The 57,671-nt window shown below is 59.0% G+C and carries 40 protein-coding genes and 2 riboswitches (1 of these 42 running past the window's edge); of the genes, 22 read left to right on the forward strand and 18 right to left on the reverse strand.

Annotation, left to right across the window (positions count from 1 at the left end; translation table 11 throughout):
* Positions 1-2,146 precede the first annotated feature (2,146 nt).
* Positions 2,147-2,350, forward strand: a complete 204-nt coding sequence (locus H3U90_RS06790) for a hypothetical protein (RefSeq protein ID WP_198177645.1) — start codon at positions 2,147-2,149, stop codon at positions 2,348-2,350.
* Positions 2,351-3,460: 1,110 nt separating this feature from the next.
* On the opposite strand, the gene H3U90_RS06795 is transcribed toward H3U90_RS06790, so the two are convergent.
* On the reverse strand, positions 3,461-4,435 hold the full coding sequence (locus H3U90_RS06795; protein ID WP_198177646.1) for a helix-turn-helix domain-containing protein: 975 nt from the start codon (positions 4,433-4,435) through the stop codon (positions 3,461-3,463).
* A gap of 176 nt (positions 4,436-4,611) precedes the next feature.
* On the opposite strand from H3U90_RS06795, the gene H3U90_RS06800 reads away from it, so the two are divergent.
* The 6 genes from H3U90_RS06800 (at position 4,612) to H3U90_RS06825 (ending at position 12,502) form a co-directional block, all read left to right on the forward strand.
* Positions 4,612-6,630 carry an ABC transporter ATP-binding protein gene (locus tag H3U90_RS06800; protein ID WP_198177647.1) on the forward strand — a complete coding sequence of 673 codons (2,019 nt, stop codon included), beginning with the start codon at positions 4,612-4,614 and terminating at the stop codon, positions 6,628-6,630.
* Entirely contained in the window at positions 6,631-8,388 is a 1,758-nt protein-coding gene (locus H3U90_RS06805; RefSeq protein ID WP_198177648.1) for an ABC transporter ATP-binding protein, read from the forward strand. It abuts the gene before it with no gap.
* Between the two features lie 319 nt (positions 8,389-8,707).
* Complete coding sequence (locus H3U90_RS06810; RefSeq protein WP_110425392.1) at positions 8,708-9,250, forward strand: hypothetical protein; 543 nt, start codon at positions 8,708-8,710, stop codon at positions 9,248-9,250.
* A complete protein-coding gene (locus H3U90_RS06815; RefSeq protein WP_198177649.1) occupies positions 9,247-10,470 on the forward strand; it encodes an ABC transporter permease in 1,224 nt (407 codons plus the stop codon). The genes H3U90_RS06810 and H3U90_RS06815 overlap by 4 nt, the downstream gene beginning before the upstream one ends.
* A complete protein-coding gene (locus tag H3U90_RS06820; RefSeq protein ID WP_198177650.1) occupies positions 10,425-11,135 on the forward strand; it encodes an ABC transporter ATP-binding protein in 711 nt (236 codons plus the stop codon). The genes H3U90_RS06815 and H3U90_RS06820 overlap by 46 nt, the downstream gene beginning before the upstream one ends.
* 599 nt (positions 11,136-11,734) lie before the next feature.
* Entirely contained in the window at positions 11,735-12,502 is a 768-nt protein-coding gene (locus H3U90_RS06825; protein WP_198177651.1) for a TIGR00730 family Rossman fold protein, read from the forward strand.
* A gap of 18 nt (positions 12,503-12,520) precedes the next feature.
* Here the strand turns inward: H3U90_RS06825 and H3U90_RS06830 are convergent, their stop codons facing one another.
* From H3U90_RS06830 to H3U90_RS06840, 3 genes are all read right to left on the reverse strand, one after another.
* Positions 12,521-13,198, reverse strand: coding sequence for an O-methyltransferase (locus H3U90_RS06830; RefSeq protein ID WP_198177652.1), 678 nt, complete (start codon positions 13,196-13,198; stop codon positions 12,521-12,523).
* Between the two features lie 75 nt (positions 13,199-13,273).
* The gene (locus tag H3U90_RS08495) at positions 13,274-14,542 is read right to left on the reverse strand and encodes a succinate dehydrogenase/fumarate reductase iron-sulfur subunit (protein WP_415873746.1); all 1,269 of its coding nucleotides are present in this window, start codon (positions 14,540-14,542) and stop codon (positions 13,274-13,276) included.
* A gap of 12 nt (positions 14,543-14,554) precedes the next feature.
* On the reverse strand, positions 14,555-16,456 hold the full coding sequence (locus H3U90_RS06840; protein ID WP_198177654.1) for an FAD-dependent oxidoreductase: 1,902 nt from the start codon (positions 16,454-16,456) through the stop codon (positions 14,555-14,557).
* 78 nt (positions 16,457-16,534) lie between these two features.
* Here H3U90_RS06840 and H3U90_RS06845 point away from each other — a divergent pair, with 78 nt between their 5' ends.
* Positions 16,535-16,879 (forward strand): MGMT family protein, encoded by a 345-nt coding sequence (locus H3U90_RS06845; protein WP_082067705.1) that lies wholly within the window; start codon positions 16,535-16,537, stop codon positions 16,877-16,879.
* Here H3U90_RS06845 and H3U90_RS06850 read toward each other — a convergent pair.
* From H3U90_RS06850 to H3U90_RS06865, 4 genes are all read right to left on the reverse strand, one after another.
* The gene (locus tag H3U90_RS06850) at positions 16,795-18,408 is read right to left on the reverse strand and encodes a DNA-processing protein DprA (protein WP_198177655.1); all 1,614 of its coding nucleotides are present in this window, start codon (positions 18,406-18,408) and stop codon (positions 16,795-16,797) included. The genes H3U90_RS06845 and H3U90_RS06850 overlap by 85 nt on opposite strands.
* Before the next feature lie 49 nt (positions 18,409-18,457).
* Positions 18,458-20,044 (reverse strand): YifB family Mg chelatase-like AAA ATPase, encoded by a 1,587-nt coding sequence (locus H3U90_RS06855; protein WP_198177656.1) that lies wholly within the window; start codon positions 20,042-20,044, stop codon positions 18,458-18,460.
* Positions 20,044-20,772, reverse strand: coding sequence for a YraN family protein (locus H3U90_RS06860; protein WP_332460600.1), 729 nt, complete (start codon positions 20,770-20,772; stop codon positions 20,044-20,046). Before H3U90_RS06860 ends, H3U90_RS06855 begins: the two co-directional genes overlap by 1 nt.
* Before the next feature lie 525 nt (positions 20,773-21,297).
* Entirely contained in the window at positions 21,298-22,194 is an 897-nt protein-coding gene (locus H3U90_RS06865; RefSeq protein ID WP_198177657.1) for a pyridoxamine kinase, read from the reverse strand.
* A 266-nt stretch (positions 22,195-22,460) separates the two neighbouring features.
* Here H3U90_RS06865 and H3U90_RS06870 point away from each other — a divergent pair, with 266 nt between their 5' ends.
* The 5 genes from H3U90_RS06870 to H3U90_RS06890 all read left to right on the forward strand — a co-directional run bounded on the left by H3U90_RS06870 (position 22,461) and on the right by H3U90_RS06890 (position 31,541).
* Positions 22,461-23,780, forward strand: a complete 1,320-nt coding sequence (locus tag H3U90_RS06870; RefSeq protein WP_198177854.1) for an O-acetylhomoserine aminocarboxypropyltransferase/cysteine synthase family protein — start codon at positions 22,461-22,463, stop codon at positions 23,778-23,780.
* Positions 23,781-23,975: 195 nt separating this feature from the next.
* A complete protein-coding gene (locus H3U90_RS06875; RefSeq protein ID WP_232340680.1) occupies positions 23,976-24,866 on the forward strand; it encodes an ABC transporter ATP-binding protein in 891 nt (296 codons plus the stop codon).
* 11 nt (positions 24,867-24,877) lie between these two features.
* Positions 24,878-27,571: an ABC transporter permease gene (locus tag H3U90_RS06880; RefSeq protein ID WP_198177658.1), complete on the forward strand. Its 2,694-nt coding sequence runs from the start codon at positions 24,878-24,880 to the stop codon at positions 27,569-27,571.
* A gap of 404 nt (positions 27,572-27,975) precedes the next feature.
* Positions 27,976-28,860, forward strand: coding sequence for an ABC transporter ATP-binding protein (locus tag H3U90_RS06885; RefSeq protein ID WP_198177659.1), 885 nt, complete (start codon positions 27,976-27,978; stop codon positions 28,858-28,860).
* 32 nt (positions 28,861-28,892) lie between these two features.
* Positions 28,893-31,541 (forward strand): ABC transporter permease, encoded by a 2,649-nt coding sequence (locus H3U90_RS06890; RefSeq protein WP_198177660.1) that lies wholly within the window; start codon positions 28,893-28,895, stop codon positions 31,539-31,541.
* A gap of 19 nt (positions 31,542-31,560) precedes the next feature.
* On the opposite strand, the gene H3U90_RS06895 is transcribed toward H3U90_RS06890, so the two are convergent.
* The 6 genes from H3U90_RS06895 to H3U90_RS08330 all read right to left on the reverse strand — a co-directional run bounded on the left by H3U90_RS06895 (position 31,561) and on the right by H3U90_RS08330 (position 42,184).
* Positions 31,561-32,250, reverse strand: coding sequence for a response regulator (locus H3U90_RS06895; RefSeq protein ID WP_198177661.1), 690 nt, complete (start codon positions 32,248-32,250; stop codon positions 31,561-31,563).
* Between the two features lie 347 nt (positions 32,251-32,597).
* Complete coding sequence (locus H3U90_RS06900) at positions 32,598-35,333, reverse strand: sensor histidine kinase (protein ID WP_198177662.1); 2,736 nt, start codon at positions 35,331-35,333, stop codon at positions 32,598-32,600.
* Positions 35,334-35,976: 643 nt separating this feature from the next.
* Positions 35,977-36,960, reverse strand: coding sequence for a ribokinase (locus tag H3U90_RS06905; protein ID WP_415873747.1), 984 nt, complete (start codon positions 36,958-36,960; stop codon positions 35,977-35,979).
* A 54-nt stretch (positions 36,961-37,014) separates the two neighbouring features.
* On the reverse strand, positions 37,015-38,052 hold the full coding sequence (locus H3U90_RS06910; protein WP_198177663.1) for a LacI family DNA-binding transcriptional regulator: 1,038 nt from the start codon (positions 38,050-38,052) through the stop codon (positions 37,015-37,017).
* Positions 38,053-38,526: 474 nt separating this feature from the next.
* Positions 38,527-41,796 (reverse strand): RCC1 domain-containing protein, encoded by a 3,270-nt coding sequence (locus tag H3U90_RS06915; protein WP_332460601.1) that lies wholly within the window; start codon positions 41,794-41,796, stop codon positions 38,527-38,529.
* A gap of 238 nt (positions 41,797-42,034) precedes the next feature.
* Positions 42,035-42,184 carry a hypothetical protein gene (locus H3U90_RS08330; RefSeq protein ID WP_198178214.1) on the reverse strand — a complete coding sequence of 50 codons (150 nt, stop codon included), beginning with the start codon at positions 42,182-42,184 and terminating at the stop codon, positions 42,035-42,037.
* Positions 42,185-42,437: 253 nt separating this feature from the next.
* Between H3U90_RS08330 and H3U90_RS06920 the strand changes: the two genes are divergently transcribed.
* From H3U90_RS06920 to H3U90_RS06945, 6 genes are all read left to right on the forward strand, one after another.
* Complete coding sequence (locus H3U90_RS06920; protein ID WP_198177664.1) at positions 42,438-43,817, forward strand: alpha/beta fold hydrolase; 1,380 nt, start codon at positions 42,438-42,440, stop codon at positions 43,815-43,817.
* 10 nt (positions 43,818-43,827) lie between these two features.
* A complete protein-coding gene (proC, locus tag H3U90_RS06925) occupies positions 43,828-44,631 on the forward strand; it encodes a pyrroline-5-carboxylate reductase (protein WP_198177665.1) in 804 nt (267 codons plus the stop codon).
* Positions 44,632-44,673: 42 nt separating this feature from the next.
* On the forward strand, positions 44,674-45,780 hold the full coding sequence (gene ychF, locus H3U90_RS06930; protein WP_029678472.1) for a redox-regulated ATPase YchF: 1,107 nt from the start codon (positions 44,674-44,676) through the stop codon (positions 45,778-45,780).
* A complete protein-coding gene (locus H3U90_RS06935) occupies positions 45,777-46,577 on the forward strand; it encodes an alpha/beta fold hydrolase (RefSeq protein WP_198177666.1) in 801 nt (266 codons plus the stop codon). The genes ychF and H3U90_RS06935 overlap by 4 nt, the downstream gene beginning before the upstream one ends.
* A gap of 54 nt (positions 46,578-46,631) precedes the next feature.
* Positions 46,632-47,447, forward strand: coding sequence for a L,D-transpeptidase (locus H3U90_RS06940; protein WP_198177667.1), 816 nt, complete (start codon positions 46,632-46,634; stop codon positions 47,445-47,447).
* A 106-nt stretch (positions 47,448-47,553) separates the two neighbouring features.
* The gene (locus H3U90_RS06945; protein WP_198177668.1) at positions 47,554-48,561 is read left to right on the forward strand and encodes a bile acid:sodium symporter family protein; all 1,008 of its coding nucleotides are present in this window, start codon (positions 47,554-47,556) and stop codon (positions 48,559-48,561) included.
* 32 nt (positions 48,562-48,593) lie between these two features.
* Here H3U90_RS06945 and H3U90_RS06950 read toward each other — a convergent pair whose 3' ends face one another.
* The 4 genes from H3U90_RS06950 to H3U90_RS06965 form a co-directional block, all read right to left on the reverse strand.
* Positions 48,594-48,974 (reverse strand): fluoride efflux transporter FluC, encoded by a 381-nt coding sequence (locus tag H3U90_RS06950; RefSeq protein WP_198177669.1) that lies wholly within the window; start codon positions 48,972-48,974, stop codon positions 48,594-48,596.
* Complete coding sequence (locus H3U90_RS06955; RefSeq protein WP_198177670.1) at positions 48,971-49,408, reverse strand: FluC/FEX family fluoride channel; 438 nt, start codon at positions 49,406-49,408, stop codon at positions 48,971-48,973. Before H3U90_RS06955 ends, H3U90_RS06950 begins: the two co-directional genes overlap by 4 nt.
* A gap of 89 nt (positions 49,409-49,497) precedes the next feature.
* Positions 49,498-49,570, reverse strand: a riboswitch (Fluoride riboswitch).
* A gap of 47 nt (positions 49,571-49,617) precedes the next feature.
* On the reverse strand, positions 49,618-50,970 hold the full coding sequence (locus tag H3U90_RS06960) for an ABC transporter ATP-binding protein (RefSeq protein WP_101432515.1): 1,353 nt from the start codon (positions 50,968-50,970) through the stop codon (positions 49,618-49,620).
* 20 nt (positions 50,971-50,990) lie between these two features.
* Complete coding sequence (locus H3U90_RS06965; protein WP_198177856.1) at positions 50,991-52,730, reverse strand: ABC transporter permease; 1,740 nt, start codon at positions 52,728-52,730, stop codon at positions 50,991-50,993.
* Between the two features lie 97 nt (positions 52,731-52,827).
* Positions 52,828-52,986: riboswitch (M-box (ykoK) riboswitch) on the reverse strand.
* Positions 52,987-53,119: 133 nt separating this feature from the next.
* Between H3U90_RS06965 and H3U90_RS06970 the strand changes: the two genes are divergently transcribed.
* The 3 genes in view from H3U90_RS06970 to H3U90_RS06980 are tightly spaced (at most 9 nt apart) and all read left to right on the forward strand, a layout consistent with a single transcriptional unit that may run on beyond the window.
* Complete coding sequence (locus H3U90_RS06970) at positions 53,120-53,752, forward strand: NAD(P)H-dependent oxidoreductase (RefSeq protein WP_198177671.1); 633 nt, start codon at positions 53,120-53,122, stop codon at positions 53,750-53,752.
* Positions 53,749-54,912 carry a glycosyltransferase family 4 protein gene (locus H3U90_RS06975; RefSeq protein ID WP_198177672.1) on the forward strand — a complete coding sequence of 388 codons (1,164 nt, stop codon included), beginning with the start codon at positions 53,749-53,751 and terminating at the stop codon, positions 54,910-54,912. The genes H3U90_RS06970 and H3U90_RS06975 overlap by 4 nt, the downstream gene beginning before the upstream one ends.
* Positions 54,913-54,921: 9 nt before the next feature.
* On the forward strand, positions 54,922-57,671 hold the 5' portion of the coding sequence (locus H3U90_RS06980; RefSeq protein WP_198177673.1) for a UPF0182 family membrane protein. Its footprint extends 451 nt past the window's final position; the window shows 2,750 of its 3,201 coding nt (coding positions 1-2,750); it begins with the start codon at positions 54,922-54,924; its stop codon lies off the right edge, out of view.

Raw genomic sequence — 57,671 nt, forward strand, 5'->3', positions numbered from 1 at the left:
AAAATTCCCTAAATTTTAAGGGGGTATTGCACAGTCGCGTTTGGTTGGTTTTCAAAAATTATTTTTTTTTTTTTTTTTTTTTTTTTTGGGGTTTTTTTTGTTTTTTTTAATTTTCCCCCCCCCCCCCCCCCCCCCTGTGGTTTGGGAAGAATAAGGATGTAATTTTGTTGTAAGATAGACTAATCTTTGATGTGAGGGCATCTTCTTCGCGTTGGCTTTGAGGCTACCTTTTATGCCGCAAATGGTACTACTCGAACTTTTTAATATCTACACCAGTAGTTTATATAAGTTAAAAAACAGCTAAATTTATAACTTAGTAAATAATTAAGTCCAAAACTATAGAGGTAGCCGAAGAAACAGCTAAATTAGTGGCTAAACTGAACCTGTAGCTGAATGGGCATTGCAATTGGCGGCCGAAAAGCAAGTAAAAATGATTCGCAAGGCATTTGAGAGGTAACTGTGAAGGCACCTAAGGCACATAAGTATGTGTTTAAGCAGGCAACTCTGCGAGTAACTAGTATAGAGGCCAATCGTGATCTGGTCGAGACCACTTTCTTACATGACCTTCGCAATGAGGTTGATGCGTTCAACTCGTTTCACATAACGTCTGGTGTTCAGTGTGCTGGCTTAGCATATTGTTATATATAGCTATGTGTTGCTTGTGGACAAGTGAGCAGGATCAGATAGTAGTTGAGTTTTTCTGATGAAATTGGTTCTAATATTCTAATCTTAGAAATTGGCATGCTTTCTAGCAGAGGTGCGCGAGCGATGGATAACATTCAAGGTTTCAGCGTAGCGCCGCATCTGCTCATAGGATGAGTTCGCTTAAGGTTGTCCATGAGCCCTAAATCGTTATCTGCCATTTCCGTCCTTGTTCTCATTCGCCGTTTTTAGATTGGTGCAATTTCTTGGCACCTTATTGCTAATTTGATTTTCTTTGCTACTAAAGCACCTTTTCTTACTTGGGTAGCCGATGAGGGCCCGCCGTTAATGGTGATAAGTGTTGCATGGGAGGATTGCCGCGCTCCTGAACCATATATGTCCATTTCTGTGACCACACACAGACCTGATAGAATAGAGAGGTGCCCACAATACGGACTTGTGGCGCAAGTGCTTCCGCAAAGATCACGACCTCTCGGCGCGCAGCAGACATGCTCAGATGCCCTGGTCGACGAAGTTAATGGTTATTCCAGAGAACCTCAGGCTATATGAGATTTTGCCTACAAATTCACAAATTGTTCACCAACTACGATCAATACGAGATTTGGCATACAAGTTAAGCCCAGAAAATATCATAGGATCCGCAATAAGCCATACTTATTTACATGCTGTTGGCTCGGTAATCCAAAACAATTCTTAAAGAATGTTGTTTCGTAAGACGTAACAAAGAAAACCATATCCATAGAAAATGGGGTGTTATCACACTCAGCAAATTGGATGCGTATTTCTTGTTTGTGGCCGCCGCGAACTGCGCTTGCTTGCATTTCGGGAATATCATAACTAATTTAGGGATTCAATGATACAGAGCATTTAAAGACTGGTTTTCATCAGTTGATTACGGTGGTGTATCGAGGGCGTGTAAACCGAGTGTTGCATTACAATGTTCTTTTAGTGAGCTGAAAAATTTGGTCGTCCGCTCCTATGTGCTATTGGATTAAGAATATAATATATTTGGAGCAATTTATACTTGACTATGCAATAGCATAGCTGCATAAAAGATGATGAGTATTCAAAAAATGATTAAATTACTCTAGCTTTCTATCAGATGAGGACTGATTAAGTGTAAATATTGAAATTTCGAATTAGGTATTACAAGCTTTCTGTTTGGGGTTCTCAGAGACATATATAATTCCAATGCTGCATGCAAATATTCATGTTGGATACTCACCAAAATAGACTGCCGCGTCAGTGCTTAAGTAGAAGATCGTTTTAATGAAGAAAATAGGCAAACTCAAATTCCGTAGCAAAAGAATAGGGCTTTAAAAGTATGTCGAGAATGATTTTGACGGGAAGTAATGAGATAGTCAATACTTTACCTGAAAGCCCTTTTGTGAATATATTGTAATTATCATCAATTAATGATAAAAAAAGTTATATATTCCGATGATAATAACTTGTGCTTAATGATAGATAGAAAGAGGTAAAGATGAAAGATAAGTCTAAGAGCTCAGGCGAAGACGGTAATTCATATGACAACGACTGGTCTCGGCAATTGCATGAAGCAAAGACAAATATGGAGGAAATGACCAGGTTAAATTACAAAGTGATTGAATATCTTGAGAAAGAATTGAGCATGCTTAGAAAAGTAAATGATGAATTTGCGAGACTCGGACAAAAACACAAGAGTTAAAAATAATGCACAACACTTTCCTGCCACGAGAATTTCAGTTGAGGTTAGAATAAAGTAACAGAATTAACGCAAAAACTTAATAAAATAGCTTGAAGTTTAATTCCCATCAAGTTATCTGCATAGAAAGTATAAGGACTGTCCACTGCCAAAGATTTGTTAGATATAAAGGCGCCTGATTGACAGTGTGGAGAAGCCCTCACTATGTTTGTGATACGTGTTGAAGTAATTAAAGATGATTGAAATAACACCGTATCTGTCAAATTAGGTTTATAGGTGTAAATGTAAATAATAAACACTTTTCATCAAATAGTGTTTCTCGTTAAATTTTGTATATACCGGCATTCGGAATGATTGGCAAATAGAGTTATTGCTTGCTCGTTGGCTAAAACGCTGCTCGCATTGTTGGAACTGTAACGTTTCTATCGAAATATTCAGCAATGCTATTGCATAGTAATGCTATTACATATATTGATAGTCTAAAATACTCATTTTCATGTGATTGAACGATAGATATATTGAGTTTTAATACGAGTTTTCTATATTGGCCTATGAGGTTTTTGCATAATATATATGTTCAAAAAAACTATAAAGTATAGTAAGAAATTAGGACAAAATCCGCTCTGATTTCCAGTAAGTCACTGTATGTATGAAGACATGTCCTGTTGATGATTCCAGCCAGAGTTAGGTTTTGTGCCTTCCTGTAACGGCAATTTTATGCATTATTGGTCTAAAGTATTTTGGCATGCTTTAAATGTACCTGCCAGAGCTATCTATTTTTAGCTCATATCTCAAGCTAAATATAAATCGCGTTCACTTAATCTATTGATAAGTCAGAGCTGCCGAATCGTTATATTACTCTATCTTCCCTGTGATCTTGTTAATCTTTTTTCACATGGAGATACTAAAGTTATTCAGTCAAGCCTGAGGGACTTTCCTGGTTGACATAAGGAGCCCGCTCCTTCCTGTCATGTCTAATATTAAAGTCGGGAGCTAAGGGGGCCAATTACCTGTATGGGCTCATGTGTCGAAACGTGCAAAGATTATCAGGCCACAGGTTTCGTGAGCATCTGCAAGGCTCTCGATACTGCGGATGTATCGGTTGCAGCGAGCCTAATCGGCGCGGTTACACTGCTCGCGCCAAGTGATTGGAGCGATCCCGGTTTCTTTGGTGAAAGCCGCGCTGAATGAACTGGGACGCACGTATCCGAGCCGCCTGCCAATCCGGGCAATGTCTTCCGTGGTTGACGAGAGAAGGAGGCGGGCCTGGTCCATTCTTTGCTCTCTAATGTACCTGGCCAGACTTGTGCCGGTCTCACGCTTGAATGCCAGGCATAGACGTGTGCGTCCCACATACAGGGATTGGGCTATCCGATCAATGGAGAGGTCGCCGCCCAAGTGGGATCGGATGTGGGCTTTGACCTGCTGGACCAGGTCGCGGTCGTGTGATGATTCGTGGCTCTGTTCAGGGGCAGAGGAAGCCTGGGCCAACATTGCCATGAGGAGGTCGATGTGTGCTTTGATGAGGAACTCCGTCTGGCCCGGCCTTCCGGGGGACAACTTTGACATGGCGGTTAAAGCGGCCAGGGCAATATCGGATGGCCAGGGTTGGCGGAAGGCGTCAAAGAGTCCCTTGACCTGGCCAGGCCATTGGTTTTCCAACTCCATGAAATAGTCGGGCAGGATGCAGATGCTCCGAGTTCGCGAGCGGGAGCCTGCCGGTATGCGGTTGGCGACCGATCCTGCCTGCTGGACCAGGGAGACCATATTGCCCTCCTGCTTTGTACATGGCTGCAACCCATAAGGAGCGGGGTTGGCTGCCGGGCTTTCATCCAGGGTCAGGCAGGCGTAGTCGGTCATGGCGTACTCGCTGAAATCCATCTCGCGCAGGAAGGTGATGTCGTGCCATATGACCAGGCAATGAGGACCTGCCGGATTGGCTTGGAATCTTCCCTGGCAGATATCGCCATCGACCTGCCCTTCCAGTCTTCCCGATCGGTGATGGAGTTCCATGCCGAGTTGCTCCACCTGGGGGCGATACAGGGTCTGTATCTCGCGGGATTCGAAGCGTATCGCGTGGTCTGTCATGGCTCACCTGCTTTCATCCTGCCGGCTTTCACAGCAATCTCGGCGGACTTTCGTTTTCGTTCGCACCTTTTACGGATTCATTCGGCGCTCTGTGACGGTCTTCCGGGCATTGACTTCTCAGATTACGTTCGATGGCAGCGAACGACAAGAGTTTTGAATGAACCTGGAGGAAAGAGATGACCACAGATCAGGCGGATTCGAGAAGCAAACCGGATCCTGCAGAAGGTAAAGCACAGGGCGGGGGAGGTGCGCCTAATCGTGAGAGGTCGCATGGGCGTAGTTCCCTCAGGCGGCTGCTTGATTTCGCCGGCCCTCGTAAGGTGTTCTCCTATCTCGGCTGTGGTCTGTCCGCCCTCTCCACGATTGCTGGCCTTGGACCCTACATCTGCATATGGCTGGCGGTAAAAGACCTCATCGCCGTTGCTCCGGGGTGGTCTCAGGCTACGGAAATCGCCATTTATGGATGGCTGGGATTCGGGTTTGCGGCGGCTTCCGTCGTTCTGTACTGTGCAGGGCTGCTGATGACGCATCTGGCGGCTTTCCGGAGCGCATCCAACATGCGCAAAGCGGCCATAGGCCACCTGCTGAGCCTTCCCTTGGGGTATTTCGACCTCCATGCCTCCGGCGAGCTGCGTCGCACCATTGATGGCTCGGCGGGCGATACCGAGAATCTGCTCGCCCATATCCTCCCCGACGCGGCTGGATCCTTCGCCATGATTCTAGGCATGCCGATACTGATGCTGGTCTTCGACTGGCGTATGGGCCTGGCCTGCCTTTTTCCCATTCTGATAGCCCTGGTCTGTATCCGCGTGATGATGAACGATCAGGGACAGTCCTTTATGACGGAATACCAGGATGCGCTGGTGCGGATGTCGAAGACCGGGACAGAATATGTCCGTGATATTCCGGTCGTCAAGGTCTTCCAACAGACGGTGTACTCCTTCAAGGCGTTCCATGAGGCCATCGAGCATTACAGCCGAATAGCCAGGAACTATGCTATGCAAATCTGCCACCTGCCCCAGACCATTCAGATGACGGCCCTGAACGGGACCGTGATCTTCCTGATTCCTGTGGCCATCCTGCTGGCTTCGGGGCAGAGTGACTTCACCTCTTTTGTGGCCGATTTCGCCTTCTACGCCGTCTTCTCGGGCATGGTCCCCACGGCCATGATCCGTCTGCAGTTCTCCAGTGAGTCCTTCAGCAAGGCCGACGATGCCTTAAACAGAATTACCGGCGTGCTCAGTATTGATCCCCTGACGGTAGCTGACGAACCGGAACGCCCGAAGTCGGCAGATGCTTCCCTGGAACATGCGTCATATACCTATCCAGGTGCTGATCTCCCGGCATTGGATCGGATTGACTTCAAGGTGCCGGAGGGTGGAATGGTCGCTCTGGTCGGTCCCTCGGGAGGCGGCAAATCGACCTGTGCCAGTCTGTTGCCACGTTTTTGGGATGTGGATTCGGGTAGGGTCGCTGTGGGTGGCATTGATGTCAGATCCATCGATCCACATGATCTGATGGGGCAGGTCGCCTTTGTCTTCCAGACCAACAGGCTCTTTTCGACCACCCTGCTGGAGAACGTTCGCGCAGCCAGACCGGACGCCGCTCCTGAGCAGGTTATGGAGGCATTGAGAGCGGCTCAGTGCATGGACATCGTTGACAAGCTTCCCGAGGGGCTGGATACCATGCTCGGCTCAGGTGGAACCTACCTTTCCGGGGGAGAGGTCCAGCGTGTGGCCCTGGCCAGGGCAATCCTCAAGGAGTCTCCCATTGTGGTCCTGGATGAGGCGACTGCTTTTGCCGATCCCGAGAATGAATTCTTGATACAGAAGGCGCTGACCAAATTGACACGCGGCGAAGGGGGCCGACGGCGAACCGTTCTCATGATCGCCCACCGTCTATCGACTGTGGCTCATGTCGATCGAATCCTGGTATTGGACGGGGGCCACCTGGTAGAGCAGGGCACTCATCGCCAGCTTCTTGACGTACAGGGTACCTATGCCCGTATCTGGTCTGATTACGAACGGGCGGTCTCCTGGAAGGTCGACAATTCTTCAAAGGCTGTCGGCAAAGCGGATCAAGACCCAGCAGGCTCCACTGCGGGCGAGGAGCACGCCGCTTCCGGTGCCGGACCGTTAGCTGCGGACTCGTCTACCGGTGATTCCGACATCCAGAGGAAAGGAGGTGAGGCATAAGTGTTCGCCTCATTCAAGAAGAAGTACGCCCTGTCCGACCGAGGCATGAAGATCGTGGTTTTGGGAACGCTGTGGACCACACTGACCAATCTGATCATCATGGCGGGAACAACCTCCCTCCTGCTGGTCATGAACGCTTTTGTTGAGCACCTGACGGCAGGGGCGTCTTTACCGAAGGTCCTGCCCTATCTGGTTGGTCTCCTGGTCTTTGTGCTTATTCTCTTCGGCACCTCCTGGTTTCAGTACAGTTATTCCTACGGTGCGGTCTTCAGCCAGACCGGAACCCAGCGGATCGACCTGGCCGAGAGACTCCGCAAACTGCCGCTCTCATTTTTCGGGCGGCGTGACCTGGCTGATCTGACCGATACAATTCTGGGTGACGTGGCCACCATGGAACATGCCTACGCCCATGCGCTGAGCCAGCTCTATGGCGCAGTCGTTTCATCCGTCCTGATATTCCTGTCGCTTCTGCCCATCAATTGGGCACTTGATCTGGCTGCATTCTGGAGCGTACCGGTGGCTTTCACTATCATCTTTGCCACTCGACGATTCGTTGAAGCTTCGTCACGGCGTACGAGGCAGGCCCAGATTCGGGTCAGTGACGGCATTCAGGAGGCGCTTGACTGCGTTCGGGAGATTCACGCCACCAACCAGGAAGAGAGGTATCTGGAGAGGCTCTCCTCGACCATCGATGACACCGAAGCCACTACGGTCCGAACCGAGATGACCAATGGCCTTATATTGAACTCCGCCATGGTGGTTTTGAGGTTGGGTGTGGCAACGACCTTCCTGGTGGCTGCCGGATTGATCATCCAGGGCAGGATCGACTTCATGGTCATGTTCCTCTTCCTCCTGATGGTCTCACGGATTTACTCGCCCTTTGATCAGGCGCTGATGCTGGTTTCGGAACTCTTCCAATCCCAGGGCTCGGCCCGGCGGATTCGCTCCATCAATGAGGAACCTGTAGCCGAGGGGAGTACGGAATTTCATCCCGATGGGCACGATATCGTCTTCGACCACGTTGCCTTCTCCTATCCCGGCCTTGCTGGTAAGGCGGCAGGTGAGCCGGTTCTTGAAGATGTTGGTTTCACTGCCAAGGAGGGGGAGATTACGGCCCTGGTGGGCCCCTCGGGGTCCGGGAAATCGACCTGCGCTCGATTGGCGGCTCGCTTCTGGGATGCCGCAACAGGTTCCATCACCGTGGGAGGGGTTGATGTGAGCCAAGTGGATCCGGAGGTTCTCCTGCGGGACTATGCCGTGGTCTTCCAGGACGTGATGCTCTTTGACGACACGGTCATGGGCAATATTCGGATGGGGCGGTGCGGTGCCAGTGACGAGGAGGTGTTGGCTGCGGCCAGGGCCGCCAACTGCGACCAGTTTGTATCGCGCCTGCCACAGGGGTACCAGACGATGATTGGTGAAAATGGCTCCAGACTTTCCGGAGGTGAACGGCAGCGAATCTCCATTGCCAGAGCCATTCTCAAGGACGCCCCGATCGTTTTGCTAGACGAGGCCACCGCCTCACTGGATGTGGAGAACGAGACGCAGGTGCAGGAAGCCCTGTCACAACTGCTGGTGGGGAAGACCGTCATGGTCATCGCCCACCGGATGCGCACTGTCGAGCAGGCTGACAAGATTGTGGTTCTGGGCCATGGGCGCGTGGTCGAGCAAGGTTCCCCGCAGGAGCTCATGGCCGCAGATGGTGAATTTGCGCGGATGGTTCGTTTGCAGGCAGAGAGCGCAGACTGGTCCTTGTAGAGAGGGCTTGGACCGACTCTTGGTATCGCCAAACGGCAGAGAAGGGCAGCACTAAATCATAGGCAGTCAGAATATTTCCGAACAAACTGAGGAACGAGTGGCTGAATTCGAGATTTAATTCCAAAATTGATTGTTCCTAAGACTGTTCCGAGTAAGCTTGAACTGTTTGCATTTATATTGCTGACTTTTATCAACGCGTAGTATAAAGTTTTAATTTATAAGTTTTAGTGTAAACTTACATGCTTCACAAGGAGGTGGCTTTACAGAGAGAATTGGATTTGATTGAGCCTCTTCTGCCGCTCGAAACAAGTCATGAAATTTGATCAGTATCATCAAAGGTAAGTATCACTGGATAATCAAGCAGCTCGGACATGTCGAAATTAGCCTGGTGGCGTCTGCGAAAGGTGGCACGGTGAGACGCTTTATGGATAGATCGATACTGAGGCTCAACAATCGCCTGGAGTTGGTCTTTCTGTATTTGGGCTGCTTTCTATTGGCTGGGTTTTTCGTGTATTTGAAACACCAGGCGGATGATTCGGAAGTGTTGATGAGTTACATCAAATTCATGATCGAAAAACGGCGCGCTTTCGTGCTGGGGTTTTCTGCGTTTGTGTTGGTGTTTCTTTATCAATTGGTGACAAAAGCCAGAACTGAGGTCAGATGCCGGGTACTGGTGGGAGATACGTTGAGGCAGATAAAACTCCGGTATCTTGTCGAATGCCTGATATTGCTCGGCATTTCTTTCTTGCTTTCGACTGTGGTCCATCTGCTGTTGGGTTTCGAGATAGTTGATAGCTTCTATGTGCTCTTGGCCCTGGCCGCATACGTACTGTTGAGCGCTGCGTTCTTGGGGGCAAGATGAAGGTTTTCCGCTTCTTTCTGACTCGTGTATTTCTCAGGAAACCAATCTTTGCCATAGGTGCGCTGGTCTTGTTCTTGATGGCCAACTACATGGCATTCCTGACAGCTCATAGTGTTTTGTCCACGCGTGAGGGATACCAGCAAATGGCGCATTTTGACAAGGAGGGAACATTCGTAGCGAACCTGGATCCGAATTCAGATTTTGGTAACAAGGACATCTCAAAAGCATCGATTCAGAAAGTCTACGATCGTCTGGACAGCCGATATCACTACGCGCTCTATACGGACGGAATGATGACCAATCTGGCTAATGGTTGCGGGGTTAAGGTTCCAGTGAGTTATATGAATCAGCGATATAACGACCTGGATGGGTTTCCCATTGCTCAAGGAAGCGGGTTGACGTTTGATTACAGCCTGGTGCGGAACGATGCCATTCCCGTGTTGGTGGGCGAGGGACTGGCCGACGACTATCCGCTTGGCACGCAATTCAAGATGCATGACCCTGCCCTGCTGCGAGAAGTAAGGGTGAAGGTCGTCGGTGTCATCGCCGAGAACTCGGTGCGTTCAAACTTCTACGCGCTTAATTCGAAGAAGTACTATAACTTTTCAGTAGTTGTGCCCGTCACCACGGCTTTCATCAAACAGGCTGATGTCAGTTTTAATATCAACGCGCTCAACGATCTCGTTCTATCTGATACCGATCGTGCGGACGTGTCCGAATTGGGCGATTACATCGACAAGACGATTGGGGTCAAGTTCAACCTTTACAGTTATCAGGACAACATAGACTATTACAACGAATATTTGTTCTCTTCTTTGCGTTTTCTGACCGTGGCTTCCGGTGTACTGCTTATTCTCATCGTTTTGCTGTCTGTCTGGAGTGCACTGATCAGTGTGCGGGTAATGATGCGTGATTTCACGATCAACCTCATGGTGGGGCTGAGCTATGGCAGGCTTCGTCGGCTTTTCTACGCATATTATGCGGGCCTTTCCTTAATTGCATTGCTTGCCGTTTTCGCTATGGCAGCTTATTCGCGGCATAGCTACTGGCGAAAGAAGGATGCATTCTTAATGACCTATGGCTTGTGGGGAATGATCAGGATGGACTGGCTGGCCTTACTTGTCGCGTCGCTGTTCGATTTTCTTCTGGTTGCTATGCTCGCTCAATTGATCACTTGGAGGCTCAGGCGTGTTCCTATCTCATTGGGGGTGCTGCAATAATGGACAAGGTCATCGATCTCAACCTGGATCATAAAACATACAGGAAGGGCTCATCTTCAGTCACTCTTCTTGAACATTTCTCGCTGACAGTCACCGAGGGCGAGAAGGTCGCAATCGTTGGAGAGTCTGGCGTTGGCAAGAGCACATTGCTGAACATCCTCGGTCTGCTCGATACGCGCTATGAAGGCTCTTACAGGCTGCTGGGCAGATCCGCGCGCACGCTTTCCGACCTCGAATCGGCCGCATGGAGGAATGAGAAAATCGGATTCGTCCTGCAGGAATCAGCACTTATCAGCTCCTTGAGCATAGAGGACAACATCAAGCTGCCCCTGCTTTACGCGCGGAAACCGCGCAAGGGGGATTCTCGAAGGTTCAACCAGGTGGTGGACTCTTTAGGTATCGGGTCGATACTGAGCAAAAAACCGCTTGAATGCTCCGGAGGGGAAAAATCAAGAGCAGTCTTCGCACGAGCCGTCATTATGAACCCCGAGGTTGTTCTTGCGGATGAGCCCACTGCCTCACTCGATTCAGAGAACCGGTCGAGGATCATCGCCCTGCTCTTTGCCCTGAACCACGATTCAGGATCCACAATCGTCACCGTTACCCATGATGCCTCACTGGCTGACCAACATGATCGAATCATCAAACTTCAACGAAAGGCCTAGAATATGGGTTTCCGGATTATGGTATTCGAGGCTTTTCTCGGGCTGGTGCTTCTAATTCTGGGAGTCGTTCGGGCAAGAATGACAAGCGCTGGTTTGCGCTGTGCATATTGGGCGTAGCATGCCTGGCATTCGCCGTTTGGCTTGCCATATGAGCACCTGGTGAAACAATAAGACTCACATTTGGCGACCGTACAGATCCTTGTCATAGTAGGCGCATCAGCATTGCCCAATCTGCTTTCGTTCAGGGATGTTGGTCTAGTTTTTGTCCTGTTCTTATTGGGCCTGGTCATGTTCCTTTATTAAGCATGTATAACAGTTGAACTGTCAAAGTGAGTCGTAAGTTATCTATGCCGCCAGCCATAAGACGGTTAGAGGGCCGAACTAGGTTTTTCTCTTAGTTATTTGTCCATGTCTGAGACTGCAACACCATACTCCGTTGATCTGATTCGAGTCGTCCACGCTACACTCATCGCTTGGGGCGATTTCTTCAGATATGAATCTGGCCTTGCCATCAGCCAGGCGGCGGGGGCCGCTATCATGAGAGCCGGAACAGGATCGAGCGGGTCCTTCTGATCGGGGCCCGATGAAGGAATGCGTACATGGCGGATATAGTTGACAATCACAATGACGACGAAGGCCCGGACCTGGGCCGGACCTACCACAGCGGTCCGGTCATCATGCGCGGGCCCATGATTCCCGAGGCGGATGCCAATGCTGGGTTGCTCTCGTCGGGCGGTGACACGGACTGGCTGCATATGGATCCCTGGCGGGTGCTGCGCATCCAGGCCGAGTTCGTCGACGGGTTCGGTGCGCTGGCGGAGCTGGGTCCGGCGGCAGCGATCTTTGGATCAGCCCGGACCGGCAGGGATGATCCCACCTATTCTGCTGCTCGCAAGATGGGCGGCGACTTGGCCAAGGCCGGTATGGCAGTCATCACCGGGGGAGGGCCTGGCATCATGGAGGCGGCCAACAAGGGCGCCGCTGAGGTCGGTGGCAAGTCCGTCGGCCTGGGCATCGAATTGCCCATGGAGCAGGGACTGAACCGCTGGGTGAATCTGGGCATCACCTTCCGCTACTTCTTCGTGCGCAAGATGATGTTCATGAAATACTCCTCGGGCATCATCGTCTGCCCTGGTGGGTTCGGCACCCTGGATGAGATGTTCGAGGTGCTGACCCTGGTCCAAACCCATAAGGCGCCCAGCATGCCCATCGTCCTCTTCGACAGGGCCTACTGGCAGGGGCTCTTCGATTGGATCTCAGACACGGTGAGGCAGCGGGGCATGATCTCTGATCTGGACCCCGATCTGGTCATCCGCACTGATGATCCTGATGAGGCTGTCCAGGCTATCCTGCGTCACCGTGCCTGAAAATTAGGCGAGCGGCAGTCAGCGGGCGCGGGTGGCCATGATCATGCCCGTGCCGATGGGCAGCAGGCAGGATTCCCAGGCATTGTCTTTGCTTATGTCTTCCATGATGGTGCGTAAGGTGGTCGTTTTCTCGGATCTATTGGCCGGGTTGAGCACGCCGCCCTTGTCAGGCTCGTCCAGCAGATCGAAGGCATCGGTAAAGATCAGCTGTCCCCTGTCCTTGAGCAGGCGTGGAGCCTGGTCCATGACCTGTTGGTAGTTTTCCCCATTGCCCGAGACGACGATAAGGTCGTAGTCGCTGGGGTTGAGCCTGGGGAAGTAGGTTCTGGCAGCGGCATTGACCGCCCGCAGCCTCATGCCTGGGTGGGCTTTTTCCATACCAGCGAATATTTTTTTGACCAGAGAGGTGCCTTGGGCTGTGGAGTCAACGGCGGTGAACTGGCCATGGCCGTGTAGGCCCGTCATCAGGCGCAGAGCTTCAACCACGGAGCCGTTGCCGACCAGGATGATGGATGCCGGAGCGTTTCGGCCTGCCAAAAACTGCAGAAAGGCGCCTTGAGACCGGGAACACTGGGCGAATCCGGCCTCCGAAGCCTTGTCTCGCAAGGCCTGCAACTTGTCGGATTCGACGTTCAGAGCGCTTGCCTCGGCGAATTCCCATCCTCTGGCGATGTTGTTGTACGAGGTTTTGTCCATGCTAACCATGGTAACGACCAGAGGGCACAAGCCTGTCGTCAGCTCCTAGTGCCCTGTGTGTGCGCAGGAGTCTGACTACTCCTTGACGGCTTCGACAAGCTTCCACATCTCTTCACCCACGTCGATGCCTCTGGGGCAGGGTCGGGTGCAGGCCCGTATGGACTGGCATGCCTGGATCCCGTCCACCTGGTCAATGGTCTCAAGACGTTCCTGACGATGGCCGTCGCGGGAATCGTTGATGAATCGAGCCGCTGCGATCATGGCCGCCGGACCGGCAAAGGCCTCACCGCCCGCATAAATAGGACAGGCGCCCTGGCAGAGCCCGCAGGCGATACAGGTGCTGAGCAGTTCATACCGGGCCAGCTCTTCCGGCGTTTGCTTGTATTCTGACACTGGTTCTGTGCTGGCTGCTTTCGTCCGGTTCGCTTGGCCGCTATCGGCAGAGGAGTCATCATGGAGCAGATAAGGCTTGAAGCGCCGAATCTGCTCGAACATGGCATTGGTGTCCACTATCAGGTCCCTGAGCGGGGTGAAGCCGGGAAGCGGGCGAATCTCTATTATGAAAGATTCTGCATGACCCGATGTTTCTGGGGGATGTGGGGTGTCTGCTGTAAGGCGTCTAGCTTCTGTAGGGTCTGCAGGCACTGGGGTTCCTGCAAGATCTGTGGCCGTAGAGTCTGAGACCGAATCCGAATGCGGTGTCGGTTGGGGCACGGTCGTTGCTGTGGCCGCCGCACCGGTACGACGGAAAGCTGGAGGCTGTTGGACCTGTGGATTTCCAGCAGCTACACCGGGTGAGGCAAATGCGTTTGGTATGGATTTGGACGCAGACAGGTAGTCGGCGATGGTGGCTGTGCAGAGCAGATCCGGACGGCCGTTGATGAGCACGGCATCCGATCCGCACATGCCATGTCCACAGGAGTACCGGAAGTTCAGTGTCGGATCCACCCTCCGCTTGATCTGCAGAAGGGCATCCAGAACAGTGCACTGTGGAGCAATCCGGATTGTGTACTCCTGCGTCCAACGGCGACCTCGAGCCCGTCGGTTGCCTGTCGTGGCGAAAGGATTGCTTTTGGAGAATGGGTTGGTTCGTGCCGACCGCTCTGATTGAGGTCGTGGGGTAAACCGGGCTATTCTAAAGGTCACTGGACGAGGATCGCGGTCCGGTGAGGAATCCTTGGATCCTTCTGATTCCGTGGACTGTGATGTCACGGTTGCTCCTGTCCTTGTTCGTGAAACGGTCCGATGCCCACTGATATGCGCGAATTCCATCCTAATCCCTGACTGACCTGGGAAGGTGCTGAACAGGTGCCTGACTGAACAGATTGGGCCCAGATTCCCCATAATCAGGGTCCATCAGTAGTTGCGACCCTTGGGAGGCATGTCGACGATATGAACGGGCTGCCAGGAGACGTTTTCCTCGGCATCGATCATGGTGTGAGCCAGGTAGTGTTCGTCATCGCGCTGCGGATAATCACTCCGGTACAGGGCACCGCGGGACTCCCGACGCTGCAGGCTGGCGTTCAGGACGGCCCGGGCCAGGGTCAGCAGGTTGTCCACCTCCATGATGGCGGTCACCTCCTGGTTGAGCACTGCTGTGTCACTGTGCGCATGCAGCTGTCTGGCATCGGCATCCAGTTGATTTAATCCTTGCAAACCCTTTTCAATGCTGCTTTGATCGCATCGGACGGCAACGGCCTCCTCCATCAGCCGTCCCAGTCGACTCATCAGCGCATAAGGGTTGTTCAGGTCGGCATCGACACCGGTGTTGGCTTCTTCGTTTTGGTTGTCGGCCAATGCTGGTTCCGTGGGCTCGGCCTTGCTTGCGCCAGCCAGCAACACGTCCATGAAGGCCTGACGCCTTTGCAGGGCTGGTGCGAGCGGAGACGTGTCGGTCATGTCGTTTGGCTCGTCGGCATTGGACATGGCGGCGGCGATGGTCTGCCCAGTCCGGGTGCCAAAGAGGCAGGCGTCCAGCAGGGAATTGCCGCCCAGCCGGTTGGCCCCGTGAACGCTGACACAGGAGCATTCCCCGGCGGCGAACAGTCCGTTGACGATTCGACGGTGGCCATTCTGCCAGCGGTAGACGCGACCACGATCGGTAATGGGAATGCCTCCCATGGTGTAGTGGGCGGTGGGTTTGACCGGAACCATGTCCACAGAGGGATCCAGATGTGCGTAGCGATGGATGGTCTCGGTGACCTGGGGGAGCAGGGTGGTCATGCGCTGGCTGTCAATGCCGGTCATATCCAGCCAGACGCAATCATGAGGTCCGTCAGGGTCCGATGGATCGGCCACTCCCCGGCCTGCATCAATCTCGGCCATGATGGAACGGCTGACCACATCCCTGGCGGCCAGGTCGCCGTGTCCCGGCGCGTAGTCCTGCATGAAGGCCCGTCCCTGACTGTTCCTGAGCACGCCGCCTTCTGCGCGGGAGGCTTCTGAAAGCAGGATGCCCGTGTGGCCCAGGCCCGTGGGATGGAATTGGATAAACTCCACATCCTCCAGCTGCAGGCCGGCCTGCAGGGCGAGCGCCATGCCATCGCCGGTCAGATCCCAGGAGTTGGAGGTCGTATGGAAGAGGCGGCCGGCCCCGCCCGTGCACAGGACGATATTGTCGGCTTGGATGGCCTGCAGCTTGCCGACGTGAGTGTCCAAAACGATCAGTCCTCGGGCCTGGCCGCCGGATTCCTCATCAGCGGGCGGATCCACGACCAGATCGGTCACATACCATTCCTCGGCGAACTCGACTCCTTGACGCAGGCACTGCTGCCAAAGGGCGTGCAGGATCTGGTGGCCGATACGGTCGGCTGCATAGGCTGCTCTTCGGACTGGATGGCCGCCATAATCGGCGGTATGGCCGCCGAACTTCCGCTGGGCGATGTGCCCGTCTTCGGTTCTTGAGAAGGCCACCCCGTCATGCTCCAGCTCGATGACGATGCCCGGGGCCTGCTCGGCCAGAATCCGCACGGCATCCTGGTCAGCCAGCCAGTCGCTGCCCTTGATGGTGTCGTAGTAGTGCCAATGCCAGTCGTCCTTCTCCTGGTTGCCCAGACTGGCCGCAATGCCGCCCTCTGCTGAGCCGGTGTGGGATCGCAGGGGCTGCAGCTTGGAGACGACCAGGACCTTTGGTGACGAGCTGTTTTCGCTCTGTTTGCCCTCTAAAGCTCTGTAGAGTCCCAGAGCCGTCGACAACCCGGCGGCTCCGGCTCCGACGATGACGGCATCATAGCGGTTTCTGACCTTCTGCGGATTCATACCATTGATACTGTCACGACCTATTGATAGCGGCGGCTCCTCCAGCCCATGTCTGCTTGCGCGGGCAGAATGGGTCTTATGACCGAACTTTCCTTCTCCCAGCAGGTGTATCAGGTCGTCAGGCGGATCCCTCGCGGCAAGGTGGCCACCTACGGTCAGGTCGCCTCTCTGACTGGCCATCCGCGCAACGCCAGGTTCGTGGGTTATGCGCTTCATGACAATCCTGAACCTGGGGTGATTCCCTGTCATCGCGTGGTCTTCCGCGATGGTTCTCTGGCACCTGGATTCGCTTTTGGCGGGCCTGAACGTCAGCGTCAGCTGCTGGAGGATGAAGGCGTTCATTTTGTTCCTCCCCGCAGCGATGAATCGGCTGGTGCGGACGGCTGGGTGGTGGATTTGGATCGCTGTCGCTGGAAGGCTTGATTCTTCTGGTCTTCAGCTGCCACGCATCCATTCTGCAGGCTGATCAGACCACAAATCTCCAGGGAACCCAGCAGCTGCATCAGATGCCTGACTGAGAGCTCATGTCCCTGATTGGCCAGCTCAGCGCGAAGCTGTCCCATCATGGGCGGACCGCCCCAGCGCTGGCAGGTACGGATAGCCGCCAGCACGGTTGCCTCTTCCTTGGTTAAAGGCAAGTCGTCAGTTTTTTCACATTCACAGTCCCTACCTGGATTCGATGGCGGGGTTGGAGGATGCTCTTTGTGCTGAGAGTGGGTCGGAAGCCTACCTCCATTAGTGCCGGATTGTTTGAGTGTGATTGGGAGCGGCTGATTGCCGTGAGTGGTTTGGATCGGATAATCACAGTCAAGCGGCGGTGTGCGCTGCGTGGGTTGTCTACTTGCTTGATGCTCATGATCTTCGGTGGTTTTGGCTGAAACTCCGGCTCCTTGTTGAACAGACTCGTCAGGGTGGATAGGTGCATGGGCGGGATGGCAGATGTCTTGGACGTCGGAGGCCGACAGGAGCAGCTCCGCCTTGCCTTCATGGATAAGCCGGTTGCAGCCGTTGTTTTCCGGCTGGTCGATTCTGCCTGGGGCAGCCAGTACGCGACGGCCCAATTCCACACCCCAATTGGCGGTGTTCAGCGCACCGGATCGGTGACGAGCCTGTGCTACAACGATGTCGGAGGCCAGGGCGGCGATGATCCTGTTGCGCAGAAGGAACCGACGCGCCTCGGGGATGGTGCCAGGCGGCAGCTCGCTGATCAGCGCGCCGCCATCTGCCTCAATGTTCTCGAACAGACGGCTGTTGCGTTTGGGACCCATATGCAACAAGCCTCCGGCAAAAACGGCCACCGTGCGTCCGCCGCCGGCGGCCAGGGCTCCCCAGTGGGCCGCGGCGTCCGTGCCCATGGCTCCGCCGGAGACGACCAGGTGGCCTTGGCCGGCGGCCTGTCTGGCGATCTGATGGGCGATGGACCGTCCATACTCGTCGCAGGCTCTGGACCCGACCACGGCCAGGGGGTGGTCACAGCAGATCAATGTTTTAGGATTGCCTCGTCCCCACAGGCAGAGGGGAGGGGCCCAGTCGGAGCGGCGTGCCAGGTCATCCACCTGGCCTGGCCAGCAGGGGTCATCTGGGGTCATCACCCAGAATTGGCCCCCACCTGTCATCATGGTTCGTACCTGGTCGGTGTCCATGGCCAGCAAGGGCGCCAGGCGTTTTCGCCAGGAATTGCTGATTTTGTGGAACCGGGTGAGGTCCTCAGGGCTCGTTTGCCGTCCCCATCGAACCGCCCCTTTAAGAAAGCGTTCGTCCAGACTGACACGAGCAGCATCATGGGGACTGCCGCTCTCCGACTGATTCGGCGCTCCCAACTCGATCAGATTTCGGCACAGGTCGGCAGCCTGGTCCGAGCCCAGCAGGCAGGCAATCATGAAGGCATCGGGGCCGTCTGCCGCCAGGGTCAGTACAGCTCTGGCAAGCCAGTCGTTTTCAGCCATGGACATCGGTCGCGGTTTACCGGCGGGCATGGTTCTCATCAAAGGTTTGGACATCTCATACGGCCCTTGTCCTGAGAAGGATGCCTGTGGTCACATCATCGGCACCGGGGCTGGTCCGCCCGTCCAGGTCAGCCAGAGTCCATGCCAGGCGCATGGTTCGGTCGGCTCCGCGCAGACTGATACGTTGCTTGTGCAGGGCCTGATCCACGACCGAACGTGCCTTGGCTGATGTGTTCTGGCGCAGCCATTCGCCGCTGATCTGTGCGTTGCAGGTCCAGCCTTCCTTGTGGAAACGCTCTTTCGCCGCCTGGCGGGCGCGGGTTACCCGCTGGCGGATCTTGGCGCTGCGCTGGCGTGGACGGTGGTCGTCGAAATCCGGGTTGGTCACCGGAGGGACTGTGATCTGGATGTCGATGCGGTCCATGATGGGTCCTGACAGCCTGTTCCAGTAGCGGAGGCGTTCGCGGGGCGTGCAGGTGCAGCGCTCGCCGGTGCCGTATCCGTATCCGCAGGGGCAGGGATTGGCGGCCATGACCAGCTGGAAACGAGCAGGGAAGGTGGTGCTGCCCTTGGCGCGGGACAGGAAGATTCGTCCGATTTCCAGGGGCTCGCGCAGGGATTGGATCACCCTTGGAGAGAACTCCGGAGCCTCATCCATGAAGAGGACGCCACGATGGGCACGGGTAATGGCGCCGGGCGTGGCCAGTCCTGCGCCGCCCCCGACCATGGCCGCCATGGAGATCGTATGATGTGGGGCCTCGAAGGGCGGCACATCGGTGATTCCATACTGGCTCAGCGTACCGCACAGGGATCGGACGGAGGCTACCTCCAACTGTTGAACAGCATCCAGAGCGGGCATGATGCTGGGTAGCCGTTCTGCAAGCATGCTCTTGCCGGCTCCCGGGGGACCGACCATGAGCATGTGGTGACCGCCGGCTGCAGCCACCATCATGGCCCACTTGGTCTCCTCCTGACCGATCACGTCAGCCATATCCGGCTTGGGGGGAGTTGGGCCGGCATTGGCGGGGGAGTTGTCTTGATGACCTGGGTTCCTGGGGTGCACACTCGCTATGTCGGCCGGTTTGTCAGAGTTCTTGTGGCTGTCTGACTCAGGTACGGCAACCCTGCTTTGCCCGCCCAAGGCCTGGATGAGCTGGCCCAGGTGGCGCAGTCCCACGACTTCTATATCGGGAACCAGACGGGCCTCGTCAAGGTTGTCTGCGGGGACGAAAGCCCGTGTGATTCCCTGAGCTCTGGCCTGAGTCAGAATGGGCAGCAGGCCATTGATGGGCAGAATCGTGCCGTCCAGGTTGAGTTCGCCCAGGATGACCGTATGGTCCAGGCCTTCCGTCGGCAGCGCTCCGCCGGCTTCCAGAACACTGGTCGCAATGGCCAGATCGTGTGAGGAGCCATGCTTGGGTTTTGAAGCAGGGGACATGTTGACGGTGACCCTGGTCTGCGGCCACCGGAATCCGCAGGCCGAGCAGGCGGATTTGACCCGTTCTCGCGACTCCGACAAGGAGGCGTCCGGCAGACCGATGATGGAGAAGTAGGGCAGACCAGGGGAGATGAAGGACTGTACGTGGATGAGAAAGGCCTTGAGGCCTATCAGTCCCACGGATTCAGCGGATCCAAGACGCATCAGAAGGCCTCCCTGGTGTGTCTGAGGAAGACCGATCCCGGATTCCAGCCGCCCCTGCCCGAACGGTTGGATCCCCTGACGGCCTCGGTGGATGCCTGACTGGAAGCCAAAGGATAAGGGCTCTCGGAATGAATGTTTCTGCCAGGGTCGGACTTGACTGACAGACTGATGACATCGAAACGGGTGCCGCGATGTCGCGCGCTGGGATCTCGGTCGTGGCTGATCAGCCATTGGACTGCTGCGCGACGCAGGTGGGTCTGCTTGCGCGGGCCGACAGCCTCTTCTGGGGATCCGAACCGACCGGTGCGCCTGGTCTTGACCTCTACGAAGACCAGAATCGCCTCGGGATCCAGGGCGATGATGTCCAGCTCGCCGAACCGGCTTCTCCAATTCCGGGCCAGGATTCTCCAATTTCGTTGCCGCAGCCACTGGCAGGCGTAGTCCTCGCCCAATCGTCCTAGCTCTCGGCTGTTTATGCCACTGGCTCCGATCTGTCGTTCAAGATCCGCCAGCTCTATGTCGAAGGATTCATCGTTGCTTGTGCCTAACCTTGTCCTCCCAGGGCGCATGGTTTCTGGATTGTCGACGGACCTTATGGAATCGGGCAGAGCGCTTATGGGCTGTGTGACCGATGGGTCTGCGATCATAGCGTCAGCATCGGTTCTGTCGTCTTTGTCATTGATGAATGCGCGGAGATTGGTTGGTCTAGTCAGTGCTTGTGTGTCCATGTTTCTAGGAGACCACTGGAAGGAGGTCGGCGACTAGTCGAACCAGGCATGTGGTCGAATGAACCTTTGCACGCACGAAAGTGGATGAACGAGTGGATTGACGATGCTGACGCTGTATCGATTCTATTCATTTCTGTATCAGGCAGCGGCCACAGAGGCAAGAAGAACTGAGACGGAAGAAAGCAGTGCCAAGTAAAGTAGAAACCGGGCAAAAAGGACCAGGTAAAGCCGAACTAGGGGAACAGAAACCAAGGAAGCAAGGGAGGGCATGACAGTAGGCAGCTAAATGAACCAGAAACAAAGAGATAACAGAGACCGGAAGGCACCGCCGGCGAATTCGTTGGCAATGCCTTCCGATCTGCTGTGGTCAGCAACTTATCTTTATGACTGATTTGTCACCCTGTCGACCGGGTCTTTGGCTGGCAAAATGCAGTGATTTATGCGGTCTGGATTCCATTCATCCACCTTGGCCTCCCACTCTTGACACATGCCTGGACGCCTATGCCGCTTTCACCGGCCTTGGGCTCACTGCCCCTGCATCAGGGCGGTCATCTGCCCCAGGTCCAGCTCGAAGCTGACCCCGCGCTGCTGATAGTCGGGCTGATTGCGTGTGTGCTGCATGGCCGAGCGGACGAATTCGCCGGCGATCCGGGCGGCATCGGCCAGGCCTCGCCCCGCAAAGAGCGCCCCGCATAGGCTGGATGCAAAGGCATCGCCGGTTCCGTGGATCATGAAAGGCAGCTTATCGTGGACCAGCTCGGTGCGCTCGCCGACTCCACCATGATCTGCCGAGGCCACGAAGTTGCGCAGCTTGCCATCCTTCCGGTCGATGCCCTTGATGATGACGTTTTTCGCGCCCATGTCCAGCAGACGGCCCAGACGCTCGCCAACCTGGGCGTCGTCGAGGTCCTGGCCTTCGTAGTCGATGCCGGTCAGCAGACTGACCTCGGTCAGGTTCGGCATGAGCAGGTCGGCGCCATCGACCAGGTTGGTCACGGCCCGGCACATCTCCTCGGTGTAGGTGGGGTACATGGATCCGCCGTCGCCCATGACCGGGTCGACCAGCCGCAGGGCCCTGGGGTATTCCCGATACATGCGCTGGATGATGTCGACCTGCTCGGCGCTGCCCAGGAACCCGCTGTAGATCCCGTCCAGCTCGACGCCCTCCTTCTGCCAGGCATCCAGGTATCCCGGCAGCATCTCGGTGGTGTCGTGGAAGGTGTAGTCCTTGAACATGGTGTGTGCGCTGAACAGGGCCGTGGGCACCGGGCAGACGTCGCATCCTGCTGCCGAAAGGATGGGGATGGCGGCCGTCAGCGAGCACTTGCCATACCCGCACATGTCATGCACAGCGGCGACTCGGGGGATGTACTTGCTGTCGCGCTGGTAGAGCCTGTTCTGATCGTCCGACTGTCCGGCCATCTTTTGAACTCCTTCATGCCTGCTGAGGCTGTTCGCAGCGGAGCCTTCTCCGTTGCTTACTCGACTCTACAGCGGAGGGGTTAAAGGGGCGCCGCCGCGTGTGCAATGTCGAGACGGAAAAGGCCCGCTTTCAACCTTTTGGAAGCTGTTATAAAAAAGGACGATACCGAAAAGTCCTTTCCGGCTTGAACAGGTGGGCTTGGGCCGCTTATGGTCACATCAAGAACTTGACCGATGACGTACGTCACCAACAGATAGGAATCGACATGACCGACCAGAACCCGCACAAGTACCATTTCGAGACGCTTCAGCTCCATGTAGGCCAGGAGCAGGCCGACCCCGCCACTGATTCCCGGGCCGTGCCCATCTACGCCACCACCAGCTACGTCTTCCACGACTTCGATCACGCCGAGGCCCGATTCGCCTTGAATGATCCGGGCAACATCTACGGCCGCCTGACCAACTCCACCCAGGGGGTCTTCGAGGACAGGATCGCCGCCCTGGAGAACGGCACCGCCGGTTTGGCCGTGGCCTCGGGAGCGGCAGCCGTGGAGTATGCCTTCCGGAACATCACCCAGACCGGGGACCATATTGTGTCCTCCAAGAACATCTATGGGGGCACTTTCAACCTCCTCAAGCACACCCTGCCCCGCGATGGTGTCGAGACCACCTTCGTAGATCCTTCGGACCCGGCCAACTTCGAGTCGGCCATCCAGGAGAACACCAAGCTGGTCTTCTTCGAGACCTTCGGCAACCCCAACGCCGACCTGCCCGACTTCGAGGCCATTTCAAAGATCGCCCATGACCACAACCTGCCGGTGATTGTCGACAACACTTTTGCCACCCCTTACCTGTTCCGTCCGCTGGAGCACGGTGCTGACATCGTCGTGGAATCGGCGACCAAGTTCATCGGCGGCCATGGCACCACCCTGGGCGGGGTCGTCGTGGAAGGCGGCAAGTTCGACTGGGCGGCAGTGCCCGGCAAGTTCCCCACCTTGACCGAACCCGACCCCAGCTACCACGGTCTGCGCTTCTATCAGGATCTGGGGGCTGCGGCCTTCGTCACCCGTATCCGCGCCATCCTCCTGCGCGACACCGGCGCCGTCATCTCGCCCTTTGCAGCCTTCCTCCTCCTGCAAGGGACCGAGACGCTCTCGCTGAGGGTTGAGCGTCATGTCGAGAACGCCCTGAAGGTGGTGGATTACCTGCAGACTGTGCCGGAGGTGGAGTCGGTCAGCCATCCGGCCATCGAGGGCCGCCCCGACCACGAACTCTACAAGCGCTACTTCCCCAACGGCGCCGGCTCCATCTTCACCTTCGATCTGAAGGGCGGCAAGGACGCGGCCAGGGTCTTCATCAACAACCTGCATCTCTTCTCCCTTCTGGCCAACGTGGCAGATGTGAAGTCCCTGGCTATCCATCCGGCATCGACCACCCACTCCCAGGAGACGCCGGAGGAGCTGGAGGATCAGGCCATCCATCCCGGTACCATCAGGCTCTCCATTGGCACGGAGAACATCGAGGATATTCTGGATGATCTCAAGGGTGCCTTCCAGGCACTGAAGGAGTCCGGTCTGGCCAAGTAGCCGGCAATCATACTTCCTTCTTGGTCCCGTATATGCGTGATATATGACCGAGAAGGCGAAGAAATACAAGGTGCCTGTCGAAACCTCATTACGTTTCGATGGGTGCCTTTGTATGTGCCCTCTCTTCACCCCTTTCCAGTCGCAGACACCACCTGACCGGTCAGGCGGAAATGTTGCGGTGAGTAAGATGGAGGCATGAAACATGGAGCAAAGACGAGGTCGTCTTCCGATCCGTCGTCCGGTGTGGGGAAACCGAGGCAGATTGCCCAGGTGGCCATCAGGGCCAAGGGATTGACCAAGGACTATGGGAGTGGGGAGAACCTGGTCCATGCCCTGCGGGGTGTCGATGTCGAATTCGAGCGGGGCAGGTTCACGGTCATCATGGGTCCCTCCGGATCGGGCAAATCCACCCTCATGCATACCTTGGCCGGCTTGGACACTGTTACCTCCGGACATGTCTACCTGAACGGGACCGATGCCGCCGGGGTGAAGGGCAAGCGGACCAGCCGTCGTGGAGGGCGGAGGGGAGTGGTCGACCTGACCAAGCTCAACGACAATCAGCTGACCCTCTTGAGGCGCCAGAGTCTGGGCTTCATTTTCCAGAGCTTCAACCTCCTGCCCATGTTTACGGCCAAGCAGAATATCCTTATGCCCTTGATCCTGGATGGGGTCAAGCCAGACACAGCCTGGCTGGAGGTTCTGGCCAAGACCCTGGGCCTGGAGGAGAGGCTGAGCCACCGGCCCAGTGAGCTATCGGGTGGTCAGCAGCAGCGTGTGGCCATCGCCAGGGCCCTCATCACCAAGCCTTCAATCGTCTTTGCGGACGAGCCTACGGGAAACCTGGACACGGCCTCATCGACCGAAGTGCTCAGCTTCCTGCGGGATTCGGTCCGCGAGCTGGGGCAGACCATCATCATGGTCACTCATGATGTCTTTGCGGCCTCATTTGCCGACCGGGCTTTGGTATTTGCGGATGGGCGGATCGTGGCAGACCAGGACAGACCCACTGTGGATTCCATGAACTCCCTGCTCTCCGAGGAAGTCATGGCCTCCGCAGCTACAGCTGGCTCAGCTGCTCATCGCTGAGGGGAATGCTCATGTGGTTCGTCGCCAGAAAAATGATGCGGCATGACCTGGGCATGATGGTTCCCGCGGGCATCGCCATTGTCGTCGGAACACTGTTTATTGCCATGACCTTCCTCTTCGGCAACACCATGGACGTTTCCATGCGGCGGATGGTCTCATCCGATGCGGCCCAGGCCAACTACGCCATCATCCCCGGGGAAGGCAGCAATCCAGATCAGAAGAGAGTGAAGGACTTCAAAACCGAGGAGCTGGCAAAAGTCCCAGGCGTTCACGCAGTCAGATCAGACACCCAGCTCATGGCGGATGTCCGCGCCGGCAAAATCAAAAGCGAGAGCGTGATTGCCATTCCTATGGCGGATTCATCGCTGATGCCGGTCGGTCTCGCCAAGGGATCCTGGCCCAGTGCCGACGACCAAGTGGTCCTACCCGGGCCGACTGTGTCCAGGCTCAAGCTCTCCCTGGGCGACAAGGTGAATCTGAATCTGTCGCCTAACATGCTGTATATTTCCGAGGATCTTGGGTCGAAAAATCAGGCCAGTGCCGACCAGGTGGCAGGCAGGTTCATATCGGAGCCCCTGACCTTGTCGGGCGTCAGTTCGAACCAGGGCAGCGAAGGCGGCGAGTTTGGCGAGTCGGGCGGTGCAATCGTGTTGACCCCCAAGACCATAGATGCCTTTATGGCTACAGCAGGTCTTGGCGACATGGGTAATCTGTATGCACAAAATGCATACTTGAATGTTGCCGGACAGGGCAGCGACCTCGATGGGACTCTGGCCTCTCTGCGCAAGCTCATGCCTTCGGGCTATTCCCTTGAGGACCGTCACACTATGGAGGACCGACTGGTCAAGACCGCGCTCGGCGGTTCCCAAAACCCCGTGACCACCTTTCTTCTGGTCTTTGGCACACTGGCCATGTTCGTGGCTGCCACCGTCATCGCTAACACCTTCCAGGTCATGGTCGCACGGCAACGTCGCTATTTGGCCCTCCTAAGGACGATAGGCGCCAATAAGAACCAGGTCAGGGCCAGCGTCCTGATGCGTTCAATCATCCTGGGCGCTGTGGCATCCCTGATCGGGGTTGGCGTCGCCATCGGCATCATGGCAGTTCTGGGTGCAGCCAAAGCTCATACGAGTTCCCTCTACTTCCAATTGAAACTGACTCCGGCAGTCTTCCTGGTGCCTATTGTTTTCGGCATCATTGTCACGGTCCTGGCCTCCCTGGGCTCCTCGTGGGCCGCCACCAGGGTCAGTCCTTTGGAGGCGCTGAGGCCTGCCGATCTTTTGGAGAACAAGCGGACGAGCAGGATGCGTCTGTTTGTCAGCGTGGTCATGATTCTGCTGGGCATCACCATGACGGTCTGGTCCCTCTGGCAGGTCAGGCTCAGTGTCACGGCAGACAAGGCCAGCAAGACATCCGGAGACGGGCCGAACATTGTTGCTGCCATGGCCGTCATCGGCATTGTTCTTGCATTCCTGGGCATTTTGTTCAGTGCCAATCGTTGGATTCCCTTCATGCTCAGGGGAGTCGGGTCCCTGGTTTCTCGGATCGGGCCCTCGTCCACAATCGCTGTGGCCAACATCGCTCGGAACCGCTCCCGCGTGGCGGCTACGGGTACCGCCCTCCTGATTGGCGTGACACTGGTCGCCACCCTGGCCACGGGCGCCGCCAGCGCCAAGCAGACCATGGCCGACATGCTGGACGAGCACTACTCCGTCGATCTGCAGATCAGCGCCGATGGCCTGGATGACAAGGCTCTGAATGCCATTCGGCGAATCGACGGGGTCGCTCAGGCCGAGCTGGTGCCCCAGTATGCTGCCATGGTCAAATCAGGCGGCGAGAACGGTGCGGGAATGACTATTTTCGCCCTTGACTCGCAGAAGATCGATCGTCTCCTGAACGCCAAGGTCGGCAAGGATCTTTCCGGACAGGATGCCCTTCTGCTTCCAGAAAGCCGCATGGACAAACAGAAGGATTTTCATGACGGAGGGAATCTGGGGCTCAATATTCTCAACCCGATTCAAGGCGACGCTCATGGGGGATCCGCATCGGTTGCTCAAAGACTCTTCGTGACCAGTGTCTATGCGCCCTTCCAGGGGATTGATGCCAGTAATTTCTATGGTCTGACTGACTCATCCTCGCTAAATGGCGTTCAGCCTCAGACCGTGCAGATCTGGGCCAAGGTCGATGGTTCACCAACAGTCTCAGCATTCATTGACAAGGTGAAAGACGCGCTTTCCGGTTATTCGGCTGTTTCCGTCAAGGGTGGTCTGGCTGAAAAGCAGCAGTGGGATCGGACCATCGACAGCCTGCTCATGATCATCCTGGCTCTCTTGGCGGTTGCAGTGGCCATCGCCGTGATTGGCGTGGCCAACACGCTTTCCCTCTCGGTACTGGAACGCAGACGGGAGTCCGCCACCCTGCGGGCCATCGGGATGACCCGGAAGCAGATCAGGCGGTCCCTGGCTGTGGAGTCAGGGTTGATAGCTCTGGTGTCGTCCTTGTCTGGCATGGTCCTGGGCCTGCTTTTCGGCTGGGCTGCAGCCTATGAGATCTTCTCCTCGCTGGGTACGGTGGCTTTCCCCATTCCCTGGTCCACTGGTCTGGTGATTCTGCTGGTGGCGCTCGTAGCCGCGATCTTGGCAAGCGTTCTGCCTGCAAGACGCGTCAACCGGACTCCGCCGGTCGTGGCTCTTGCAGAGGAATGACGGCAAGCCAACCTTCATTCTGGCATGCCTTGGTCGGCGCCGGGAATGAATGACTCATTCTGCCAGGTGATGTTTTCCTTGACGCTGCTTGGGTGTTCCTGTAGTCAATCACGGGAATCTAGGCAACTGTTTCAATCCCTTGGTCCGATGGTTGCATGTCTTGTGACTCGTGTCTTTTGTGTTGAGCAAGATGCTTGACATGATTTGCTTCATCTCCGCAAATGTCCATTCCCGCAGCCCCGCGTTGAGTTGGATGGTGTCAGCCTAACAGGAGGACTTCTTCAGCGCACTCATCCGTAAGGATGATTATCTTCATCGCTCCCAGGGAGCATATCGCGGCAGCTAATAGCCGCATAGGGTCGGAAGCTGACGGGAGAAAGGTTTCCTCGCGGATAAGGAGCACCATGCAGAACAAAGCGGATACTTCGTCTTCACAAGGGTTGATCGACAGAGCAGGTCCAGGCATCGTGGGTCAGCCGGCCGTCAGCGCCAGGCAGCTGACCAAGGATTATGGGCAAGGATCTAACGCCGTCCATGCCCTGCGCGGAATTGACGTGAATTTCGAGCGTGGCCGGTTCACCGCCATCATGGGTCCTTCAGGTTCGGGCAAGTCAACGCTCATGCACGTTCTGGCTGGTCTGGATACTGTCACCTCAGGCCATGTCTATATGGCCGCTGATCTTCTGCATTCGAAGAGCGGAGATCGTCACCATCCATCGATTGATCAGGCCGGCCGAGTCGACCTGACACGAATGGACGACCGTCAGCTGACCCTTATCAGGAGACGGCATCTGGGATTCATCTTCCAGAGCTTCAACCTATTGCCTATGTTCACTGCCAAACAGAACATCCTCATGCCGCTGGTACTGGACGATGTTCGGCCAGACACCTCATGGATGGAGCAGCTGGTAGAGACTCTGGGATTGTCGGAGAGGTTGGACCATCGGCCCAGCGAGCTCTCGGGTGGCCAGCAGCAGCGTGTGGCCATTGCCAGGGCCCTCATCACCAAGCCTTCAATCGTCTTTGCGGACGAGCCTACGGGAAACCTGGACACGGTTTCCTCGACCGAGGTGCTCAGCTTCCTTCGGGATTCGGTCCGCGAGCTGGGGCAGACCGTCATCATGGTCACTCATGATGCCTATGCCGCATCCTATGCCGACCGTGCGCTGGTCTTTGCCGACGGACGGATAGTTGCGGACCGACAGAATCCGACAGTGAAAGCCATGAATGACCTTTTGGCTGAACAAGTCTCGGCTGGCACTGCTGGCGATTCCCAGGTACAGGACTAGGGGGGTGCACTGTGTGGCGGATAACCCGTACGATGATGAAGCGCGATGCACGTATGATGATGCCGGCTGGTCTGGCCATTGTTATCGGCACCCTCTTTATGTGCCTGACGCTCCTTTTTGGCAACGTGGCGAATGCCTCCATGCGTCGCGAAATCAGCATGGATGCAGGTCAAGCCAACTATGCTGTGACATCCAGAAGGGATCAGGACAAGCCGATTCTGCTCGACGAATTCGATGGCAAGAGGCTGTCGAAAGTGCGCGGTGTTAGTGGTTTGCGCCCTGATGTCGACCTCATGGTGGATACGGAAGCAAACGGTCATTCCAGCAAGGGGATTCTGGCCATTGTGGGTGCCAGGCAGGAGCTTATGCCTATCGATCTGGTTCGGGGGCAATGGCCGGATTCAGACGACCAGGTTGTGCTTCCGCATTCCGTCTCCGACAGGCTCCAAGCGGACCCGGGTGATAAGGTGCGCCTTCATCTGTCCCCGTTGATGCTGCCAGGAAGTGACGGTGCTCAGGATTCTTCAAGAAGAGAACGCCTTGTCGACCAAGGCACTGTGGATTTGACCATTTCAGGCATCAGCAAGAGCCGTGGTGGACAGTACGACGATTTCGGTGGAGCTGTGGTGCTTACGGATTCTCGGATTGATCGTTTGTTGACTATGGCGAGAATGGTTGGACCAGAATCCCTCCCTGTGGAAAACATCTATCTGCAGGTTGATGGCCAAGGCGAGGAACTTCAGAACACTCTGCACGACATCAGGCGATACGTTCCCAAGGGATACCGGCTGGAGGACCGTCGTGCCATGGAGAACAGGCTGCTCAGTGAACAGACCGGCAATGGTGTGAACATCATGACTGTCTTCCTCATGACCTTTGGTGTGCTGGCCATGGTGGTGGCTGCCTTGGTGATTGCCAACACCTTCCAGATCATGGTGGCCAGACAGCGCAGGTATCTGGCCCTGCTAAGGGTTATTGGTGCTGATCGTCGGCAACTCAGAGTAGGCGTGCTGCAGCAGGCTTTGCTCCTTGGTGTCATATCGTCCCTGATCGGCATCCTGCTGGCCATGGGTTTGATGGGCCTTGCCGGTTGTCTTGGTTTGCACTCGGGCACCATGAAGCTTGAACTCCTGCTTACACCTGCCGCCCTCCTGGTTCCGTTTGTGCTCGGCGTTTTGGCAACCCTGGTGGCTGCCTTTGGATCTACTCATACGGCTATAAGGGTCAGACCGCTTGAAGCCCTGCAACCAGTGGATTATCAGGAGCAGGACAGCAGGAATCGGACCGGTTTACGAATCAGTATCCTGCTGGCTGTCATTGGTCTGGCGTTGGTGATTTGGTCCTCTTGGCGCGTGGGGGAGCTAGTCAGGACAGACTCTGGCGATACAGTCCAGACCAGTAATCAGCAGGAACTACTGCTAGGTCTCGCGGTATTGGGTGTTTTGCTGATCTTTCTGGGTGCGCTGATAGGGGCTCGTCGATGGATTCCGGCTCTTCTGCGTTGTTTGGGTAAACCTGTGTCCAAGATTGGACCATCTTGCAGGGTTGGAGTGGCGAATATCGCTCGAAATCCCTCACGTGTCGCTGCCACAGGTGTTGCTCTGCTGATTGGCGTAACTCTGGTCTCCACTCTGGCTACAGGTGCGGTAACCACTAAACGGACCTTGGCCAAGGATATCGATCAGCGTTATTCCGTGGATATTGAAATATCTGGTCAGGGGCTGAACAAGAGAAATGTGCGGGCAATTGAGCGTATCCAAGGTGTTGCAGATGCAGAGCTGGTGCAGCGATACAATGCCAAGGTCGAGTCAGGAGGCCCCACGCAAGCATCCATGACTATCTACGCCCTGGATGCTTCACGGATCAGGCGTGTGCTCCATGCCGATCTGGGTCCAGGTATGCAAAGGTCGGATTCACTGCTGGTGTCGACCAGAACGATTTCCAAGCATTCCGGTTACCGGGATGGAAGTCAGTTGAAGTTGTCGATAGCTGATCCTCAGGCGGATGATGAACGTGTAAAAGAGGCAGATGCAAGAAGAACGTTGACTGGTGTATTTGCCGGATTCGGCGGGTTGGATAACAGTGGCGTCTATGCAATCACGGACTCCCGGAATGTTGCCGGGGTTGACACGAAGACGCATGAAATCTGGATCAGGACGCAGGGAGATCGCGATGCCGCACTGCTCTTGGATGACGTACGTCAGGCTGTAGGAGAGCATGACGACATGGCCGTCAGCGGAGGACTGACGCAAAAGAGGCTATGGGGCGAAAGAATCGATTCCTTATTGGCGATTATGGTGGCATTGCTGGGCGTTGCCGTCATTATCGCCCTCATAGGGGTTTCCAACACTTTGATGATGTCGGTGCTGGAACGCCGTCGTGAGACCGCCACGCTCAGAGCAATCGGCATGAGCAGCGTCCAGGTTCGTCGATCCTTGGGAGTCGAAGCCTGCATGATTGCCCTAGGAGCCAGTCTGGCTGGAATCATTCTAGGAATGCTATTCGGGTGGATAGGAGCCTATCAGATCTTTGTGCCCTTAGGATCCGTGACCTTCACCGTGCCATGGTCGGCTTTTGCGCTGATACTGCCAGTGGCCTTGCTGGCTGCGGTGGCAGCCAGTGTGCTGCCAGCCAGGGAGGCAGTCAAGGTTTCACCCATTGAGGCACTTAGTGACGATTGATGCTGCATGACGGCCGGGTTCATACCAGATGGTTTTCGTAAGCGAAGACCACCGCCTGGACGCGGTCGCGGGCATTGATCTTCTGGAGAATGTGAGTGACATGAGTTTTCACTGTGGGCAGTGAGATTCCCAGACTGTCGGCTATCTCCTGGTTGCTCAGACCTTGGGCTATGTGAACCAGGACCTGCAGTTCGCGATCAGTGAGCAGGTCCGCTTCGGGATCACGATAGGTCGATCCCGAAGGCATGGACCCGGTCGCAGGCATGTCCTGGGCCATGTGTTCGATCAGGCGTTTTGTAGCCGAGGGGGCGATGATCGCATTGCCTTGGTGAACTGTACGGATGGAGGACAGGAGGGTTTCAGGTTCGGTATCCTTGAGCAGAAATCCTGATGCGCCGGCTTTTATAGCAGCCATGACGTATTCGTCAAGATCGAAGGTTGTCAGCACAATGACCCTGGACTCGGGACGATCAGGTGACAAAGCAGTGATTCGGCGGGTGGCTGTCAAACCATCCATGCCGGGCATGCGAACATCCATAAGGATCACATCGGGCCGCAGACGTGAAGCCAGGTCCACTGCTTGCTCGCCGTCCGCACCTTGGCCAACCACGGTCATGTCATCCTGGGAGCCGATGACCATGGCAAAGCCAGCCCGGACCAGATCCTGGTCATCCACGATGGCAACGCTGATGGGTTCGGTCCGTTCCATGACTGCCTGCTTCTTTCCGCTAGATAATGGCCAGTGCCACCATCCGATTTTATCTGAGGTGAGTGTTGCTAGGAATTACGACTGGATTCAATTTGGAGTCAGGGTAATCGCTGTCTGGTTGATTGTTGTTTGAGTAATTGTTGCCTGAGTAATTGTGGCTACGTGACTGTCGTCGCAGGGACTTTCAACTGGTGAAGTTATGCTCGTCAGCAATCGATTCTCGGGGTGGCTGATCTTCGAGTGCGTGATTCATGGAGCGCTCAATTTTTCGACTGTACTGATTACCTGACATGATCATTTTCCTGTGTGCTATCCATAAGAAATGCTCATCATCAAGAACGCCTATGTCAGGAGTTCGATTGGTTCGATTGGGCATGCTCTGGTTCCTTATCCTGTTGCGAATGTTGTGGACGGTCGTCTAGTTGATCGTTAAGATCTACTGGCAGGGGTTTGGCTGGGTGAAGGGCCGGCAAAGGTGTGGTCTTGTGGCTGCTGTCTGAATTGGGGTGCTTGTCTGTGGAATCGGAGGGGTCAGTGTTTGAATGCAAATCCATGCTGGAACTGTGCCGCAGGACGGTGAGCAGTTGTCGCATGCGAGCCAGGGCCTGGCGTCCTTGAGTTGCAATGTCGCCGAAGGCTTGCGCTACCTGCTCCGGGGGAGGGTCCACCCTCTTGACTTGATAATCGTTCAACTTGGCGATGGCTTTGCTGGTGGATGCAATGACTGTATTCAGTGTTGCGGCCACTTCTACCTGCATGGTAGAGCCAATGAGTTCTCGCTCTTGATTAGCGGCCAGAGCCTGGCTTTCCTGCAGGGTCTGGTTTAGCGCGCGCTCGCGATCCTGCTGGAGAAGCAGGACCGAGCCACGAGTGCGTCGGCGTGATGCAATCAGAATGGCCAGTAGACAGATCAAGGCCGGTGCCGCCATCACTATGAAAAGGGTTAAATGGGATTCAGAGAAAGATGATTCTACTGGTCCTTCTGTCATGTAGGACAGAATGGTTGGACATCCTTGGTTATTGACTACACATCTGACGGCCCATAAAACCATATCCGTGATGACCGCCAACGGAACCCATCGCCTGGTGGCATCTTTACCGTAAACCATTGCCGAATAGACGGCGACGGGGGACAAGACTGCAGCTTCAGGCAGCCAGGGCGAGAAGAGCAGCAACAGGGCGGCAACTGCAGCCACTATGGCGGCGCAAATGCCGGGACGGACTCTGCGCACAATCAAAGGCAAAGCGATACCTAGAGTAGCGATAATCCTTACTGGCCGGCCCGGATCATATTGGCGCGTGACAGGTGCAATAGCAAGAGCCTGACCTGGATTTTCAACCAATACGAGTCCGATTACCAAACCCAGGTCGGCCGTCAATGGATGGCGTTGAAACCAAACGAAGAGCGTGGAAACAATCGAGCGCAGGGACCATTGAGCTTGTCGCTTTGCATGTATCCCCACTTCGGTTTCGGATTTTGGCGGGCCGACAAAGGGAATCCACGCCTTGAGGTGGTAACCGCCTTCTGGTTTGGGACCAGCTTGAAGGTTGCCTCCCAGAAAAGTCAGTCGTTCGCGCATCCCTAAAAGGCCGAAACCTGAATGCTCAGGTCGTTCGATCTGTGATGGGGAATTTTCGGTCGTAGTGGCATGGTCGAGCGGGCGGTCGTCAATGGTTAGACTCAGACCGTCCGTGAGCCATTGTTCTTCAACAAGCACAGCTGAATCCAGAGCGGCATGCTTGCGAACATTGGTCAAAGCCTCTTGGAGGACCCTGTATGCAGTTAAAGCGCGGCTGTGATCCAACTTTTCTGGGTGGGGTCGGCCTTCAATGCGTCGGCTGAATCGGGATTCCGGCTGTGCGAGTCGGGCCGCAGCTATCAAGTCTGTCCATGATCCGTAGCTGGTCGGTGGATTGCTTGATGAGGTGGTAGCCGAGGACCAAGTATGTCCATTGTCGGTCGTATCAACGTTGGCTTCGGCAGTGTTAACAGTTGGAGTCTCTTTAATTGTGGGAAGATAACCGCTGGCCTGGCTTGGTTGAGCACGTTCTGCATCAACTGAATTGCAATCATGCGCGTTCGTAAATTGACGAGTAAAACCCGTTTGGGTATTTACTTGAGATTGGTCAAGTATCTGGATGTTGGCAGGGTCCATTGGTTGTGGGGAAGAGGGGTGCTGGCTGGGAAGAGAATCAGTGGTTTTTTGGCTGGTTTCTGTTGCCGAGTTGGTTGGAGCCTTGAGTTTGCCGAAGAGCGAGCTCAGCTCACGTAGGGCGCGACGGCTCTCTTGATCAATGGTGCGCATGGTCTTGAGAGCCAGGTTCACATCGGCAGTAGCTGCGTACCTGCCGGCATCTGCCTGCACAATGACAATGGACAGAGTGTGGGCGACGACATCGTGCATGTCACGCGCTATGCGGGCCCGTTCAGCGCTGGCAGACAGGGCCGCACTTTGTTCTGCCTGCAAAGCCAAGGCGTGGTTGCGTCGCCGGGCCTCGTCAAGGGCATTCCGTCTGGTCCGCGTCCAGTAGGCTGCAACGATGGCTATGAGCAGCAAAAGACCCTCGATCAGAAAATTCGATAGGAAGGTGATTGCCAGATCTTTGAATGAGGTCGGCAACTTTGAGGTGTCGTCCGGCTGCGTCTTGTCCGGAGGCAGAAACCCCAAATCGACTAATGTGAAGATAAGGCAGGATAGGGGCGTCATGACCCAGGCCAAGGTGAGATAGAGCCGACGTAAGGATGGGCGTCCGTAGAGCAGACAGGAATAGACCATCACCAGGCAGACTGCATCAGTGAGCATGATGGCAGGACCCAAAAGGAGCTGAGCCAGAGCCACAGCAATGAAAAGTCCGGCTGCTAGGTCGGGGAATCGGCGACGGATAACGACAGGTGCTATGAGCAGTCCTGTCCACATCAGAATTAGGTTTTCCTGCAAGGGGATCAGGGCCCCATCTCTTAGATTGGCACTGGAGCCGCTCATCACCAGAAATAGAAGGATGGCGAAGAGAGCATCAGTCAGCAGCATTCGATTGTTGGACCTGGTGATTGGTTGTTGCGCTGTTTGACTGGCTGTGCTCATGGAATCAACAATATTCGGGGGTGGCGGAAGGTGCCATCAATCAGAGGGATGATGTGGTCAAACGTGGTCGCAGGCTGTCGCAGGCTGGATGAGCCGGAGCAGTTATAATCGGGGATGAGCGCTTTAATAGTTGGTGGGAGGATTACGGCTTTGCAGATGCAGGTCGTGTTTATCGGTCCAGCCGTTTTGGCTTTGGGAGACCTAGTAGCTTCCTTGCGTAGCATGCTCGGTCAAGGCATACATGTACTCCAATGCACAACGCGACCTTTAGATGCATTTAACAGGCAATAAGAACGGATTACGTACTTAAATTCAGTTGACAATTGGATTCAGCTGGCAATAAGAGCGGATATCGGACTTGTCCTTAGTTGGTAATAGGTATGGATTCCATATTCGCACTCAACTGGCAACAAGTATGCATCCAGTATCCATCCATCCAGCCTGTATCGCACAGATACCAGTCAGGCCGACGAATCGTGGTGCATTCCGCAACGGTTCATCGGCCTGACAACGTAGGGAGGGGGTCAGCAGCGCTCTACTTGTATAATCGGTGGACCCTGACCAGCGGACCCTGGTTACAAGATCCCGGTGGTCAGGATTCCGATGGCTCGACCTTGATGGCTCCGGCCCCGAACGTCCAAACTCAGGAGAAACGCAGCCGAATCTGCTCGGCTGTGCCGTAGGAGGCCTGCGCCCCCTGCCCGGTGGCGGCGTAGGCGGAGACGTAGGAGGCCAGCTGGGCGGCCTGCACAAGGGTCATGTCGGAGGCAAGGCCGGCCAGCACGGTGCCCATGAAGGCGTCCCCGCAGCCGGTGGTGTCCACGGCGTCCACATGCACGGCGTGAATCCGGTAGGTCTGGCCCTGGTCCAGCACCATGGATCCCTCGCCGCCCAAGGTGACGATGGCCCGGTGGAAGCCGAAGTCCTGCATGGTCTGGTTGATCCGGTCCCAGTCGGCCCCCAGCCAGTCGCCGTCCTCGGGCTCGTCGATGCCCAGCAGCTGAGCCATCTCATGCTCGTTGACCAGGATCAGATCCGAGTTGGCGATCAGGTCGGCAGGCAGGTCGGCGCGGAAGGGGGAGTCGTTGAGCAGCACGGTCATGCCGGCCTCGTGGCCCATGCGCGCGGCCTCGGTGACCGTCTCGATGGGGCTCTCCAGGCACAGGCCCAGCACCTTGGCCGAGGTCAGGGCCTGGCGGGAGCGGTGGGCGTAGTCCACATCCACCTTGCCGTTGGAGCCGGGAGAGTAGACGATGGTGTTCTCGCCGCGCGCATCCACGGTGATGACTGTGGTTCCGCTGGCTCCCGGCACGGTCATCACATGGGAGACGTCCACCCCGGCGTTGCCCAGCTGCCCCAGCAGGAAGTCGGCGTTGGAGTCGGATCCCACAGCCCCGAAGAGCCTGACCTGGGCGCCGATGCGGGCCGCGGTCGCCGCCTGGTTGGCCGACTTGCCCCCGGGCAGCACCTGCAGGGGACCCCCGTTGATGGTCTCGCCGGGCTTGGGCAGCCGGTCGGTGTTGACGGTGTAGTCCGCATTCATGGACCCGACCACCGAGATGGACCCCGTGATGGCATCCAGTCCTTTGAGCACCTGGTCGGGTGCCGCCGCCATATCTTGAATCATGTTTCTCCGTTCCTTGATGAGCTTGTCCGCCTTGATGATCACGCTGTGACAGGTTCAGGGATCCTGGCCGGTGTGCGCGGGCGGGCGACCCACCGAGGCGCAGTGGCGGTAGCTGGTCTGCAGCCGGACCGACCGCACGGGCGAGCCTGCCATCAGAGCCAGGAGCATATCCACGCAGCGGGTCCCCATGGTCTCGATCTGCTGGGAGATGGTCGACACGGCCGGGGTCAGGATGCGGAAGACGGGCAGGTCGTCGAAGGTGATCATGGACAGGTCCTCGCCGATGCCGATTCCTCGGGACTGTGCCGTTTTGATGGCGCGTATGGCATCCAGGGAGGATCCGAAGAGCACGCCGGTGATGCCCTGCCGGGCCCAGAGGTCGATCATGTCGGGGTCGAAGGTGCCGGGCTCTACCTGGTCGGCCAGGGGGTCGTCCATGTCCTTGATGCCTGCCAGCAGGTTCCGGTAGACGTTCAGGCGTTCGCGGAAGGTGGCCGATTCCTTGAGGGGTCCGGGCACCAGGGTGATGCGCCGGTGGCCCTGGGCGTGCAGATCCTCAAGGGCCTGCCGCAGGCCAGGCTCGGGGTCGGCGTCCACGCAGGGGATGGCCCGCCCGTCGTGTCCGGTGGCACCCTCGGCGGCACGGTCCACGCAGACCAGGGGCAGCCCGCGTCTGGTCAGCTCCTCCAGGGTGTGCGAGGAACGCGGCCCGGGCACGATGATGGCTCCGTCGATGTGCTGGCCCAGCAGGTTGCGCACCTGGGCACGGTCTTCGCCGGGGTCGCCCTGGGTGGAGGTGCAGATCAGGGTCTGGAAGCCGTGGTTGAGCAGCCGGCCCTGGATCAGATAGGCCAGATCCGCGAAGTAGGAGTTGCGGATGTCGGGGATGAGCAGGCCGATGGTGCGCGAGTGGGCGGAGTGCATGGACCGGGCCCGGGAGTCCGGCACATAGTGCAGGTCGTGGATGACCTGGTTGATGCGCTGTCGTGTGGCGGGGGAGATGCGCCCGGAATCGTTGAGGGCTCGAGAGACAGTCGATACGGAGACTCCGGCCCGCTGGGCCACATCCCTGATCGTCGCGTACGCCATCATGGCCTTTCGTCGAAGTGGTCGGCCGCCGGGCCGGACTGCCGACCTCGGCGGTTGCCTGACCGCCGCCATGGGCAGGCGAACGGTTCTGACAGCCTTCAGTTATATCAGTGCGGTAACGATACCGCAACTTTCACAGCATGGCCCGTCGAGGCTTGGCTTTGAGTGAAGATAATCGAAGCTGAATGCCCGGGGAAAGGTTACTGTTTTGCGCGATTATGCTGGGATAGGGAGATGAACAGCGGCCGGGCCGACTGGAGGCTGTTGAGTCTCTTGGTCGGCCTGGCCGTGTTCCCCTCTCTCCCAGGCGGGGCGCGGGCGTGCATGCCTGCCCTCGGCTTCCGCCTGCAGAAGTGTGGTGGGGGCGCGGAAGGGAAGTGTCGGCTCTCTTGGGGATGAGCCTTCAGTGACACGTTTCCTCCCTGCTCCCCCTGTATGGGCCGGGGGCGGGGGGATTGATACGCCGCCCGGCCGCTCTTACTCGAGTGAAGCATGAAGCAGTCGGTGTTGTTCCCTGCGGTGGCGGCGGGATGCCAGCACCCCGCCCATGCCGGTCATGCCCGTGGCCAGGGCGAGCAGGATGCCTTCCCCTCCTGCCTTGGGGAGCACGCCTGCAGGCAGGTACGTGTATCGAAGGGAGGTGTCGGGCGTTTGGGGTGCGCCGCCCAGCGTGTAGTCCACGCTGACGGTGACCGGGCCCGGCTGGTGCGCGGGCGTAGTCACGGTGACGCTGCTGCCGTCGCCGCGCGTCAGCCCTGATGCGGCGGTCTGGTCGAACCTGACGCCGGTGATCACCAGCTGCAGGTTGAACGACACCGGCACAGGAACAAGACTCCTAGCGCTACTGTTATATTGCCCTGTGGGGATGCTGTCGTTGCCGAGCTGGCCATAGTAGTTGCGTCCGTAGGCGTAGGCGTTCCCGTCGCTGCCCACTGCCAGCGAATAATGGTATCCGCCGCTGACCTGCGTGGCTTGCAGTCCTTTGCTCTTATCAGTGGGGCTGGCGGGGTCGCGCACGCGCACAGGAACAAGACTCGGATTGTAGCTGCCGCCGGTGTTGTTGCCGAGGCTACCATACAGGTTGCATCCCCAGGCGTAGGCGTATCCGTCGCTGCCCAGGGCCAGCGAATGATCTAATCCGGTGCTGACCTGAGCGTAGGTGAAATCCTGGGGCAGGTCCGGGTACGCCTTGCGGTCGGGCGTCCTCACCCTGACCGGCGTATACCGAGTGGCGTATGTCCCGTCGCCGAGCTGGCCATTGTCGTTCCGTCCCCAGGAGTAGGCGTTCCCGTCGCTGCCCACGGCCAGCGAAAAATCGTTTCCGGCGCTGACCTGCACGTAGGTGAAATCCTTGGGCAGGTCCGGGTACATGTTGCGGTCGGGCGTCCTCACCATGACCGGCGCATGCCGGTCGCTGTCTGTCCCGTCGCCGAGCTGGCCAAAGCCGTTGGCTCCCCAGGCGTAAACGTTGCCGTCGCTGCCCAGGGCCAGGGAATGAGTGCCTCCGGCGCTGACCTGCAGGTAGGTGAAATCCGCAGGCAGGTCCGGGTACGCCTTGCGGTCAGGCGTCTTCACCCTGACCGGCGCATTCTTGTCGGTGCTCGTCCCGTCGCCGAGCCGGCCATAGCCGTTGTATCCCCAGGCGTAGGCGTTGCCGTCGCTGCCCACGGCCAGCGAAAAATCGTTTCCGGCGCTGACCTGCACGTAGGTGAAATCCTTGGGCAGGTCCGGGTACGTGTTGCGGTCGGGCGTCCTCACCCTGACCGGCGCATGCCGTTCGGTGCCCGTCCCCTCCCCGAGCTGGCCATAGCCGTTGTATCCCCAGGAGTAGGCGTTCCCGTCGCTGCCCAGGGCTAGGGAATGCCGGTATCCGGCGCTGACCTGCACGTAGGTGAAATCCTGGGGCAGGTCCGGGTACGTGTTGCGGTCGGGCGTCTTCACTATGACCGGTGTAGTCCGTTGAGTTCTCGTCCCGTCGCCGAGCTGGCCAAACTGGTTGTTTCCCCAGGCGTAGGCGTTCCCGTCGCTGCCCACAGCCAAGGAAAAACCATAGGAAGGATATCTGTCATCTATTGATGCGCTGACCTGGTTGAACCTGATGCCCCGGCTGGCGCTGTCAGGCGGAGTGATGGTGGTGGATTCCCTGCCCAGCTGGCTGCCCTTGTCCGGGCTGATGCTCCACGTGCTGTTCCCGCTGTCCGGCGACCAGTGGGCGGTCAGGGCCAGGTCCTTGTCGACGGGCCTGCTGAAATCGTAGGCGACCTGCCCGGTGAACCATCCGTCGAACAGGAAGCCTTCCCGCACAGGGTCGGGGGAGGGCCGCTTCGCCCTCCCGTATGGGGCGGGGACGGTCTGGTCTGCTGGTTTGGGGTTTCCGCCTCCCGTGTCGAAGCGGACCGTGAACGCGGATCCTGGTTCCGCAGCTCGTGCCGGCGGCTGGTCGACTGTGTACGCAAGGCTCCTGGCGAAAGGCTGCCCGTCCTGCCTGCCGGTGATGAGGATGGCGGCTGGCCCTGGCTTATGCGCGGGCATGCTTGTCTGCCATGAGTTGTTGTTCTTGGTGAGTTTGAGCGGTTGGCTGTCCATGCTGGCTGTTTCCAAGATGGGCGCGGCTGTGGTGTCGAGTCTGGCTGTGGTGTCGAGTCTGGCTGGCTTGCCGGGCCGGCCCTGCTTATCTAGGCTCCAAGTGAACATATTGCCCTGCCTGCTGATGGCGGCGATCCTGCCGCCGGCAGCGGTGGCCTGCATGTACTGCTGGCTCCCGTCGTCCGCGCGCTTGGGGGTTTCTCCGGGCTGCCAGGCCCAGACGTGGCCGTGTTTGTCGATGATCGTGGCCTGATCGTCGCTGCTGTTGATTCTGCCGGTTTGCTCGCCGCCGGGCAGGCTGACGATTGTCGGGCTGCTCTTCCCGTCTGGCAGGTACCGGGCCTGCCCGTCCGCGTCCAGGAGGAGGAACCCCTGGCTGAGGGCCTGGGCCTGGACGATACGGGTTTCCGGCTGCTGCTTGACGCGTGCAGGCTCGGCTTTCCCGAGATTGCTCATCTCCCAGGTCCAGACCTGCCCGTCCTCGTCCACGATGAGCGCCTGGCTGGCGGAGGCGACGGCGGTGACGGCCTGCGCCTGCCCGGGCAGGCTGATGGCGGCCTGCTCCAAGAATTTCGGGTTCAGGCCCTGGCTGTCGGCATTGCTGGCCTGATAGGCGTGGACCTGTCCCTGCCGGTCCACCGCCAGCAGGAGGTCATTGTCCGTGCTGATGCTGGTGAACCCGGCATCCTTGCCGGTGTCGAGGATGGTGGGCGTTGCTTGTCTGCTGTTCCAGGTGTATATCCGCTGGTCGGATCCTAACGCGGCCTGCGATCGGCTGCCTGCTGCGGCCTGCAGGTAGCGGAACCCGGCAGGGGCCTGCACGGGGGAGGGAGCCTGTTTGGGTGTGCTCTCCTGCGTCCAGGTGTAGATGCGGCCGTCGCCGGCCAAGCCGAGGAACTGGCCGCCTGCCGTTTGGATGCTGGCGAATTGAGGCTCCTGCCTGTCGGGCGGGCTGATTGTCAGCCGGGCGCCGGAGGCGGGCCCATGATCCGGGTTCAGCGTCCAGTCCGTGGTTTTCGACCATTGGGCTTTCAGGGTCGTGTCCTGGAGGATGGGGGTCTGCAAGTCGAAGGGCTGGCCGTCGTGTGTCCATCCGTCGAACCGGAAGCCCTCACGTTGAGGGTTCTGCTGCGGGGGATCGGCGAGGGTGCCGGTTTTCACGCTCGTTTGGGTGGGTTTGCTGCCGTCGGCCGGGTCGAAGCGCACTATGTGCGAAGCCTGACCATCCCTCTTTTCGGCTGGTTTGGTCTGGGCGGAGCCTATGCTGCCGGGTGTTCCCGTCGTCGATGACGGGGTTCCTGTACTTGCTGTTTGGCTTAACGGTGTGGCGGCTTGTATCGGCGATGGCGAGGGCAGTGGGGTTTCTGGAGTGTTGCTGGGGGGAATGCCGGGGGTTTGCTCAGCTACGCGAGGGGTCTGACGACCCCCCCCCCCCGGTGAGGACAGGAGCATCCGCCGCCTGGGCGGATGCGACGCCCAGGCCTGCCAGCAGGCTGATCAGGACGGTCATCATCGCCATGATGCGACGCAGACGGGAAACCAGATGCATCAAACCAAAACCCCTTCACCAAACACCAAACGGAATCAACGCCGCTTGCATAACAAAGTTCTTCTTTTCGGAAAGCCGCCCATTGCTCAATACCAGCCCGTGCAACAGACTGCACGAGTCACGACAAAAGCCAGCCGTCTTCTCGACATCCCCCGCTTTTCACCCTACCACCCGGCCCACGGACAACACACGAGCCAGGTCCAACCGCCCGGGAACAATGAATCCGACTGATCTCAAAGAAAGGAGCCAGCATATGACCACCCAGGGATACTATCTGCCGGGACTCTACGTTCGGGAGGGGTCCATCCCCGTTCCCTTGGACTGGGCGGGCAGTGAACCTGGCGTCTGGCGAGCCGAAGATCATTCGGACCAGGCGGTCATCCGCTGCTTCTACCGCGTGGTCTGCGCCCCCGAGCACATCCACGACGACCTGCCGCTGCTGGTCTACCTGCAGGGCGGACCAGGCTCGGGCGCCCCACGGCCACTGAACGCCACCGCCGACGGGTGGATGGCCGAGGCCCTGCGCCACTTCCGCATTGTCCTGCCCGACCAGCGGGGTACGGGCCGGTCCAGCGCCATCGACGGCTCCACCATGGCCTCCCTAGGCCAGCCCCGGGCCCAGGCCGACTATCTGAAGCATTTTCTGGCGGACTCCATCATCCGGGACTTCGAGCACCTGCGTCGCACGGTCTTCGCCGGCCGTCCCTGGGTCGCTCTGGGGCAGAGCTTTGGCGGCTATCTGACCCTGGCCTACCTGTCGAACTTCCCAGAAGGGCTGGCTGTGGCCTTCACTGCCGGAGGCGTACCCCACATCCCCACTGATGCATACGAGCTCTTCTCCCACACCTTTACCAAGATGGCCCAGCGGTCCCAGGCCTTCTACCAGCGCTATCCGGGGGATCAAGACCGTGTGGCGGCCATTGCCGACCGGCTGGCCCAGGGCGATGTGGTTCTGCCCGGAGGCGACCCCCTGAGCGTGGAGCGGCTGCAGACCCTGGGCGCCGACCTGGGCAAGAGTGGCGGGTTCGAGCGCCTCCACTGGCTGCTGGACACGGCCTTCCTGGAAGGCGACGGCAGCCTGCCCGCCTCCGGCCCCAGCAGCTCACGGGCCACCCTCTCGCAGACCTTCCTGGAAGGGGTGCGGGCGGCCACTGCCGTTACACCGCTCTACTGGCCTTTGCAGGAGTTCATCTACGCCGATGGGGACTGTGAACCCCCGCGCTGGGCGGGGCAGCGGGTGCGCGATGCCCGTCCTGAATTCGACACTGCTGCCCGTCCGCTCATGTTCACCGGGGAGGCGATCTTCCCCTGGATGTTCGAGCAGGAGGCGGCCCTGCGTCCCTTTGGCCCAGCGGTCAGCCTGCTCATGGAGGAGGGCTCCTGGGGCCACCTGTACGATCCCGACCGTCTGGCCGACAATCAGGTCCCCCTACAGGCCGCGGTCTATGCCGACGACCTCTATGTGCCCTCCGAGCTCCAGCTGGACACCCTCTCGCGCGTGGGTCACGCCCATGCCTGGGTGACCAACGAGTTCGAGCACGACGGCCTGCACGGGGACAGGGTCTTCGCCCACCTCTACCGGCTGGCCCTGGAGCGCGGCGATCTGGAGGGGCTCTTCCCGGCGCGCAGCTAGACTTGAGGGCATGAACACAGACTCATTGACTCTCGGATTCATCGGATACGGCAACATGGCCCAGGCCATGGCCCAGGGGCTTGTCGACGCGGGTGTGCTGCCCGGCGGCCGGATTGTGGCCTGTGCAGCCCACTACGACCGGCTGGTGGAGCGGACGGCACAGCTGGGGGTACGACCCATGCACTCCGGCACCGAGGTGGCTGCTGCCGCCGATCTGGTGATTCTGGCCGTCAAGCCGGGGCAGGTGGCCCAGGTCTGCGAGCCCATCCGCCATGAGCTGGCTGACCCGGACCGCATGGTCCTTTCGGTGGTGGGCGGCATGACCCTTGAGGACTATGCCGACCTCCTGGAGGAGGGCACCCACCTGATCTGCGCCATCCCCAACACCCCCATTTCCGTAGGGCAGGGGGTTCTGGTCACCCAGGAGGACGATACCCTGACCGACCAGCAGCGGGAGCTCTTCACCCAGGTCTTCGATCCGGTGGCCATGATCGAGCGGCTGCCCCGGGAGCTGGTCTCGGTGGGCACGACCATCGCCGGATGCGCGCCCGCCTACACGGCCATGTACATGGAGGCCATGGCCGACGCCGGGGTGGAGCACGGGCTGCCCAGGCAGGCGGCCTACCGGCTGGCGGCTCGCATGGTTCAAGGGACCGGGGCCCTCTACCTGGCCACCGGCACCAGCCCCGGGGCCATGAAGGACGCGGTCTGCTCGCCGGGCGGAACCACCATCAAGGGGGTCGCCTCCCTGGAGAAGCACGGCTTCCGTGGAGCGGTCATCGAGGCCATCGATGCGGTGGAGCGCGGCGACTAGGGGGAGCCACGCCGGGGCAGTCCGGGCAATAGACTGGTACATATGTCGTTAACCATAGGAATCGTCGGGCTGCCCAACGTTGGCAAGTCCACACTCTTCAACGCCCTCACCCGCAACAACGTTCTGGCGGAGAACTACCCCTTCGCCACCATCGAGCCCAACACCGGCATCGTGCCCCTGCCCGACGACCGGCTGCCCGTCCTGGCCAAGCTGGTCCACACGGACAAGATCGTGCCCGCCACGGTCACCTTCGTGGACATCGCCGGCATCGTCAAGGGGGCCTCGGAGGGGGAGGGGCTGGGCAACCAGTTCCTGGCCAACATCCGCGAGGCCGACGCCATCTGCGAGGTGGTCCGCGCCTTCAATGACGACGACATCGTCCACGTCAACGGCAAGGTGGATCCGGCCGACGACATCGACACCATCAACACCGAGCTGATCCTGGCCGACATGCAGACCATCGACAAGGCCCTGCCCAAGCTGGAGAAGGACCAGCGCGGCGGCAAGATCAAGCCCGCCTACCTGGACACCGTTCGCAAGGCCAAGGAGATTCTGGGCCAGGGGAGGACCATCGACCAGGCGGCCCAGGCCGGGGACATCGACAAGGACGAGCTCTACGACCTGCATCTGATGACGGCCAAGCCCTTCATCTACGTCTTCAACGTGGACGACGACGAGCTGCAGAACGAGGACATGAAGAAGCAGCTGGCCGACTCCGTGGCTCCGGCGCCCGCCATCTTCCTCAACGCCCAGTTCGAGTCCGAGCTGACCGAGCTGGATGAGGCCGACGCCCGCGAGATGCTGACTGACGCCGGACTCAAGGAGTCCGGCCTGGACCAGCTGGCCCGGGTGGGCTTCGACATCCTTGGCCTGCAGACCTTCCTGACCGCCGGGGTCAAGGAGGTGCGCGCCTGGCAGATCCACAAGGGCTGGACCGCCCCCCAGGCCGCCGGGGTCATCCACACCGACTTCGAGAAGGGCTTCATCAAGGCCGAGGTGGTATCCTACGACGACTTCGTGGCCGCCGACGGCTCCTACGCCAAGGTGCGCGAGGAGGGCAAGATGCGCCTCGAGGGCAAGGACTACGTCATGCAGGACGGCGACATCGTGGAGTTCAAGACCGGCATTCCCTCCGGTTCCAAGAAGTGAGCGCCAGGCCCGGGTTCGCCATTCGTCGTGGTCATGGGCTGCCGCTGATCTTCGTGCATGGGTCCGGCGTGGATCACCACGTATTCGACGACCTGGACCCCGTCTTCGAGCGGGTGGGCGGCTTCGAGCGGATCTATCTGGATCAGCCCGGCTTCGGCCGCACACCGCCCGACCCGTCCATCCTCGACCTGGACGGTCTGGCCCGGTGGCTGGATGATCAGGTGGACATTTTCAGCGGTGGCGGCCCCTTCGCCCTGGTGGGCAACTCCCTGGGCGGGCTGCTCAGTCGCCATGCTGCAGCCGGTCGGTTGGACCGCTGCCGGGGGATGGCTCTGCTTTCTTCAGTGGTCGACCCGGTGACCGCCCACAGGCGCCTGCCCCCGCGTCAGGTGCTGGTCCGGGACGACCAGGGACTGGCCGATGTGGACGAGTTCACCAGGCATGCTTACCGGCAGATGGCTGTGGTCGAGTCCCGGGAGCATCTTGAGGCCTACCAACGCACCATCATGCCCGGCATTCGTTCGGCCGATGCCGATACGGTGGCTCGAATGGAGGGGCGCTACCAGCTGGATATGGAATTCGACCAGGTCTGGTCCGGATTCATAGCCCCTGTGCTCTTTGTCTGCGGCCGCCAGGACGACCGTGTGGGCTACCTGGACCAATTCGACCTGGCCTGTCGCTTCCCCCGGGCCTCCTACTCGGTGCTGGATCGGGCCGGCCACAATGTGCAAATCGAGCAGACCGCCCTGGTCTGCGACCTGCTGGAGGATTGGGCCAGGCAAGTGCTGAAAGGCTGAGTCCTCCCTGTTTCCTTCTGCCGCTAAAATGAACTGTGCATATAGGTTCGTTCGATGGCGACGAAGGGGAAGGACATGGCTGTCTGGGGATTGGATAGCGAACGCCTTAAGCGGCGTGTGCTTGCCATGCTCCGTTGGCTGCTGGACCCTGTCCGCCGCACGCCTGTGGTGGTGACAACCGCCCTGTTGACGCTGTTGCTGACAGTCATGATTGTCAATCTGATCCAGCCGGTGGATGCGGCTCATGCGGAACGATCAGCAGGTGCGAACGCTTCCAGCACAGCCACCGTTTCGGCGAGACAATTTCCCAAGGCGCATCATTCCGGTAAATCCAAGTCCTCCTCTTCATCAGCGACAAAGAGGCACACAAAGGAACAAGATGAGGAGCAGACAAAGGTTGAGAAGGCAGACTCTGCTAGCTCCTCCACTCAGCCTGTCGATTGGCTCAAGCCTTCGCAGCAGGTCGATTACCCGGATCCTGCGGCCCACCCTGGCCTCTCCCTGGAGGTCAGCCTTCAGGATCAGCGGGTCTATGTGCGCGACGGGTCTCAACTGCTATACACCATGTACGCCTCGACGGGCATGGACGATTCCACGCCCAAAGGCAGCTTCCGCATCCAGTCTGAGCGCGGCGACCACTTCTATAACCCCAGGGAGGGGATGGGCGCCCGCTACTACACCAGCTTTCTGAACCACGGGGTCTTCCTCTTCCACTCGGTCCCCACTGATTCCAGCGGAAGCTACATCAAGGAGGAGGCTGACTTGCTGGGTGTCCGCCCTAGCTCCCACGGTTGCATCCGACTGACCGCGCCCGACGCCCTATGGATCATGCAGTCCGTGCCCGCCGGCACACCCGTCCTGGTCAAGTGAATTTCAGCACGTCCAAAATGTGACCATTCACCTGCGCTCTCGACTTGGGTTTCCTAATTTTGCCCCTACAACAGAGAGAACTATCGAGAGGAAGTGGTCAGGAATCATGCAAAAGGTGCAGCGGTTCAGTGACTGGTTGACTAAGTGGTTCATTCTGGTGGTCCTAGTTTGGGCCGCCATCAACTTCTTTGTCCCGCAGATTAGCATTTGGGCCCGCAGCTACACCAACTACTTCCTGAGCATTATTCTCTTCGGCATGGGACTGACCCTGAGCCTGGACGACTTCAAGCGAATCGTCAAAATGCCGCTCATGGTCATAGTCGGCACCATAGCCCATTACCTGATCATGCCCCTGCTGGCCGTGCTGCTCTGCCGCATCTTCCGGCTGGACGGCATGATCGCCGTGGGAGTCATCCTGGTGGGCTGCTGCCCCTCGGGGACCTCCTCCAACGTCATGTCCTACCTGTCGCGTGGCGATGTGGCCCTGGACGTGTCCATAGGCCTGCTTTCCACGCTTTGCGCGCCCTTCATGATCCCCATGCTGATGAACCTGCTGGCCAGCCAGTATGTGGCCATCCCCACCAAGCAGCTCTTCCTGACCGCCCTTGAGGTGGTGCTGATCCCCATCGCCCTGGGCCTGGCCGTCCACGCCATCTTCAAGGAGAAGGTGCAGAAGGTGACCTTGGCCCTGCCGGCAGTCTCGCAGATCGCCATCCTGGTCATCATCGGCGTGGTCGTCTCCGTCAACCATGCCAAGCTCTTCACCGCCGCCACTGCCCTGGTTCTGCCGGTGGTCATGCTCCACAACCTGTGCGGGTACGGGCTGGGCTTCCTCTTCAGCCGGCTCATGTACCGCATCTACCCCAAGGGGTTCCGCTACGCCCAGCAGAAGGCCATCACCTTCGAGGTGGGCATGCAGGATTCCGGACTGGGCGCGACCCTGGCCCTGCAGGCCTTCGCCGCCGACCCGATCGTGGCCATCCCCTCCACCTTCTTCAGCGTCTGGCACAACATCTCCGGCTCGGTGCTGTCCGCCTGGTGGCGTCGGCATGACGACCGGCTGGGGATTGCCGCAGACTCCGCCCAGGGTCGCCCGGAACCGGTTCGTGCCTGATTCTCGAACGCCTTGATTGCTGGCTGTATCTGCTACATGCCTGGTCCGGCCAGCAGGAACCCAAGGACTGTCAGCAGAGGCGGCAGGAAGATCGAAGCTGCCAGATAGCCCAGAGCCGCCAGGCGCCGTCTCTGCCGGGCCAGGGCCAGCATCTCGTTGACCGCCGTCGAGAAGGTGGAGAAGCCGCCCAGCAGGCCTGTGGCCAGCAGCAGCCGTCCCCAGTTAGGCAGTCCATGGAAGGCAGCCAGGGCAGCCACCAGCCCTGCGGCCAATCCGGCCAGCAGGTTGATGAGCATGGTCGACAGGGGCAGGTCCACCTGCCAGAGGGCCTTGACCAGGGTGTCCAGCAGGTAGCGCAGTGCGGCACCCAGGCCGCCGCACAGGCAAATCAGCAACGTAAACGTAATGGTCATCGCGCACCTGCCTGGATGCGTGCGGCCAAACGCGCTCCCAGCGCTGCCATGGCCAAGGAGACTAAGAGGCCTCCGGCGAAGGAGACCAGCAGGTAGGCAAGGGTTGCTTGGAGTTGACCGCCTGACAGGCCTTGGACCAGTTCCAGCGAGAGCGTGGACATGGTCGACAGTCCTCCACACAGGCCCATGCCCAGGCCCTTGTCGGTCAGCTGTCTTCGGCGCGCATGCCTGCTTTTGGGCAGCCCGGCCAGGAAGGCGGTCAGCAGGGCGTAGCCTGCGCAAGCGATCAGGTTGGCCAGGAGGGTTCCCGGATGCAGTGGGCCGCTCTGGCCCGGCAGCAGGCTTAGGGCGTACCGGCAGCCGGTGCCCAGGGTTCCGCCCAGCATCACCACCAGGGCCGTGGCCATGTCAGGTCCGGTAGGGGGTTTGGTCATGGAAGGTCTCGGTTCCCGACGAATCAGCATCCGCAGGGTCGGGCTGAAAGACATGCGCCTGCACCCGGCCCGCAGACGGGTCGTCGAATCATGGTGCAGGAACTGTCAGCGGTTTGCGGTTCGGGGCTCAAGCCCCGGGCGGGTTCCATCGCCCGGGGTTCATTTTAGGAGTGCAAGGGGACCGCAGCCGCCACAGCTGTCGTGGCTGCTCACTCGGTGTGGTTCTCCGGGTCCAGGGTCAGCCGGTCGTCGTCGGCATCGTAGTCGAAGAGCTCGCCGTAGCGGCCCCAGGTGATGGCGGTGTCGAACTGCTGGACGGCCTCCTTGTCCGAGTGGTGGGCCCTCAGCAGGTCCAGGATCAAGGAGCCATGCAGACTCTTGTCGTCGCTGTTCTTCAGAGCCCGGTCGATGATGCGGATTAGCGGGACGTGATCCATCAGCATCCGCGAGAACATCTCCTTGCTCTCCAGGATGTCCGCGTCGTGCCAGGCCCGGCCCTGGTCGGTCAGCCTGACGTGCCCGTTGTCCGCCTGGAAGATGCCCAGCATGAGCCCGGCGTCGATCAGGGGGAAGAGGTCGTCCACCTCGAAGGAGAGCTTGGCCGCCAGGTCGGCCAGGTCCATGCCGTTGGGCTGGTTGACCATGACATCGGCCAGACCGGCCAGGCCGCCGGGGGTGGCGTCGGGCAGGTTGCGCTCGGCGGTGTCCTCGTCCCGCACCGAGTCCCGCACGGCCTGGCGGTTGCGCACCTTGGTCTGCAGACGGCGGCGGATGTCCTCGCTGTCGCGCTGGCCGGTCAGGATGGAATAGAGGTAGTCCACGCAGGACTGGAAGAGGTCGGACTGCTTGTCCCGAGGCCTGTCCAGGTTGATGGGCACGTTGGCGATGACCCGGCCCGGATGCGAGTCCAGGACCAGGACCCGGTCGGCCATCTCCACGGCCTCCTCGATGTTGTGGGTGACGATCAGGACCGACTTGACGCTGCCCGCCTCCTCGGACCAGACCTTGAGGACCTCCTGGCGAAGGTTTTCGGCTGTCAGCACGTCCAGGGCCGAGAAGGGCTCGTCCATGAAGAGGGCGTCCGGCTTGAGGACCAGGGCACGAGCGATGCCCACGCGCTGGCGCATGCCGCCGGAGAGCTCCTTGGGGTAGGCGCTTTCGAAACCGTCCAGACCGATGGCGTCAATGGCGGCCAGGGAGAGTTTCTCGCGTTCCTTCTTGGGCACGCCACGGGCCTGCAGGCCCAGCTCCACGTTGTCCTTGACGGTCAGCCATGGCATCAGGGCGAAGCTCTGAAAGACCAGGGCCACGCCGGGGTTGGGCCCGTCCAGCTGCTTGCCCCGGTATTCGACGCTGCCCTTGCTGGCCGGTACCAGGCCGGCCAGGATGCGCAGCAGGGTGGACTTGCCGGCGCCCGAGCGGCCCAGGATGGCCACCACCTCGCCCTCGTGCAGGGTGAAGTCGATGTTGTCCAGAACGGTCAGCTCCGCGCCCTTGTCGGACTGGTAGGTTTTGGTCACGTGCTCGGCCGTGATGATCCCGTTGGAATTGATCTTGGTCATTGTCGAACCTCTCAGACTTCTCATGTCAGGGAATAGCGCCGTTGTGCCAGTGATTGCAGGGGAGACCAGAAGAACCGGTCGGCCAGGACCACGAAGATGCTCATGACGGCCACCCCCAGGATGATGCGGGGGGTGTCGCCGGTGGCGGTCACCTGGGCGATGTAGGCACCCAGGCCCCGGGCCGTCAGTTCGGTCTTCCCGTAGGAGACGACCTCGGAGACGATGGAGGCGTTCCAGGCCCCGCCGGCCGCTGTGATGCCGCCGGTGCACCAGGAGCCGAACAGAGCCGGCAGGATCAGGGTCTTCCATCGTTGCCAGCGGTTCTGGCCCAGGCTGCGCGACATCTCCAGCAGGTCGTCGGGGATGGCCGAGGCCCCGGCGATGACGTTGAAGAGGATGTACCACTGGGTGCCCAGGGCCATGAGCAGGATGCTGCCCCAGTTGATGTCGATCCGCCAGATGATGAAGACCATGGTGACGAAGGGGAAGATGAAGTTGGCCGGGAAGGAGGCCAGGATCTGCACCAGGGGCTGCAGGTAGCGGGAGATGCGCGGATTCATGCCGATCAGGGCGCCGATGGGCACCCAGACGATGGTGCAGACCACCATCAGGATCAGCACCCGCAGGAAGGTCAGCAGGCCCAGCTGGAAGACGTGGCCGACCTCGCCCAGCCCCAGCGGGCGGATGACCAGACGGTCCAGCTGCCAGAGACCCCACAGGCCGATCAGGGCCAGGCAGGCCCACCAGACCAGGTCGCCTGTCCGCCTGTGTCCGCCGCCACGGCTCCAGCGTGCCCCGGTGCGGCCCAGGGGGCGGGTGATCCGGTCCAGCAGGTCGGCCAGGGGGTGGCCCACCAGGCCCAAGAGGTCCTTGACCCCGGACAGGCGGATGACCGTCAGCACCAGGCTGCGTCGGGGCTCGGTGGACTGGCTGCTGGTGTAGCGGAACTTCTCGGCCCAGGCGGTCAGCGGCTTCCAGAGCAGGAAGTCAATCAATAGGACCACCACAATCATGGTCAGGATGGCCAGGCCCACCTTGCCCAGGTCCTGCTCGGCGGTGGCCTCCTCCACGAAGGAGCCGATGCCGGGCAGGGCCAGGGTCCTGTTGTTGACCGAGATCATCTCGGAGGCGGTCAGGAAGAACCAGCCGCCGCCCATGCTCATCATGCAGTTCCAGAGCAGGGGGATCATGGAGTTGGGCACGTCCAGCTTCCAGAAGCGCTGCCAGCGGGTCAGGCGCATCAGCCTCACCGCCTCGTCCAGGTCGGAGGGCTCGCTGGTCAGGGAGTTATAGAAGGAGAAGGCCATGTTCCAGGCCTGGCTGGTGAAGATGGCGAAGATGGAGGCCGCCTCCACGCCCATGATGGACCCGGGGAAGAGGACCAGCCAGATGGAGATGGTGGCCGACAGGAAGCCCAGGACGGGCACCGACTGCAGAATGTCCAGCAGGGGGATGAGCACGGAGCCCAGGCGGCGGGAGCGTGCGGCGGCCAGTCCGTAGAGGAAGGCGAAGACCAGGGAGATGATCAGGGCCGTGAACATGCGGAAGAGGGAGCGCAACGCGTAGTAGGGCAGGTTGGCCGGGTCGGTGGAGACGTGCGAGGGCACACCTGCAGGGCCGATGGGCGCGCCCAGGGCCGGCAGCAGATAGGCCAGGGCCCCCAATAGGACCAGAGCGCCTATGGCTACGGCCAGACCCGTCCATATACGGGTGGAGCGCGATGCCTGGCTGCGGTCGTCGTTCAATGGAGAACGGAGCATTCCTGGCAGTGCGACAGTATTCACGATGGCCTCCCTCCAAGGTGCGGAACATCCCTGTCGGCAGCCTCGAAGACGGCGTGGCGATCGGCCATGCGCCGATCATTGTCATCGTTCAAGCTTCGGCTTCGCATGGTATTTGGCCCTGCATTAGTCCCTGCCTTGATCCGACGGGGACTGTTGACCTGCGCGGGGTGTCTCCACCACTTTGCGGCAGCATGCCTTGTCCATGCGGTAGCTTCACCTACCGACCACCCAATAACATAGATGGGCCCAGGAGCAGTGTCAAGCATTTGCCAAACCAGTGTTGCCGTCCTTGCCAGGACTGACAATGACAAGGGTCTGTACGCAGTCGGTGCAGGCGCGAAATGGAATGTAAGGAGCGAATCCCTATGAAGATCGTGGCAGTCACGGCCAACCCCGAACCCAAGAGCCTGACCGATGCGGCGGGCAATGCCCTGCTGGACGGGGCGGCCGAGGGCGGGGCTCGCACCGAGTTGATCGACCTTTGCGCCGAGGGGTTCAATCCCGTCTTCGGCATGGAGGACAGGACCCACTACCTGGGCCAGGGACCCATGCCCGAGGATGCCCAGGCCATGCAGGAGCGCATCAAGGATGCGGACGTGCTGGCCCTGGTCTTCCCCGTCTACTGGTACAGCATGCCGTCCATCATGAAGGGCTTCATCGACCGGGTCATTTGCCGAGGCTTCGCCTACCACGCTGACGGAACCCCGGGGGCCTTGGCCGGGCGCCGGGTGGAGCTGATCATGCTGACCGGCGGAGACAAGGAATGGTACCAGTCCAGCGGCATCGGAGAGGCCTTGGACAACCAGCTGCGCAGGCAGACCTTCCTCAAGTACTGCCAGGCCGCCCAGGTGGAGACCATTTATGTGGACAAGCTGGACTCGGGCAACGACGAGCAGCAGGCGAGGGAGGCCGCCGACCGGCACCTGGTGGCCTTGGCCTTGAAGGGTCGTCAGCTGGCTGCAGGGACCGAGCCCGGAGCAGGCCAGGACGCTCAGTGACGCTCAACATCGGGTTCGTCTTCGATGACACCCTGGATGTGTTTGACGGGGTTCAGCAGCACATTCTGACCCTGGGACGGGAGCTGGGCAGGCGGGGCCATAGGGTCCAGTACCTGGTCGGGCAGACCGCCCATCCGCCGGTTGACGGGGTTCACACCCTATCCCGTAACGTCATGGTCTCCTTCAACGGCAACAGGATGCGCATACCGCTGCCTGCGCCCAAGGCGCCCATCCGCCGGGTCCTGGAGGCCGGGCACTTCGACCTGCTGCATGTTCAGGCACCCTACAGCCCCTTCCTGGCCGGGCGGGTCATCCGGGCCGCAGATCCGGCAACGGCCCTGGTGGCCACCTACCACATCGCCCCCACGGGAGACCTGCAGCTCTTGGGCGGCCGGTTGCTGGGGATGATCAACCGCAGGACCCACAGGCGCATCGACAGGGTCATCGCGGTCTCGCCTGTGGCGGCCGGCTATGCCCGGCGGACTGCCGGTGTGCCCAGCAGGGTGGTGGCCAATCCCGTGGATGTGGTTGCCCTGCGCCGGGCCCGACAGGCCGCCGGAGACCAGGAGGTGGCGCGTCTGCACGGTCAGGGGCCGCATCTGGTCTTTCTGGGACGGTTCGTGGCCCGCAAAGGGGCTGGGATCCTGCTTTCGGCCCTCCAGGCAGGGGAGCGGGACGGCATTCTGCCTGAGGGCCTGCATGTGACCATGGCCGGCAAGGGCCCGCTGCTGGAGGACTGCCGTCGACAGGCCGCTGTCCTGCACACCCCGGTGGCCTTCCCCGGTTTTGTGGACGAGAAGGACAAGCCCGCCCTGCTGGCCTCCTCCGACCTGACCGTCTTTCCCTCCACCGGGGGCGAGTCCTTCGGCATCGTCCTGCTGGAGGCCATCGCCTCGGGCACGGCTCCTGTGCTGGCCGGGGACAATCCCGGCTACCGGTCCACCCTGATGGGCGATGAGCGGGCTCTGGTGCCCGTCGACTCGCCCAACACCCCCGAACTGCTGGCCCGGCGAGTTGCCCAGGCTCTGGGGGACCCCTCCTGGAGGCGGAACGTGCGCCATGACCAGATTGCGCTCCTGGACCGCTACGACGTGACCACCGTGGCCGATCAGGTGGAGGAGGTCTACCGGCAAGCCATTCAAGACCGCCGTCTCATGTAGGCTAGGTACATGTCATTCTTTGATTTCTTCGGTTCCATGTTCGACCCTGAGGGCGGTCCAGGAGGACCAGGCCGGCGTCGCAATGAAGACGACCCGGTCATCCTGCACGTGCAAACCGATGGGGAGGGTCCCGGCCAGGGGGGCGGCGGCACACCCCGTTTTCGCTTCCCCGGACCAGGTGACCCCCGGCTGACTTCCCGCAGAAAGGGCAATGACGGGCCTTCGCGGGGTTCGCGGATCCTGGCCGTGGTTGTGGCAGTCGTCCTGGTCGTCTTCCTGCTCCTGTTCGCGCTCAGCCGCTTCATCACTGATGTCATGTGGTTCTCGCAGCTGGGGGCGGCGCAGATTGTCTGGACCCAGCTGGGCATCAAGGTGGGACTTTGGCTGGCCTATGCCCTGCTGCTGGCTGCGGTGACCCTGCTCTCGGCCATCCTGGCCATTCGCAGCCGTCCCGATTCGCCTGACGGGTCCACCATTAGGGTCAAGGGCGATCTGATTGAGGTAGGCAAGGGAGTCTCCTCACGCACGGCGCTCAAGGTGGCCGTGGTGGTCTCCCTGGTCGTCGGCGTCTTCTTCGGCTTCCAGTTCAACGCGGACTGGAAGCAGGTGCTCCTGCTCTTCAACGCCCAGTCCTTCGGGGTGCGCGACCCCCAGTTCGGCCTGGACAACGGCTTCTATGTCTTCATCCTGCCCGGCCTGCAGCTGCTGGTCTCCTCCCTGCTGATGATGCTGCTGGCGGCCACGGTCTTCAGCCTGGTCACCAACTTCCTCATGGGCGGCATTCGGCTGACCATGCCCGTGCATGGACGCGGCATTCTTGAGATGACCCGTCCCGCCCGTCGTCAGGTGGCCGTCTGGCTGGTCCTGTTCATGCTGGTCTGGGCCGGTGACACGGCCCTGGGCGTCTTCGGCAGGCTGACCGAGGAGGGTGATCGGATCACCGGCGCCTCTTACACCTCGGTCAAGGCGGCCATCCCCGTGACCCTGATCATGGCTGTGGTCTTGGCCCTGCTGGGTATCATCCTGGCCGTCTGGATTCTGCGCTCGCGCACTCTGGAACCCGGCCGTATCCATGCAGGCTCCCTGGGTTCGGCCGTCAAGCAGTGGCGGGTGCCTGTACTGGCTGTGGCCGTCACCGTTGTCCTGTCCCTGCTGCTGACCGTCTTCTGGCCGGCACTGGTCCAGCGTTTCCGGGTCAACCCGAACGCACAGGAGATGGAGTCCGCCTACATCCAGCGCAACATCGCCGCGACCACCAAGGCCTATGGTCTGGACAAGCTCAAGACCGAGGCCTATGACGCCACCACCGAGGTCCAGTCGGGCGCCCTCTCCCGTGATGCGGAGACCACCGCCCAGATTCGTCTGCTGGATCCCCAGGTGGTTTCCCCCACCTTCCGCCAGCTGCAGCAGTCCAAGCAGTACTACACCTTCGAGGACACCCTGGCCGTCGACAAGTACGACATCGACGGAGTCAGCCAGGACACGGTCATCGGCGCTCGCGAGCTGGACCTGGAGGGCAACGACAACCGCAACTGGGTCAACGACCACACGGTCTTCACCCACGGCTACGGCATCGTGGCCGCCTACGGCAACAAGGTCACCCCGGACGGGCAGCCCGAGTTCTTCGAGCAGGACATCCCCACCAAGGGCAAGCTGACCGACAGCCAGCACTACGAGCCGCGAATCTACTTCTCGCCCAACGCGCCCGAGTATTCCATCGTCGGCGCGCCACAGGGCTCGTCGGGCTGGGAGTTCGACTACCCCACCGGCTCCAAGGGAGCCACCAACACCTTCAAGGGCAACGGCGGTCCCTCGGTGGGCAACTTCCTGGCCCGGGTCCTCTACGCCATCCGCTTTGGATCCGACCAGATCCTCTTCTCGGACCGCGTCACCCCCGATTCGCAGATCCTCTACAACCGCTCACCCAAGGAGCGTGTGGCCCAGATCGCCCCCTATCTGACCCTGGACGGGCGCGTCTACCCGGCTGTGGTTGACGGACGTGTCAAGTGGATCGTCGACGGCTACACCACCTCAGACGCCTACCCCTACTCCCAGAAGGTGGACCTGGGTCCCATCACCCAGGACACGACCACCCTGAGCTCGGAGGCCGTCAAGGGCCTGGGCTCCCAGAAGGCCAACTACATCCGCAACTCCGTCAAGGCTACGGTCGATGCCTACGACGGCTCGGTGGACCTGTATGCCTGGGATGCAAAGGATCCGGTGCTCAAGGCCTGGCAGAAGGTCTTCCCCGGCCAGTTCAAGCCGCTCTCGTCCATCTCGGGCGACCTGATGAGCCACATGCGCTACCCGGAGAGCCTGTTCAAGGTGCAGCGCCAGCTCCTGTCCCAGTACCACGTCAACTCGGCCAGCCAGTTCTTCTCCGGCGAGGACTTCTGGCAGACCCCTGTGGATCCGACCGGGACCAGCAAGGAGCAGAAGGCCGGGATCAAGCAACCTCCCTACTATCTGACCCTGCAGACCCCGGGGACCGACAAGCCCGCCTTCTCGCTGACCTCCACATTCATCCCCGCCGGCACCTCCACCAGGGAGATCCTGACCGGGTTCCTGTCCGTGGATTCCGACGCCGGGTCGACCAAGGGGGTGATAGGCCCGGACTACGGGACCATCCGGCTGATGGAGCTACCCAAGAATTCCAATGTGCCTGGCCCTGGGCAGGCGCAGAACAACTTCAACTCGGATGCTGCGGTCTCCACCGAGCTCAACCTGCTCCAGTCCGGGTCAACCAAGGTCAAACGAGG

This window comes from Bifidobacterium sp. W8103 (genome assembly GCF_016100775.1).
Lineage (GTDB): Bacteria > Actinomycetota > Actinomycetes > Actinomycetales > Bifidobacteriaceae > Bombiscardovia > Bombiscardovia choladohabitans.

What these genes read in the sequence shown, in the direction of transcription:
- H3U90_RS06890 (WP_198177660.1), top strand. Translation starts at nt 28,893, where the DNA reads ATGATGAAGCGCGATGCACGTATGATGATGCCGGCTGGTCTGGCCATT.
- H3U90_RS08330 (WP_198178214.1), bottom strand. Translation starts at nt 42,184, where the DNA reads ATGCATCTGGTTTCCCGTCTGCGTCGCATCATGGCGATGATGACCGTC.
- H3U90_RS06850 (WP_198177655.1), bottom strand. Translation starts at nt 18,408, where the DNA reads ATGTCCATGGCTGAAAACGACTGGCTTGCCAGAGCTGTACTGACCCTG.
- H3U90_RS08495 (WP_415873746.1), bottom strand. Translation starts at nt 14,542, where the DNA reads ATGGGGAATCTGGGCCCAATCTGTTCAGTCAGGCACCTGTTCAGCACC.
- H3U90_RS06945 (WP_198177668.1), top strand. Translation starts at nt 47,554, where the DNA reads ATGCAAAAGGTGCAGCGGTTCAGTGACTGGTTGACTAAGTGGTTCATT.
- H3U90_RS06790 (WP_198177645.1), top strand. Translation starts at nt 2,147, where the DNA reads ATGAAAGATAAGTCTAAGAGCTCAGGCGAAGACGGTAATTCATATGAC.
- H3U90_RS06830 (WP_198177652.1), bottom strand. Translation starts at nt 13,198, where the DNA reads ATGGACAAAACCTCGTACAACAACATCGCCAGAGGATGGGAATTCGCC.
- H3U90_RS06970 (WP_198177671.1), top strand. Translation starts at nt 53,120, where the DNA reads ATGAAGATCGTGGCAGTCACGGCCAACCCCGAACCCAAGAGCCTGACC.
- H3U90_RS06870 (WP_198177854.1), top strand. Translation starts at nt 22,461, where the DNA reads ATGACCGACCAGAACCCGCACAAGTACCATTTCGAGACGCTTCAGCTC.
- H3U90_RS06955 (WP_198177670.1), bottom strand. Translation starts at nt 49,408, where the DNA reads ATGACCAAACCCCCTACCGGACCTGACATGGCCACGGCCCTGGTGGTG.
- ychF (WP_029678472.1), top strand. Translation starts at nt 44,674, where the DNA reads ATGTCGTTAACCATAGGAATCGTCGGGCTGCCCAACGTTGGCAAGTCC.
- H3U90_RS06840 (WP_198177654.1), bottom strand. Translation starts at nt 16,456, where the DNA reads ATGAATCCGCAGAAGGTCAGAAACCGCTATGATGCCGTCATCGTCGGA.
- H3U90_RS06885 (WP_198177659.1), top strand. Translation starts at nt 27,976, where the DNA reads ATGCAGAACAAAGCGGATACTTCGTCTTCACAAGGGTTGATCGACAGA.
- H3U90_RS06895 (WP_198177661.1), bottom strand. Translation starts at nt 32,250, where the DNA reads ATGGAACGGACCGAACCCATCAGCGTTGCCATCGTGGATGACCAGGAT.
- H3U90_RS06965 (WP_198177856.1), bottom strand. Translation starts at nt 52,730, where the DNA reads ATGCTCCGTTCTCCATTGAACGACGACCGCAGCCAGGCATCGCGCTCC.
- H3U90_RS06860 (WP_332460600.1), bottom strand. Translation starts at nt 20,772, where the DNA reads ATGGACACACAAGCACTGACTAGACCAACCAATCTCCGCGCATTCATC.
- H3U90_RS06800 (WP_198177647.1), top strand. Translation starts at nt 4,612, where the DNA reads ATGACCACAGATCAGGCGGATTCGAGAAGCAAACCGGATCCTGCAGAA.
- H3U90_RS06865 (WP_198177657.1), bottom strand. Translation starts at nt 22,194, where the DNA reads ATGGCCGGACAGTCGGACGATCAGAACAGGCTCTACCAGCGCGACAGC.
- H3U90_RS06815 (WP_198177649.1), top strand. Translation starts at nt 9,247, where the DNA reads ATGAAGGTTTTCCGCTTCTTTCTGACTCGTGTATTTCTCAGGAAACCA.
- H3U90_RS06845 (WP_082067705.1), top strand. Translation starts at nt 16,535, where the DNA reads ATGACCGAACTTTCCTTCTCCCAGCAGGTGTATCAGGTCGTCAGGCGG.
- H3U90_RS06910 (WP_198177663.1), bottom strand. Translation starts at nt 38,052, where the DNA reads ATGATGGCGTACGCGACGATCAGGGATGTGGCCCAGCGGGCCGGAGTC.
- H3U90_RS06950 (WP_198177669.1), bottom strand. Translation starts at nt 48,974, where the DNA reads ATGACCATTACGTTTACGTTGCTGATTTGCCTGTGCGGCGGCCTGGGT.
- H3U90_RS06795 (WP_198177646.1), bottom strand. Translation starts at nt 4,435, where the DNA reads ATGACAGACCACGCGATACGCTTCGAATCCCGCGAGATACAGACCCTG.
- H3U90_RS06940 (WP_198177667.1), top strand. Translation starts at nt 46,632, where the DNA reads ATGGCGACGAAGGGGAAGGACATGGCTGTCTGGGGATTGGATAGCGAA.
- proC (WP_198177665.1), top strand. Translation starts at nt 43,828, where the DNA reads ATGAACACAGACTCATTGACTCTCGGATTCATCGGATACGGCAACATG.
- H3U90_RS06855 (WP_198177656.1), bottom strand. Translation starts at nt 20,044, where the DNA reads ATGCGTCTTGGATCCGCTGAATCCGTGGGACTGATAGGCCTCAAGGCC.
- H3U90_RS06920 (WP_198177664.1), top strand. Translation starts at nt 42,438, where the DNA reads ATGACCACCCAGGGATACTATCTGCCGGGACTCTACGTTCGGGAGGGG.
- H3U90_RS06905 (WP_415873747.1), bottom strand. Translation starts at nt 36,960, where the DNA reads ATGATTCAAGATATGGCGGCGGCACCCGACCAGGTGCTCAAAGGACTG.
- H3U90_RS06875 (WP_232340680.1), top strand. Translation starts at nt 23,976, where the DNA reads ATGAAACATGGAGCAAAGACGAGGTCGTCTTCCGATCCGTCGTCCGGT.
- H3U90_RS06825 (WP_198177651.1), top strand. Translation starts at nt 11,735, where the DNA reads ATGGCGGATATAGTTGACAATCACAATGACGACGAAGGCCCGGACCTG.
- H3U90_RS06900 (WP_198177662.1), bottom strand. Translation starts at nt 35,333, where the DNA reads ATGAGCACAGCCAGTCAAACAGCGCAACAACCAATCACCAGGTCCAAC.
- H3U90_RS06960 (WP_101432515.1), bottom strand. Translation starts at nt 50,970, where the DNA reads ATGACCAAGATCAATTCCAACGGGATCATCACGGCCGAGCACGTGACC.
- H3U90_RS06880 (WP_198177658.1), top strand. Translation starts at nt 24,878, where the DNA reads ATGTGGTTCGTCGCCAGAAAAATGATGCGGCATGACCTGGGCATGATG.